This window comes from Winkia sp. C0117E2, from assembly GCF_056590455.1.
In genome coordinates this window covers 56,424-112,826 of sequence record NZ_JBWPWD010000003.1, presented here as the reverse complement: position 1 = coordinate 112,826, position 56,403 = coordinate 56,424, and the positions used below count along the sequence as shown (strand labels likewise).

At 58.6% G+C, this 56,403-nt stretch carries 57 protein-coding genes, 2 pseudogenes and 1 riboswitch (2 of these 60 running past the window's edge); of the genes and pseudogenes, 36 read left to right on the top strand and 23 right to left on the bottom strand.

Translation table 11 applies throughout. The features are described 5' to 3' along the window. From AC1EKG_RS05035 to AC1EKG_RS05015, 5 genes are all read right to left on the bottom strand, one after another. Positions 1-985, bottom strand: partial view of a trypsin-like serine peptidase gene (locus tag AC1EKG_RS05035; protein ID WP_004806716.1) — the 5' portion only. 56 nt of this gene lie to the left of the window's left edge; only the first 985 of its 1,041 coding nucleotides appear in the window; the start codon lies at positions 983-985; its stop codon lies off the left edge, out of view. Between the two features lie 118 nt (positions 986-1,103). After that, a complete protein-coding gene (locus AC1EKG_RS05030; protein ID WP_004806718.1) occupies positions 1,104-2,042 on the bottom strand; it encodes a cation diffusion facilitator family transporter in 939 nt (312 codons plus the stop codon). Positions 2,043-2,058: 16 nt separating this feature from the next. Then, positions 2,059-2,424 carry an ArsR/SmtB family transcription factor gene (locus tag AC1EKG_RS05025; protein WP_481067759.1) on the bottom strand — a complete coding sequence of 122 codons (366 nt, stop codon included), beginning with the start codon at positions 2,422-2,424 and terminating at the stop codon, positions 2,059-2,061. Positions 2,425-2,673: 249 nt separating this feature from the next. Beyond that, entirely contained in the window at positions 2,674-3,360 is a 687-nt protein-coding gene (locus AC1EKG_RS05020) for a DUF981 family protein (protein ID WP_239659972.1), read from the bottom strand. Between the two features lie 8 nt (positions 3,361-3,368). After that, a complete protein-coding gene (locus AC1EKG_RS05015; protein ID WP_481067758.1) occupies positions 3,369-3,620 on the bottom strand; it encodes a hypothetical protein in 252 nt (83 codons plus the stop codon). Between the two features lie 147 nt (positions 3,621-3,767). Here AC1EKG_RS05015 and AC1EKG_RS05010 point away from each other — a divergent pair, with 147 nt between their 5' ends. The 5 genes from AC1EKG_RS05010 (at position 3,768) to AC1EKG_RS04990 (ending at position 10,499) form a co-directional block, all read left to right on the top strand. Beyond that, positions 3,768-4,697, top strand: a complete 930-nt coding sequence (locus AC1EKG_RS05010; protein WP_004806724.1) for an aldo/keto reductase — start codon at positions 3,768-3,770, stop codon at positions 4,695-4,697. A 362-nt stretch (positions 4,698-5,059) separates the two neighbouring features. After that, a complete protein-coding gene (gene nrdD, locus AC1EKG_RS05005) occupies positions 5,060-7,222 on the top strand; it encodes an anaerobic ribonucleoside-triphosphate reductase (protein ID WP_004806725.1) in 2,163 nt (720 codons plus the stop codon). Beyond that, positions 7,219-7,860, top strand: coding sequence for an anaerobic ribonucleoside-triphosphate reductase activating protein (nrdG, locus tag AC1EKG_RS05000; protein ID WP_004806726.1), 642 nt, complete (start codon positions 7,219-7,221; stop codon positions 7,858-7,860). Before nrdD ends, nrdG begins: the two co-directional genes overlap by 4 nt. A 284-nt stretch (positions 7,861-8,144) precedes the next feature. Next, a complete protein-coding gene (locus tag AC1EKG_RS04995; protein WP_004806728.1) occupies positions 8,145-8,924 on the top strand; it encodes a CAMP factor family pore-forming toxin in 780 nt (259 codons plus the stop codon). Positions 8,925-9,722: 798 nt separating this feature from the next. Then, positions 9,723-10,499 (top strand): CAMP factor family pore-forming toxin, encoded by a 777-nt coding sequence (locus tag AC1EKG_RS04990; RefSeq protein ID WP_040315231.1) that lies wholly within the window; start codon positions 9,723-9,725, stop codon positions 10,497-10,499. Positions 10,500-10,668: 169 nt separating this feature from the next. On the opposite strand, the gene AC1EKG_RS04985 is transcribed toward AC1EKG_RS04990, so the two are convergent. The 3 genes from AC1EKG_RS04985 to AC1EKG_RS04975 all read right to left on the bottom strand — a co-directional run bounded on the left by AC1EKG_RS04985 (position 10,669) and on the right by AC1EKG_RS04975 (position 13,017). Further along, positions 10,669-11,457 carry a CPBP family intramembrane glutamic endopeptidase gene (locus tag AC1EKG_RS04985; protein WP_285470726.1) on the bottom strand — a complete coding sequence of 263 codons (789 nt, stop codon included), beginning with the start codon at positions 11,455-11,457 and terminating at the stop codon, positions 10,669-10,671. A 434-nt stretch (positions 11,458-11,891) separates the two neighbouring features. Beyond that, positions 11,892-12,476 (bottom strand): hypothetical protein, encoded by a 585-nt coding sequence (locus AC1EKG_RS04980; RefSeq protein ID WP_004806734.1) that lies wholly within the window; start codon positions 12,474-12,476, stop codon positions 11,892-11,894. After that, positions 12,454-13,017: a hypothetical protein gene (locus AC1EKG_RS04975; protein ID WP_004806737.1), complete on the bottom strand. Its 564-nt coding sequence runs from the start codon at positions 13,015-13,017 to the stop codon at positions 12,454-12,456. Before AC1EKG_RS04975 ends, AC1EKG_RS04980 begins: the two co-directional genes overlap by 23 nt. A gap of 815 nt (positions 13,018-13,832) precedes the next feature. Between AC1EKG_RS04975 and AC1EKG_RS04970 the strand changes: the two genes are divergently transcribed. From AC1EKG_RS04970 to AC1EKG_RS04950, 5 genes are read left to right on the top strand one after another with little or no spacing between them, the layout of a single operon-like run. Then, complete coding sequence (locus AC1EKG_RS04970) at positions 13,833-15,341, top strand: ABC transporter substrate-binding protein (protein WP_004806739.1); 1,509 nt, start codon at positions 13,833-13,835, stop codon at positions 15,339-15,341. Then, entirely contained in the window at positions 15,342-16,307 is a 966-nt protein-coding gene (locus AC1EKG_RS04965; protein ID WP_004806741.1) for an ABC transporter permease, read from the top strand. Next, complete coding sequence (locus AC1EKG_RS04960; RefSeq protein ID WP_004806743.1) at positions 16,304-17,107, top strand: ABC transporter permease; 804 nt, start codon at positions 16,304-16,306, stop codon at positions 17,105-17,107. The genes AC1EKG_RS04965 and AC1EKG_RS04960 overlap by 4 nt, the downstream gene beginning before the upstream one ends. Then, on the top strand, positions 17,107-17,922 hold the full coding sequence (locus AC1EKG_RS04955; RefSeq protein ID WP_004806744.1) for an ABC transporter ATP-binding protein: 816 nt from the start codon (positions 17,107-17,109) through the stop codon (positions 17,920-17,922). Before AC1EKG_RS04960 ends, AC1EKG_RS04955 begins: the two co-directional genes overlap by 1 nt. Beyond that, positions 17,919-18,683, top strand: a complete 765-nt coding sequence (locus tag AC1EKG_RS04950) for an ABC transporter ATP-binding protein (RefSeq protein WP_004806747.1) — start codon at positions 17,919-17,921, stop codon at positions 18,681-18,683. The genes AC1EKG_RS04955 and AC1EKG_RS04950 overlap by 4 nt, the downstream gene beginning before the upstream one ends. Before the next feature lie 83 nt (positions 18,684-18,766). On the opposite strand, the gene pabB is transcribed toward AC1EKG_RS04950, so the two are convergent. Then, positions 18,767-20,599: an aminodeoxychorismate synthase component I gene (gene pabB / locus AC1EKG_RS04945; protein ID WP_004806749.1), complete on the bottom strand. Its 1,833-nt coding sequence runs from the start codon at positions 20,597-20,599 to the stop codon at positions 18,767-18,769. 69 nt (positions 20,600-20,668) lie between these two features. Here pabB and AC1EKG_RS04940 point away from each other — a divergent pair, with 69 nt between their 5' ends. Continuing rightward, complete coding sequence (locus AC1EKG_RS04940; RefSeq protein WP_004806750.1) at positions 20,669-21,403, top strand: aminotransferase class IV; 735 nt, start codon at positions 20,669-20,671, stop codon at positions 21,401-21,403. Between the two features lie 55 nt (positions 21,404-21,458). On the opposite strand, the gene AC1EKG_RS04935 is transcribed toward AC1EKG_RS04940, so the two are convergent. The 4 genes from AC1EKG_RS04935 to AC1EKG_RS04920 all read right to left on the bottom strand — a co-directional run bounded on the left by AC1EKG_RS04935 (position 21,459) and on the right by AC1EKG_RS04920 (position 25,493). Further along, the gene (locus AC1EKG_RS04935; protein ID WP_004806752.1) at positions 21,459-21,659 is read right to left on the bottom strand and encodes a hypothetical protein; all 201 of its coding nucleotides are present in this window, start codon (positions 21,657-21,659) and stop codon (positions 21,459-21,461) included. Between the two features lie 83 nt (positions 21,660-21,742). Beyond that, on the bottom strand, positions 21,743-22,729 hold the full coding sequence (locus AC1EKG_RS04930) for an ABC transporter ATP-binding protein (protein WP_278613887.1): 987 nt from the start codon (positions 22,727-22,729) through the stop codon (positions 21,743-21,745). Between the two features lie 6 nt (positions 22,730-22,735). Continuing rightward, entirely contained in the window at positions 22,736-24,388 is a 1,653-nt protein-coding gene (locus tag AC1EKG_RS04925; protein ID WP_278613888.1) for an ABC transporter permease, read from the bottom strand. Positions 24,389-24,413: 25 nt separating this feature from the next. Further along, positions 24,414-25,493 carry a thiamine ABC transporter substrate-binding protein gene (locus AC1EKG_RS04920; RefSeq protein ID WP_481067757.1) on the bottom strand — a complete coding sequence of 360 codons (1,080 nt, stop codon included), beginning with the start codon at positions 25,491-25,493 and terminating at the stop codon, positions 24,414-24,416. A 28-nt stretch (positions 25,494-25,521) separates the two neighbouring features. Beyond that, positions 25,522-25,623: riboswitch (TPP riboswitch) on the bottom strand. Positions 25,624-25,749: 126 nt separating this feature from the next. On the opposite strand from AC1EKG_RS04920, the gene AC1EKG_RS04915 reads away from it, so the two are divergent. After that, complete coding sequence (locus tag AC1EKG_RS04915; RefSeq protein ID WP_278614579.1) at positions 25,750-26,352, top strand: LytR C-terminal domain-containing protein; 603 nt, start codon at positions 25,750-25,752, stop codon at positions 26,350-26,352. Between the two features lie 197 nt (positions 26,353-26,549). On the opposite strand, the gene AC1EKG_RS04910 is transcribed toward AC1EKG_RS04915, so the two are convergent. Continuing rightward, positions 26,550-28,007: a uracil-xanthine permease family protein gene (locus AC1EKG_RS04910; protein ID WP_481067756.1), complete on the bottom strand. Its 1,458-nt coding sequence runs from the start codon at positions 28,005-28,007 to the stop codon at positions 26,550-26,552. 181 nt (positions 28,008-28,188) lie between these two features. Here AC1EKG_RS04910 and AC1EKG_RS04905 point away from each other — a divergent pair, with 181 nt between their 5' ends. The 3 genes from AC1EKG_RS04905 (at position 28,189) to AC1EKG_RS04895 (ending at position 30,002) form a co-directional block, all read left to right on the top strand. Next, positions 28,189-29,061 (top strand): Sir2 family NAD-dependent protein deacetylase, encoded by an 873-nt coding sequence (locus AC1EKG_RS04905; RefSeq protein WP_278614577.1) that lies wholly within the window; start codon positions 28,189-28,191, stop codon positions 29,059-29,061. A gap of 225 nt (positions 29,062-29,286) precedes the next feature. Next, positions 29,287-29,772: a DUF2975 domain-containing protein gene (locus AC1EKG_RS04900; RefSeq protein WP_278614576.1), complete on the top strand. Its 486-nt coding sequence runs from the start codon at positions 29,287-29,289 to the stop codon at positions 29,770-29,772. 2 nt (positions 29,773-29,774) lie between these two features. Continuing rightward, complete coding sequence (locus AC1EKG_RS04895) at positions 29,775-30,002, top strand: helix-turn-helix domain-containing protein (protein WP_278614575.1); 228 nt, start codon at positions 29,775-29,777, stop codon at positions 30,000-30,002. 77 nt (positions 30,003-30,079) lie between these two features. On the opposite strand, the gene gluQRS is transcribed toward AC1EKG_RS04895, so the two are convergent. Next, on the bottom strand, positions 30,080-31,012 hold the full coding sequence (gene gluQRS, locus AC1EKG_RS04890; protein ID WP_278614574.1) for a tRNA glutamyl-Q(34) synthetase GluQRS: 933 nt from the start codon (positions 31,010-31,012) through the stop codon (positions 30,080-30,082). Between the two features lie 311 nt (positions 31,013-31,323). On the opposite strand from gluQRS, the gene AC1EKG_RS04885 reads away from it, so the two are divergent. The 5 genes from AC1EKG_RS04885 (at position 31,324) to AC1EKG_RS04865 (ending at position 35,924) form a co-directional block, all read left to right on the top strand. Next, positions 31,324-33,864, top strand: a complete 2,541-nt coding sequence (locus AC1EKG_RS04885) for a DMSO/selenate family reductase complex A subunit (RefSeq protein WP_278614573.1) — start codon at positions 31,324-31,326, stop codon at positions 33,862-33,864. 70 nt (positions 33,865-33,934) lie between these two features. After that, positions 33,935-34,318, top strand: a complete 384-nt coding sequence (locus AC1EKG_RS04880) for a twin-arginine translocase TatA/TatE family subunit (protein ID WP_278614572.1) — start codon at positions 33,935-33,937, stop codon at positions 34,316-34,318. Further along, the gene (gene tatA / locus AC1EKG_RS04875) at positions 34,318-34,755 is read left to right on the top strand and encodes a twin-arginine translocase TatA/TatE family subunit (protein WP_004806774.1); all 438 of its coding nucleotides are present in this window, start codon (positions 34,318-34,320) and stop codon (positions 34,753-34,755) included. Before AC1EKG_RS04880 ends, tatA begins: the two co-directional genes overlap by 1 nt. A 33-nt stretch (positions 34,756-34,788) precedes the next feature. Continuing rightward, positions 34,789-35,592 (top strand): twin-arginine translocase subunit TatC, encoded by an 804-nt coding sequence (tatC, locus tag AC1EKG_RS04870; RefSeq protein WP_004806776.1) that lies wholly within the window; start codon positions 34,789-34,791, stop codon positions 35,590-35,592. A 74-nt stretch (positions 35,593-35,666) separates the two neighbouring features. Next, positions 35,667-35,924 carry a DUF6457 domain-containing protein gene (locus AC1EKG_RS04865; protein ID WP_004806778.1) on the top strand — a complete coding sequence of 86 codons (258 nt, stop codon included), beginning with the start codon at positions 35,667-35,669 and terminating at the stop codon, positions 35,922-35,924. Between the two features lie 353 nt (positions 35,925-36,277). Here AC1EKG_RS04865 and AC1EKG_RS04860 read toward each other — a convergent pair whose 3' ends face one another. Continuing rightward, positions 36,278-36,955: a TetR/AcrR family transcriptional regulator gene (locus AC1EKG_RS04860; protein WP_278614571.1), complete on the bottom strand. Its 678-nt coding sequence runs from the start codon at positions 36,953-36,955 to the stop codon at positions 36,278-36,280. Between the two features lie 246 nt (positions 36,956-37,201). On the opposite strand from AC1EKG_RS04860, the gene AC1EKG_RS04855 reads away from it, so the two are divergent. The 7 genes from AC1EKG_RS04855 to AC1EKG_RS04825 all read left to right on the top strand — a co-directional run bounded on the left by AC1EKG_RS04855 (position 37,202) and on the right by AC1EKG_RS04825 (position 46,212). Then, positions 37,202-39,652 (top strand): DMSO/selenate family reductase complex A subunit, encoded by a 2,451-nt coding sequence (locus AC1EKG_RS04855; RefSeq protein ID WP_239181493.1) that lies wholly within the window; start codon positions 37,202-37,204, stop codon positions 39,650-39,652. A gap of 213 nt (positions 39,653-39,865) precedes the next feature. Then, entirely contained in the window at positions 39,866-40,831 is a 966-nt protein-coding gene (gene uriH / locus AC1EKG_RS04850) for a uridine-preferring nucleoside hydrolase UriH (protein WP_004806786.1), read from the top strand. Between the two features lie 35 nt (positions 40,832-40,866). Next, the gene (gene uriT, locus AC1EKG_RS04845; protein WP_004806788.1) at positions 40,867-42,258 is read left to right on the top strand and encodes a uridine transporter UriT; all 1,392 of its coding nucleotides are present in this window, start codon (positions 40,867-40,869) and stop codon (positions 42,256-42,258) included. After that, positions 42,255-43,235, top strand: coding sequence for a LacI family DNA-binding transcriptional regulator (locus AC1EKG_RS04840; RefSeq protein ID WP_004806791.1), 981 nt, complete (start codon positions 42,255-42,257; stop codon positions 43,233-43,235). Before uriT ends, AC1EKG_RS04840 begins: the two co-directional genes overlap by 4 nt. A gap of 9 nt (positions 43,236-43,244) precedes the next feature. Then, positions 43,245-44,198, top strand: coding sequence for a ribokinase (locus AC1EKG_RS04835; RefSeq protein ID WP_004806793.1), 954 nt, complete (start codon positions 43,245-43,247; stop codon positions 44,196-44,198). 183 nt (positions 44,199-44,381) lie between these two features. Then, positions 44,382-45,068 carry a DMSO/selenate family reductase complex B subunit gene (locus AC1EKG_RS04830; protein ID WP_004806794.1) on the top strand — a complete coding sequence of 229 codons (687 nt, stop codon included), beginning with the start codon at positions 44,382-44,384 and terminating at the stop codon, positions 45,066-45,068. 25 nt (positions 45,069-45,093) lie between these two features. Further along, positions 45,094-46,212, top strand: coding sequence for a dimethyl sulfoxide reductase anchor subunit family protein (locus AC1EKG_RS04825; protein ID WP_004806796.1), 1,119 nt, complete (start codon positions 45,094-45,096; stop codon positions 46,210-46,212). Between the two features lie 309 nt (positions 46,213-46,521). Here AC1EKG_RS04825 and AC1EKG_RS04820 read toward each other — a convergent pair whose 3' ends face one another. Next, on the bottom strand, positions 46,522-46,737 hold the full coding sequence (locus AC1EKG_RS04820) for a hypothetical protein (protein WP_040315120.1): 216 nt from the start codon (positions 46,735-46,737) through the stop codon (positions 46,522-46,524). A 77-nt stretch (positions 46,738-46,814) separates the two neighbouring features. On the opposite strand from AC1EKG_RS04820, the gene AC1EKG_RS04815 reads away from it, so the two are divergent. The 6 genes from AC1EKG_RS04815 (at position 46,815) to AC1EKG_RS04790 (ending at position 50,560) form a co-directional block, all read left to right on the top strand. After that, positions 46,815-47,084: a hypothetical protein gene (locus AC1EKG_RS04815; protein ID WP_004806799.1), complete on the top strand. Its 270-nt coding sequence runs from the start codon at positions 46,815-46,817 to the stop codon at positions 47,082-47,084. 288 nt (positions 47,085-47,372) lie between these two features. Then, the gene (locus AC1EKG_RS04810; protein WP_481067755.1) at positions 47,373-47,609 is read left to right on the top strand and encodes a hypothetical protein; all 237 of its coding nucleotides are present in this window, start codon (positions 47,373-47,375) and stop codon (positions 47,607-47,609) included. Between the two features lie 32 nt (positions 47,610-47,641). Then, positions 47,642-48,103 (top strand): hypothetical protein, encoded by a 462-nt coding sequence (locus AC1EKG_RS04805; RefSeq protein ID WP_040315122.1) that lies wholly within the window; start codon positions 47,642-47,644, stop codon positions 48,101-48,103. A 211-nt stretch (positions 48,104-48,314) separates the two neighbouring features. Beyond that, on the top strand, positions 48,315-49,049 hold the full coding sequence (locus AC1EKG_RS04800; RefSeq protein ID WP_004806806.1) for a TorD/DmsD family molecular chaperone: 735 nt from the start codon (positions 48,315-48,317) through the stop codon (positions 49,047-49,049). Then, complete coding sequence (locus AC1EKG_RS04795) at positions 49,049-49,711, top strand: molecular chaperone TorD family protein (RefSeq protein WP_004806807.1); 663 nt, start codon at positions 49,049-49,051, stop codon at positions 49,709-49,711. Before AC1EKG_RS04800 ends, AC1EKG_RS04795 begins: the two co-directional genes overlap by 1 nt. Beyond that, positions 49,712-50,560 carry a hypothetical protein gene (locus AC1EKG_RS04790; RefSeq protein ID WP_004806809.1) on the top strand — a complete coding sequence of 283 codons (849 nt, stop codon included), beginning with the start codon at positions 49,712-49,714 and terminating at the stop codon, positions 50,558-50,560. 23 nt (positions 50,561-50,583) lie between these two features. Here the strand turns inward: AC1EKG_RS04790 and AC1EKG_RS04785 are convergent. Both AC1EKG_RS04785 and narY read right to left on the bottom strand, forming a co-directional pair. Further along, a pseudogene (locus AC1EKG_RS04785) lies at positions 50,584-51,215 on the bottom strand (respiratory nitrate reductase subunit gamma). Then, positions 51,187-51,582, bottom strand: a pseudogene (gene narY, locus AC1EKG_RS04780) (nitrate reductase subunit beta); the annotation flags it as partial. The pseudogenes narY and AC1EKG_RS04785, both read right to left, overlap by 29 nt. A gap of 149 nt (positions 51,583-51,731) precedes the next feature. Here narY and AC1EKG_RS04775 point away from each other — a divergent pair. Then, complete coding sequence (locus tag AC1EKG_RS04775; RefSeq protein WP_004806812.1) at positions 51,732-51,986, top strand: molybdopterin-binding domain-containing protein; 255 nt, start codon at positions 51,732-51,734, stop codon at positions 51,984-51,986. A 58-nt stretch (positions 51,987-52,044) separates the two neighbouring features. Here AC1EKG_RS04775 and AC1EKG_RS04770 read toward each other — a convergent pair whose 3' ends face one another. The 4 genes from AC1EKG_RS04770 to AC1EKG_RS04755 form a co-directional block, all read right to left on the bottom strand. Further along, entirely contained in the window at positions 52,045-53,139 is a 1,095-nt protein-coding gene (locus AC1EKG_RS04770; RefSeq protein ID WP_004806815.1) for an ABC transporter substrate-binding protein, read from the bottom strand. A 4-nt stretch (positions 53,140-53,143) separates the two neighbouring features. Continuing rightward, positions 53,144-53,935, bottom strand: coding sequence for an ABC transporter ATP-binding protein (locus AC1EKG_RS04765; protein WP_048706623.1), 792 nt, complete (start codon positions 53,933-53,935; stop codon positions 53,144-53,146). Further along, complete coding sequence (locus AC1EKG_RS04760; protein ID WP_004806820.1) at positions 53,932-54,945, bottom strand: FecCD family ABC transporter permease; 1,014 nt, start codon at positions 54,943-54,945, stop codon at positions 53,932-53,934. The genes AC1EKG_RS04765 and AC1EKG_RS04760 overlap by 4 nt, the downstream gene beginning before the upstream one ends. Before the next feature lie 122 nt (positions 54,946-55,067). Beyond that, entirely contained in the window at positions 55,068-55,223 is a 156-nt protein-coding gene (locus AC1EKG_RS04755) for a hypothetical protein (RefSeq protein ID WP_155855898.1), read from the bottom strand. 75 nt (positions 55,224-55,298) lie between these two features. Here AC1EKG_RS04755 and AC1EKG_RS04750 point away from each other — a divergent pair, with 75 nt between their 5' ends. After that, complete coding sequence (locus AC1EKG_RS04750) at positions 55,299-55,673, top strand: TOBE domain-containing protein (protein WP_004806822.1); 375 nt, start codon at positions 55,299-55,301, stop codon at positions 55,671-55,673. A 35-nt stretch (positions 55,674-55,708) separates the two neighbouring features. Further along, on the top strand, positions 55,709-56,403 hold the 5' portion of the coding sequence (gene modA, locus AC1EKG_RS04745; RefSeq protein WP_004806824.1) for a molybdate ABC transporter substrate-binding protein. Its footprint extends 127 nt past the window's final position; 695 of the gene's 822 nt are visible here — the first part of the coding sequence; it begins with the start codon at positions 55,709-55,711; its stop codon lies off the right edge, out of view.

Below are 56,403 nucleotides of genomic sequence, written 5' to 3'. Positions count from 1 at the left end.
AGTAGGGCGAGCCCATGAAGGAATCGTCCTGCGGACCAAAGGAGGACAGTCCGCGAACATAGCCCACCTCGGCCGCCTTGCTGTAGTGAGCAAGCCACGGCCCACCGGAGGCGCCGACGCCAAACTTCGAACCGGCAATGGTACTAAAACGCCGCTCCCCCCAGTCGTAGCTCTTGCCGTCGCCCTCGAAGAAAGACACCTGTTCGCCCTCCTTAATGTCGCTGGGATAGCCCACCATCAGCGCGTGGAAGTTCAGCGGACCCCCTGCAATAAGGCCGTGCCCACCTACTTCGTCAACTACCTTTTTGCCCTTCGAATTCGGCGCGGTTTCTACCATAGCCACATCGCCTACTACCCCATCCACACTAAAGTTGTACTTTGTCCACTCGGGGGTGGTGCGCATCTTCTTGGCAGCGAACTTGCCGTGCGGGGCCTGCCCATCCTTGTATCCAGGCACGAACACCCAGTTCTTCACCCACTTCTTCGACCGAGCCGAGATCACGCAGTGCCCTGCGGTCAGCACCACGGTCTTCTTTGGGGTATTCACGGCAGCGGCCGAGCAGCGCGAATCGTGGTCGAGCGCCGGATCCCGGTAGAACACTTTGCCATTTACGGCTCCCACCGCCGTCACCTTCGTGTCATCACTCTTGGAATACGCCGCCTTGCCGAGGGGAGCTTTCGGCTGAGTGAGCACCGTTTCCTGCTCCGTATAGTCTGCGGGCATCTTCGCTGTTGGCGCGGCGCTACGGGTGCGGATTCGCGTCCGGAAGGGTGTCGAGGGCGACTCTGGCGGCTGCGCGGCACGCATCCGCTGTGGCGTCCAATATTCAACCGTGAGCTCCGGATCGGCCTGCTCGGGAGAAGTAATAGTGCCATCCGCGCCGCCGACGGGTAGCTCATCTGCTCCTGCTGCCGGGACCATAACAACTGTAGCGATCATTGCGAGCGCTGCTACTGCGCCCAGCGAAGACTTCCTTGCCGACATCGCGACCCTTTCCATTGGGAGAACATTTACCAGAGTATAAGGTGCGCGAGCGTATGCACAGGGGTTAGGCGCGTGAGAGTAGGTACATTAGTCCAGGCCGGCGCCCTAATACGGCCAGCTAGTTGGCATGCATGGCGGCTTCGTGGTGCTCGTGCCCAGGTTCTTCGAGCTGGAAGGTGCAGTGATCAATCCCCCACTGATGTTGGGCCGTATGGGTCAGCTCGTCCAAGATGCGCGGCCCGGATCCATCAACCCACGCCTGCTCGCTGACGCGCACGTGCGCACTCAACACCGGCACGCCTGAGGTCAGCGCCCACACGTGCAGCGAGTGGATTGCGTCTACGCCCTTGGCGGCAGCTAGCGAGGCGCGGATTTCCTTGACATTCATACCTTCCGGCACGCCTTGCATGATGATGTTTACCGCCTTTTTCAGCAGGACGAAGGTGCGCGGCAAGATGATCAAGCCCACGGCGGCCGCAGCGATGGCGTCGATCCGGTTCCACCCGAAGGCAACGTTCAGCACCCCCGAGAGGATGATACCGGCGGCGCCGATGCCATCACTCATGACTTCGAGGAAGGCGGCTTTCACGTTCAAAGATTCTTTTTGCCCGCCGGCCAGCAGGAAGAGCGACACGGCCGAACCGATAACGCCAACTACCGCAAAGCCGATCACGCCCACGCCGTGCACCTGCGGCGGGTTAATCCAGCGATCTACCGCCTCGTAGGCAATGAAGACACCCACCCCTAGCAATAAGAAGCAATTGATGAGGACGGCAATAATCTCCGCCCTCATCCACCCGTAGGTGCGCCTGGGGGAAGCCTTGCGGGTTGCCAGCCAGGCAGCTATCAGGGCGATCAGAATGCCCGAAGAATCGACGGTCATGTGCATCGCTTCGGCGACTAGGGCCAGGGAGTTTGCCCACCAGGCGCCGATCAGTTCAGCGAGGATGATTAGTAGGTAAATAAAGAAGACAATTAGTAGGCGGCCCCGGTGGGCGCCGGTGGCGGTTTGCTCGCCGACCCCGTGATCGTGGCTGTGGCTATGGCTGTGGCCCATTACAATTCCTAGTTCTTTAATTCGTTTCGTGACGCACGTGATCGAGCGTGAGCTGCAAGGATGCTTTCACGTGGGTGTCAATAATGCGGTAGTAGGCCATGCGGCCCTCGCGACGGACGGCAACTACGTGGTGCGCACGAAGTAGCCGGAGTGCGTGCGAGGTGGCCGATTCGTTCATCTGGGCTAACTGTGCCAAGTCCCCTACGCACATTTCGTCGACCTCTAGGAGTACCAGCAGCAGCCGCAACCAGGCCGGATCGCCAAACAGTCGCATAATCTGCGCAATCTGCTGTATTTCATCTTCGGCGGGCAGGGTGGCCCGCAGTAATTCAAAACGCGGCTTGTCTGCGTCACATTCGGCTTGCGCATTACTCGATGCCACCACAAGCACCCCTTTTAGTTTCACACCTGAACAACTGTTCAGACATTAAGATAACTGACTTGGGGGCGGCGCGCAAGACGCTAGCGCACCCACACTCGATCGCATGCATATCTTGCCTTCCCCTCGCCCCTACCAAAAAGAAGTCTTGCCGCTAGCGGGCGCACTGATCGCCGCGGTGGCGGAGTGCCCCGATCGCTAGCGTCAAGACTGTTGTGGCAAACGCTTAACTCAAGCAAGCAGCTGCGCGGTTTAGGCCGGCGGAAAGAAGCCCACGTGCGAATAGAACACGGTAAACGATAGGAACACCCACGTGACACCGCAACCCCATGTCAGCAGGGTGGCGATGCGGCCGACCCACTTATTTTCGGGGGCGAAGGGGGCAAGCATCGCCGCAATCCCACTGAAACCGTACAGGCACATAACCATAAGTGGCTCCCAAATTTGCCCCGCCATCAAGCGGGCGATGGGTTCAATGTCTGGCGGCCGCCACATGCCGAAGTGCATTCCTGCGATGGCGAACATGACTAAGCCGACACCTCCAACCGCGGCCACGTAAAGGATTGGGCGCAGCGTGCCGACTAGATCGAGCGGCCGCTCCTTGCGGTCAGCGGCCTTTTGCGCGGCAATAATTGCTAGCCCGGCAATAAAGGTGAGCAGTCCGTATAGCGCTGCAGGCTCGCCGAAGGTGACGTTGTCAACGGTGCAGCAAAATGCGCCGTCGACCTCTTTTAGCGGCCACATCAGCGTCATGTACATGCCGGTCACGCCCAGATATGCGCCGAGGGCGACGAAGGCCCACCCCCAGCCTGTCAGGGTGCGTGCCTTTCCTGGCACCGCTGCCTGCGCGCGGGCTGCGGTGCGGGCGAACACGACTGCCAGAATCATGATGGTGCCGGCTACCAGCGCCATTGTCGTATTGAAAGTAACCCCCTGCATTATCATGACTACCTCCTTTCTGCCAGGACGGCCTGGCGGATACTAAGGAGGGCCACACTAGCCCCGAAGGTGATGCACCAGCAGAGGGCGCCAATGTCCCTGCCAGTTTCACTGGATGCAGTTACCCAAAAGATGATTCCAACTAACACTCCAATCACAATCACGGGCCAGAGTATTTTCACGATCAGGCTTGCCCAACGCCGCGCGGCTTCGTCGTCGACCTCGGCGTGCAACCCGGTAAAGCTATCTAAGTTGTCCATACCTGTTACCTTAGTCCTATAAAACCGCTTTGACCAGAGCATTATGAGAATCTTCTAATTAAATATCTAATTTCTGCCACTGGCGATACCGCCTCTCATCCGCTAATTGACGGTGCACCAGGTCACCTTATTTCCTAGACTTTTTGTATGAACATTGGAAAATCTGACTTGGAAGTTTCTGGAATTGCGCTGGGCGCAAACCCCTTCGGGTGGACCGCTGACGAAGCTACTACCTACAAAATTTTGGACGCCTTCGCCGATGCGGGCGGCAACATGATCGACACCGCTGACGTGTATTCGGCGTGGGCGCCAGGCAACCAGGGCGGAGAATCTGAATCCGCCATGAAGCGTTGGCTCTCTGCCAATCGGGAGAAAGTGCTGGTTGCCACCAAGGTCGGCCAGAAGCCGGACAGGAAGGGGTTGGCTCCCGAAAATATCCGTAAGGCGGCGCAGGAGTCAGCCGAGCGCATGGGGGTCGAACAGATCGACTTGTATTACGCACACGAGGACGATCCCGAGGTGCCGATGGACGAGTTCGCCCACGCTTTTTCGGAGTTGGCCGAGGAGGGCCTGATCCGCGAGATCGGGATATCGAACTTTGAGCCGACTCGCTTTACCGAGTGGATGCAGATCGCGAAGAAGAACGGATTCCGCGCTCCGGTGGCGATGCAGCCGCATTACAACCTGGTCACGCGCGCCGATTTCGAGGACGAGCGCGCCCCGATAGCCCGGGAATACAACTTGGCGGTGTTCCCCTACTTCTCGCTCGCTTCCGGCTTCTTGACTGGCAAGTACAAGCGGGATGAACCTGTGCGCGGGGACCGCAAGGACATGGTTGCGCCCTACCTGAACGACCAGGCTTTCGACACGGTTGACCAACTGAAGGCCATTGCCGACAAGCGGTCAGTCACTCCGGGTGCGGTGGCGCTAGCGTGGCTGCACGCTCAGGACACGGTGGCGGCCCCGCTCGCTTCAGCCCGCAACACCGAGCAGCTGGAGCAGATTATGGTTGGCGCTACCTTGCAGCTCGACCCGGACGAGGTCGAAGCACTAACTAAGGTGTCCCAGGGACTATAACCGTCCCTTTTGCCACATCTACCGCCCTCGGCGCGAGTCTGCCACCGCCCCGAGGGCGGTACTTTTTAAACCGATTTGCACGGTCGATGGTAAGTCGCCCTCGCATGCAAGAATTCACATTTCTGACATCTCCGCAGCACATGGCCAATGGTGACGCACTCCACATTCTTGAATGATTTTCATTTTTCCGCAGCGCCGCGCGAAAGAGTCCCTGAAGGAAAAATATGGCAACTTTTCCATGTGGGCGTGTAAGTCAAAAAGCTAATCACATTGATGTAACCTACCTATGTGCCAACCACTAGATATGGGGTCTAGGGCGTCTGGCTAACACAAGATATTGCTTCTACCTGGGGGGTTACGAAATGGTTACCGCGGCTGCTAACACGAAGGAAACGACACTGGTCGAAAAACGTGATGGCCGAACGGTAACTTTCGACGCCAGCAAGATTTACCGGGCTGTCTACCTAGCCATGAACGATCAAGGGATTGATGATCCAGCATTCGTTTCCGACACCACAGAGGACGCGATCGCTTCCCTGCCGGACGGCACATTAGACATCCCCACCATTCAACGTGCGGTCGAGGATGCGCTCATGTCCTCCAGGTACCCACAGGTTGCGCGCGCCTACATCGAGTACCGCCACGACCGCGACAAGGCACGCGAAACCGCGATGGACGTTTCCGCCTCCTTAGATAAGCTGATGCGTCGCGACAAGACCGTGGTAAACGAGAACGCGAACAAGGATTCGACCGTTTTCAACACCCAGCGCGATCTGACCGCCGGTTCGGTGGCGCGCGCCTACGCCCTCAAAAATTTACTGCCCCCCGCAGTGGCGAACGCGCACATTAAAGGCGAGATCCACTTCCATGACCTGGATTACAACCCGTTCCAACCAATGACTAACTGCTGCCTGATCGACATCAAGGGCATGTTGGCCGAGGGCTTCCAGATTGGCAACGCGCGGGTAGAATCTCCCCGTTCCATCAATACGGCTACGGCGCAGATTGCGCAGATTATCGCGAATGTGGCGTCCTCACAGTACGGTGGCTGCTCGGTGGATCGCGCCGACGAAGTCTTGGCGCCGTACGCACAGATCAACTACGAAAAGCACGTACGGGATGCGGAGCAGTGGGTTGCCCCCGAAAAGCAGCACGACTACGCCATGGCGAAGACCCGCAAGGACATTTACGACGCGATGCAGTCTTTGGAATACGAGATCAATACGCTGTATTCCTCGAATGGGCAGACTCCGTTTGTCACTTTAGGCTTCGGCCTGGGAACCTCCGAGTTTGAGCGCGAGATCCAGAAGGCCATTTTGCAGGTACGGATAAAGGGGATCGGAAAGGATCATTACACTGCAATTTTCCCGAAGCTGGTGTTTGGGCTGCGCCGCGGCGTCAATTTGGATCCATCTGACCCGAATTATGACATCAAGCAGTTGGCACTTGAATGCTCCACTAAGCGCATGTACCCAGATGTCTTGTCCTACGACAAGCTGACGGAAATAGAGGGCGACTACAAGGCACCCATGGGTTGCCGTTCATTCTTGCCGAAGTGGGTGGATCCAGAAACCGGCGAGGCAGTTAATGCAGGCCGTAACAATCTTGGCGTGGTCACTTTGAACGTGCCGCGCATTGCGATGGAGGCGCACGGAGATCAGGATCGTTTCTGGCAGTTGTTCGATGAGCGCATGCAGGTAGTTAAGGAAGCCCTTGTCTTTCGCGCGAAACGGTGCGAGGACGCTACCCCGGACAACGCCCCGATCCTGTACAAGCATGGTGCCTTTGGGATTCGTGCGGGCGAGGGCGAGCAATCCGTTACGCAGTTCTTCCACAACCAGCGTTCTACGCTATCTATTGGTTACATTGGCCTGTATGAGACGGCTACTTGCTTCTACGGCCCGAATTGGGAATCTAACCCGCAGGCGAAGGATTTCACCCTGAGAGTAGTGCGCAAGCTGTCTGCTTACGCCGATCAGTGGAAGCGCGAATACCCGTACTGGTTTAGCGTCTATTCCACTCCCTCGGAATCGTTGACGGATCGTTTTTGCAGATTGGACCGGCAAAAGTTTGGCTCAGTGCCGGATATTACGCAGAAGGACTACTACACGAATTCCTTCCATTATGACGTGCGCAAGAAGATCACGCCCTTCGAGAAGATCGATTTCGAGTCCCCATATGAACCGTACACAAAGGGCGGTTTCATCCACTACTGCGAGTACCCAAAGCTGACCCACAATGCGAAGGCCCTGGAGGCCGTATGGGATTACGCCTATGACAAGGTGGCGTACCTGGGCACTAACACGCCGATCGATAAGTGCTTTGTGTGCGGCTTTGAGGGCGAGTTCCTGCCTACCGAGGAGGGTTTCAAATGCCCTGACTGCGGCAACGCTGACCCGAATTCGTGCGACGTAGTCAAACGAACCTGCGGCTATCTTGGAAACCCGCAGAAGCGGCCCATGGTGCATGGACGCCACACTGAGATCGCTTCGCGAGTAAAACACATGGATGGACCCACCCGATGACCGTCCCTCCGTCTACCCCGTCGGTCCGCGAGCAAGTCGATTATGCTCGCGGCCACGGGGTACGCCAACCGAAAATTGGCCAGTGGGACGGCCGGTTACTTTCGCGCAACTACGTTGCCGACTACAAGCCATTCAACTTTGTTGACGGCGAAGGCGTGCGCTGTTCCCTCTATATGTCTGGGTGTCCCTTCAAGTGCCCGGGCTGCTACAACAAGGCGGCGCAATCCTTCCAGTATGGCAGCCCTTACGATGACCGGTTAGAAGAACGGATTTTTGCCGATCTGGCCAAACCTTACGTGGCTGGACTGTCACTACTGGGCGGGGAACCTTTTTTGGCAACCCCCGTCCTACTTCCGTTACTACAGCAGCTGCGCACCAAGTTCGGCGACACCAAAACAGTATGGGCTTGGTCTGGATACACCTGGGAGCAGTTGCGGATGGAGAATAAGGACAAGCGGGAGCTGCTTGCTATGTGTGATGTGTTGGTTGATGGGCCATTCATTCAGGCGGAATTTGATCCGAACTTGCCTTTCCGTGGATCAGCAAACCAACGGATAATTGACGTCTCTGCGTCCGAAATAGCTGGTAGGGCTACTATCTGGCAGAGTAAAGCCACAGCTCGCAGTATTGTTGATTAACATCACATAAATTAATATGAATTAATCTTTTAACCCGACTAATAGCTCACGCAGCCGCCTCTCACGCACTATTCAGCGACTTTGGGAAAAATTTAAGATTGGAAGGTTTTCATACGCGCACCCCCTTTAATATTAGAAATTTTCATCTTCTTGAACGTGTGGTGTCGCTGATAAATACCTGTTTAGAATGGTCGCGTACCGATCACCTCCACCTGGTAGGTTTTCGGTAGTTTTCCAGTGGTGCGCATGGCGTGCCTTCGTAACCGACTCAGAAAGTTCGACCGATGAAATCTCGAGTTCTCGTAGTACCCGCCCTCGCAGCAGCCCTACTTACCCCCGTTCTGCCCGCAGTTGCCTCCGCTGAAGCTGCTCCCGCACCGGCCGCTGTTGCCTCCGCTCCCGCAAAGACTAAGACCGAAGCTAAGAAGATGCTGACCAACGTCAACGGCCGCATCGACACCCTGAAGAAGCAGGAAGCCGTCCTGCCCACCGGTGATTACAAGGCCCAGGTAAAGGACCTTCTGAAGACCGCCTTCGACCTGAAGGACACCCTGATTGCCATCGCTAAGGGCGACATCAGCGCGTTCGACATGCAGACCATCGAGGCCCGCTACCAGCTGACCCTGACTATTGCGGACACGATCAAGACTGCTACCACCAAGCTGACCAACAAGGTGCAGGCCACCCACATTGAGCTCGGACTGGCCACCACCAAGGCTGTCCTGAAGTTGATCAACCTGACCAACTCCTCCGCCGATCTTGAAGCCGCTCAGAAGGAACTGAAGGGCGTGCTCGCCAAGGTTTCCCAGTACCCCGACCTGACTGCCAAGGACACCGCCACCATCTACGTGAAGGCGAAGCTTGACAAGGTCATCTGGAACACCCGTTTCGACCGCGACAAGCACATCCTGGGCAAGAAGTCCTTCGAGACCTACAACACCTTGAACTCCAACATCACCAAGGCTGTTGGCGTTTGGTTCAACGCTCACGCCACCGTTGCTGACGTTGACAAGGCTATTGCCGATCTGCAGGCTGCTTACAAGACCGCCGAGGCCGGCAAGTAAACCTGCACTAATTTAGCTAAGGCTTTCAGGCTTTAGAAACTCTGGGAAAGGTGGGACCCTTCGGGGTTCCACCTTTCCCACATTTAACAGGCAAATCAGGCAGCGGACTTGCCAGCGATTCAGTACGTGCCAGCTGGCAAGATTGGCGCAAATGGGAAGGCTGGTGAGCTTCGCCCTCGATGTGGGATCGGCGTGCGCGGGCCTTGGCATTATTTCCCGCCCCTTAGTGTTTTCCGCGAAACATGGTGTAGATCGCCAAGGTTCGACGAAACGCCGAGGTTCACGAAAGCACTGAGGGACTACAGTCCCCTGGCCGAAACGCCCAGGACATGCACCATTCACTCTCCAATTGTCACGAATTGGCGAATAGGTATTCCTTGCGGGCAAATATAATCAGAACCCGCCATTATATGGCTCCGTTTTCCGGCAGCCGAGCTACACTATTGCACCCCCATAAGGCCAGTAATGCCACTATTTGGAAGCGCCAACTCTGGTACGCTCCACCCCTAACTAGGATCGCATCATTTGACCCTAGGTGGAGTTTATGCTGATCAGCACGCACCAATTTTCTTCACATTCATCTCTTCAGGGAATTTTAACAATATTTTATGTTGCAAAAGTTTCGTGCATTACCTCGATCTAAGAATTAGAACTATCCAGGCTTTTGGCGGCAGAGTACTGGTAGTAGATGCGCGTCCAGCCTGGCCGCGTACCGTTCACCACCACCCGGTAGGTTTTCGGATGTTATCCAATGGTGCGCACACCGTGCCTCGTACCTCTACTCAGAAAGTCCGATCAATGAAAACTCGATTTCTTGTAGTTCCAGCCCTCGCAGCAGCCCTGCTGACCCCAGCTATGCCCGCGGTTGCTACCGCTGGAGTTGCTCCCGCACCGGCCGCAGTCGTCGCTGCTGCCCCGGCTAAGGCGCAAGCCCAGCAGATGCTGTCCGAGGTAAATGACCGCATTAACACCATGCAGAAGCGGCAGGCTGTTCTTCCCACCGGCGATTACAAGCCTCAAATCAGGGACCTGCTAACGACCGCGTTCGACCTGCGCGACACTCTGACCGCCATCATCACGGGCGACGTTTCTAAGTTCGACATGAACACTATCGGCGCTCGCCTCGAACTGACTCTAACTATCGCCGACACCATTGAGACTGCCACCACTAAACTGACCACCAAGGTTAAGCCGACCCACGTTGAGCTAGGTTTGGCCACCACTAAGGCTGTTCTAAAGCTGATCAACCTAACCAATTCCACTTCGGCCTTGCAGGCTGCTTCCCAGGAGTTGAAGGATGTTCTAGCCAGGGTTTCACAGTACCCCGACCTGTCCCCTTCGGACACCGCCACCATCTACGTGAAGGCGAAGCTTGACAAGGTCATCTGGAACACGCGCTTCGCTCGTGACAGGAATATCTTGGGCAAGAAGTCCTTCCGCACCTACCATACTTTGAACCGCAATATCACCAAGGCTGTTGGCGTCTGGTTTAATGCTCGCGCCACCGTTGCTGACGTTGACAAGGCTATTGCTGATCTGCAGGCGGCTTACAGGGTTGCCGAGGCCGGCAGGTAATCTACTTCTTAGGCATTAGTTTCTAAGGTCGAAAAGAGGGGGGACCCATCTGGGTTCCACCTCTTTTTTCTGTTCTAGCGCTGCTTTTCCGCCTGGGTAGGAACCTGAGGGCTGCCTTTCCACCTGGGTGGACACCGGCATAGGCGCGCTGCGCCCCACAGGTCCGGTCTTAGTGTTGCCGTGTAAAGGCACCCTTGTTAGGTTTTATTGCGAGGCCTACTACAAACCAGGCGATGCCCATGAAGATCCACGTTCTCGTGTTTGGGGCGCTGGCCGCAAAGAGGCTGACCAGGAAGTTGCCTAAGTAAAATCCGCCGTGCAGACCGATGGCGGGCCACAGGTTAGCCGTTTTGAGTCGCACCGCTCCGGCGGCGAAGCCGAACCCTAAGGGCATGGTTAGGTAGGCTAGCTGTTCGCCAACTTCTGCCCCACCGCCCTGGAAAACTAGGTGTAGGCCGGCAAATGTGGCGGTGACAATGAACAGCCCTAGGCAGGGACGGAATCGAAAAAAGTGCAGCAACCAGCCCCGGAAAACCAGTTCTTCGGGGATGGCATGCGCGAAGAACCCGCTGCTCAGCGCCGCCACCGCCCCTAGACACGCGGGCAGGTGCGCGGGGGCGCGATACCCGCCTAATCCGCCGGTAAACAACTGGGCAACTAGCGCGATTAGGGCCGCCAGTACAAGCATTGCCGTAAACCAGACGACACCTTTTGCGGTTGGTCTCAGCCTCAGCACGTCCAGGGTGGTTTTGTCCCAATAGTGCACTAACAGGGCGAGGGCGAGGGCAACCAGTACCACTATGAGGGCATGTACCCCCACAGCGGTCATTACTTGCCCGTATGGGCCCATCTGGGTGGTGCCGGAAAAGCGGGAGCGCAGTTCGGGGATCGCACCTACGATTGCCACCGGACCAACCATCGCTACTAGGAGGACGCTGACCGCTACGGTGGTTCGCAATGCAGCTTGTAGAACAAATATACAAGCAGATTTTTGGCGGATACAAGTGTTCTTCGGTAGGGCGATCGGGATAGGGGTGGGGGCGGCGCTGTTCTCCATATTTCTACTCAATCAGGTGGGAGGCGCTATTTATATAGGGAATGCCCCTGATTTCCCACTAGGGGATCCCTTGCCCGGTGAGCTGATCCCAGCTACAGGCGGCGTAGCCACCCCAGCTATACACCGCGCGAGCGCGCTTTTGCGTGTCAGCAAATGTTCGATATCCCAGTTCTGCGCCAAGACTGGACTCTAGTTTATTAGAACTTTTAATATAAAAGCAGTTTCTTGCGTAACCGCCTCAGCTGTATTAGTTGGCTTTTACCGCATAGTTTTGCCAGTTTCTTTTGATTTTGGCAAGCGCACAACCCCATGTTGTTCCGCTCGCGTTTCGGTTTCTATTCCGCGCTGCGGGACAGATTATCTGTACTAATCGAATCCGTAAGAACTAAAGTGAACGAATTCCTTGGAAAGCCGCCCTTGCCCTGTGCAGTTTCACCAAAAATCTTCTCGCTCAGATCAAAGTCGGCCGCAACAAAAGTTCTAGCCGGCTGCGATTCTTTACCATACTTAGGAACATTACCCCAATCCGGGTGGTACTCAGGGGTATCCCAGGTGTACCCGTACAGTTCGCTAGCTGACCCGGAAGGACGAACCCGAATAATGTCAGCCATACCCATCAACTCGCGAGCCTCACGGGTCTTGTTCGGGTGGTGGTAGACCTTCAGATTATTCTGTTCCCGCACGTCGGCATTTGCACCAATATTGGACTTCAGCACGATCGGTTCGGCGCCAGTACGCGGCGTAGTAGTAATAATCTGGTTCGCATCCAAGCCCTTAGCAGGAACCAATTGGCGCAGCTTCAGCCCAGAAAGCGAACGAACGACCGTACCCTCGCCGTGGTAGTCAACGCCACGGGTGGACAGTGCCAGCCCGCGCAACCAAACCCCATAATCGTCCTCAGGAGGTAAACCCGGTTTCAAAATCGGAACGGACCAACCAATGATCCCCTTGCAGAATCTTATCCTCCAGGAAATCCCCAAAATCGACAATATTCGACTTGAAGTCGCCGGTCTCGCCCTCGATACTCACAGAAGCGCGCCCCTGGATTGCTAGCTTCGCGCCAGACTTGCCCTCACGCAAATCCCGCAACTGGGCAGCAGTTACGTCCGGCTTAACCTTCACGGGAATAATCGCAGTGTAGGTTTGCCCGCTCTTTGCAACCGAGCCATCACCGAGCACGTTGCCGCTCTCGGGAATAGCGCCAATAGCCTCGGCTAGCTTAGGCATCTCAGCATCGAAATCCCCAGCCCATTCGTTGTAGTTGAAGTAGATGTCGAACAGCTTATTGCCGTCCTTATCCGTACCCGCATCCACAACCTTGGTCTTTACCGGGCCTGGGACCTTCACGTCGTCAATATTTACGTCGAAGATCTTCGGCACAGCTACTCGCACATACGGGCTGAAAACCTCCGGATGCTTGCCCTGGTGAACGTCAAAACGTATGTCAGCCTTAACATACATTTTCTGCCCCGGCTGAACAGCGCCTCCGTCATACTTGAGCGTGGTGGTAACCTGCGGCTTCTGGCCGTCCGGGGTGCCCCAACGCTGGGTCGGGGCCGGAATCAGGTCCCCTACCTTGTCGCCTTAAGGTGCTGCCAGCGCTGACAGCGAAGACGGTACCGTAAGCGCAAGCAAGGCCACAAAGCCCATTCCTCGCGCAAATTGTCTTGATAGTGCCAAAACAATCGCCACTTTCCTTCATTTAATATTCATGGCGCATTTTTAACACGGTGTCAGAAAATACCCTTCATTTAAATACTATTAAGTATATTTAATCAATCTTTAAGAAATAGGATTAAATAAACAGTTACTAGCTCTCATCCCTGCACTAAAATGCCACCCCAGGCGGGCAGTCGCCGGCGAATCCGCACAAAACGCCCTTACATGCGCCTTCGAGGCCAACTTTTTTGCGTTCGAACGCCACAATCGCCTCGGCCACACACCCCGAAACTAGCTCACACAAATTTGGCAACGGTTTCCATCGGTCCCACAATTTCACACTTTCTGCACTCGCTTAAATTGACGTTAATCTTATTTTTAAAGCCGAAACTATCCGTGGATCTAAAACACGGCCTACCGCCCAAAATGCCCACACACGAGTGGCAGGGGCCAAAAATCCCCAAACTACAAGTTTGGCGCCCTCGGCGGCACAAGTGGAATACGTTTCAACACTCGAAAGCCACCAGCACATGACTAGGTCGAAGGTCTAGCGTTTTCCCCAACGAACAAAGCGTTCGTACTACTAAAACTGCGAACACAAAGAAAAGGAGTTCCGCATGAAGCGATCACGTCTCATCCCCACAGCCGCAACACTAGCTATGGCCATGATGTGCATGTGCGCTTGCGCGGGACCCAACGCGGCAGAAGGAGCCAAAGGCAAAGACTCCAAGGCGGCCACCATCAACGTAGGCTCCCTATACGAGCCCACCAACCTGTCTAACACGGGCGGTGGCGGCCAAGGCGTAACCGAGGCCCTAACCGGAAACGTGTACGAAACCCTCTTCCGCCTAGAAGACAACGGCAAAGTAAAACCCTGGTTGGCCACAAAAGACGAGGCCTCCCCAGACGGTTTAACCCACACCCTGTCCCTGCGCAAAGGCGTCACCTTCTCCTCCGGCAAAGCCCTCTCCGCGAAAGACGTGGCAGCCTCCATCAAAACTGTTCTGTCAGAACAGTCCCAAGCTGCCAGCAAAAAAGAGCTCTCCGTAATCAAAGACGTCACCGCCCAGGGCGAGGATGCGGTAAAACTCACCCTGTCCGAACCGTCCGTATCTTTGCAATACAACCTGTCCGGGCTGTGGATCGTTCCCGAAGGGCTAGACACAAAGAAAAAGACCGAAGGAACCGGCCCCTACACGCTGGACAAATGGACCAAAGGCTCCACCCTGTCACTAAAAGCCCGCAAAGACTACTGGGGCGAAAAACCCGCCAACTCGGCGGCCGTATTCCACTACTACACTGACGCCACCGCCCTCACCAATGCGCTGAAAGCTGGAGACGTCGACGTGGTAACCAACGTACAATCGCCAGACGCACTACCGGAACTAGAAAAGGACGCCAAGTACAAGGTCGCCTCTGGTAACTCCACCACCAAGGAACTGCTGGCCTTCAACGACCGTGTGGCCCCCTTCGACGATGCCCGCGTGCGCCAGGCAATCTACTCGGCAATAGACCGCAAAAAACTGTTGCACTCCATTTGGAACGACAAGGGCCAAGTAATCGGATCCATGGTTCCACCCTCGGACCCGTGGTACGAAGATCTGAACTCGCTAAACCCCTACGACCCAGCCAGGTCGCAGAAACTACTGAAGGAAGCTGGTAAGGAAGGACTGTCCTTCACCCTGGACGCTCCCACCTACGACCCGCACCCGCTAGTAGCCGAATTCGTAAAATCCGAGCTGGCAAAGATAGGCGTAGAAGTAAAGATCAATTCGATAAGCGCCGACGAGTGGTACTCCAAGGTGTTCAAAGACCACAACTTCACCGCCACCTTGCAAGAGCACGTCAACACCCGCGACGTAGTCTGGTACGGCAACCCCGACTTCTACTGGGGCTACAACAACCCCCATGTCACTGACCTAGTAGCCAAGTCACAAAAGGCCGCGAACGTTAAGGAACAAACCGAACTGCTGCGCAAGGCAAACCGGATCATAGCCACCGACGCTGCTAGCGCCTGGCTGTACCTGTACCCGCAAGTAGTGGTATCGAAGGCAGGCGTTTCCGGCTACGGTGTGAACGGGCTGAACTCGCAGTTCTTCCTGGCGCCAATTTCTAAGAAAGCCTAAATGCTTTCCTACCTAATTCGCCGCAGCGCATTGCTAGTTGGCACAGGCGCAGCAGGACTAATCCTAATATTTGTTCTGCTGCGCCTACTGCCCGGCGATCCGGCCAACGCACTCCTGTCAGCTACCGCCACCCCCGCCCAAATCGCGGCAGCGAGGGCACAAGTCGGCTCCGATCAGCCCGTACTAACCCAATTCACCAACTGGGTAGGCGGGCTAGCCCACGGGGATCTAGGCACCTCGTTCACCTCGGGGAGGGACGTGGCCTCCGAAATTTCCTCCCGGCTCACCGTCACCCTGCCGCTCACCCTCATTGCCTTCACCTTCGCCCTGGCGGCCGCCATCCCCCTAGGCTACGCAGCCGCCCGGTGGCGGAAAGGCACAATCGGCGCAGCCATTTCAGCCTTCCTGCAAATCGGGATCGCAATCCCCGTGTTCTGGATCGCAATGATGGGCGCCCTAGTCTTCGGCGTACACCTCAAATGGGTCCCCGCCTCCGGCTTCCCACCCGAAGGATGGAACAGTCCCCTCCTCGCCTGGACCGCACTCATCCTCCCAGCAGCCACCATCGCGTTCGTTTCCTGCGCCTCCCTAACCCGCTACACCCGAGCGGCAACCCTAGACGTACTGCAGGCCGACTACCTGGCCCAGGCGCGCGCCCTCGGACAGAGCAAAACCCAGGCAATGCTCACCCACGGGATCAGAAACGCCTGCGTACCCGTAATATCCGTAGCCAGCATAGAACTGGCCACCACGTTCATAGGCGCCGTAGTAGTAGAACAAGTCTTCGCCCTTCCCGGGCTCGGCTCGATGCTCACGCTCGCCATCACCCAGCACGACTTCCCCTCAATCCAGGGAGTTCTAGTGGTATCTACCGCATTAGTACTGCTGATAGGCTTCGCAGCCGACGTGCTACAGCGACTCATAGACCCACGCCTGCGCAACTCCCTGAGCGGAGGATACCAATGAAGCGAACCAACCTGTGGGTAGGAATCACCCTACTGTCATTGATAGCGCTGGCCGCCGCCGTCTCGTTTTTCTGGCTGCCCTACCCCGTTTCCGATACCTCCGGAGGGCGCCTCGAAGGGCCCGGTACCCAGCACCTGCTAGGTACCGACCGGCTCGGGCACGACCTACTCACCCGCATGCTACTAGGAGCGCGTATAGCCCTGGGAGTGGGACTTGGCGCCTCAATAATAGCCGCCGCCATCGGGGTAAGCTTCGGCCTAGCCGCAGCCCTAGCCCACGGCTACCTAGACGACATCGCCTCAGTCACACTCGACGTTCTAATTGCCTTCCCCACCCTACTGCTAGCAATGCTCATGGTGGCCGTAGGCGGGGCCTCACTAGTGACCGTAACCTGCGCAATTGGTATTTCGGCCTCGGCAGTAATCGCAAGGCTAACCCGCATACTGGCCTCCCGCGTGCTGCGCGAACAATACGTCACCGCAGCCCGCACCGCCGGAGTGGGCACCCTCGGCATCATCGCCCGGCATGTGCTCCCCAACATCTGGCAATTCCTGGTAGTAAACGTGGCCCTACTATTCGGCTCCGCAGTACTTGCAGAGGCCGGCCTCTCATACCTCGGGCTCGGCACACCCCCACCAAACGCCTCCTGGGGGCGCCTCCTGCTAGATGCCCAAGCCACCTTCACCGTGCAACCGCTCGGCGCAATAATCCCGGGGGTGGCGATTCTCGCCCTCGTGATAGGCGCCAACCTACTATCTGACGGGCTCCGCGCCATAGACCCCACCTTAGAGGAGGCATAATGGCCCCCACCCTAAGCGCACAAAACCTTTCGGTCCGCATAGGAAAGAAAACCCTTTTGGACTCGCTCACGTTTACCGTTCAGGCAGGCGAACACCTAGGGCTAATCGGCCCCTCCGGATCCGGAAAATCTATGTTCGCCCGCACTGCCATGGGCCTGCTGCCCGCCCGCGCCAACGTGAGCGGCTCCCTCCAAGTAGCCGGCAAGCAAATAGTAGGCGCCACCGAAAAAGAAATGGGCGAGGTGCGCGGCGCCCTAGCCGCCATGATCTTCCAAGACCCACTCACCGCCCTCGACCCCCTTCAACGCATCGGCCGCCAACTATCCTGGCCAATCCGCCACCACCAAGGCGTAGAAAAAGGTAAAAAGCTGCGTGAAGCCGTCCGTGCCGCCCTCACCGAAGTACACCTGGCAGACGCAGATCGCATAGCCCACGCCTACCCGCACGAGCTCTCTGGAGGCCAACGCCAACGCGTCGCCATCGCCCTCGCCCTCGCGTGCCAACCCCAAATCCTGCTGGCGGACGAACCCACCACCGCCCTAGACGTAACAGTGCAACAGCAAATCCTCCAACTGCTAAAAGAAATTACCGCCGCCCGAAAAACCACCCTCATTTTCATATCGCACGACCTGCCCGTGGTCACCCAACTCGTGGGGCGCACGCTGGTGCTCAACCAAGGCCGGGTAACCGACGACGTACCCGTACCAGCACTGCTCGCCGGGGCCGGAGTAAGCCCGCGCGCCCGCGCAATCGTGCAGGCCGCAAGGAACCTGGAAGACGCCCTTGCCGCCGCACAGCAAGGAGACCGCCCATGAGCGAGACCATACTCCAATTCGACAGCGTCACCTACACCTACCCCAAATCAGAGCGCGGTATCGCAGGCTTTAACCTCTCCCTTGCCGAGGGCGAACGCATAGCACTAGTGGGCGAATCTGGCTCCGGCAAATCCACCGTCGCCCGTCTGGGGCTGGGCTTGTTGCGCCCAAAAGCCGGCCGCGTCAGCTTCGCAGGCACGAAAATACCCGGCCGCGGGCGCCGCGGACGCCGGAAGTTCCGCGGACAAGTTTCCGCAGTCTTCCAAGACCCGTATTCTTCCCTAGATCCGCGCATGCGCGTAGGCGAAACAGTAGCCGAGCCACTACGCGCACTACATCTGGCCAGCGGCCAGGCAGCCCGCGAGCGCGTTCGGGAGGCTTTGGCACTCGTGGACGTTGATCCGGACCGGGCCGACGAATATCCGCGCACCTTCTCGGGCGGCCAACGCCAGCGCATCGCCATTGCCCGCGCCCTGGTGAGCCAACCAAAAGTGCTGGTAGCGGACGAGCCGGTGAGCGCCCTCGACATGGCCACACGTGCCTCCGTAATGGAAATGGTCGAACAGATTACGCGCAGCCGCGGCACCGCCCTGCTGCTGGTGTCACACGACCTGGCTACCGTTGCCTCAACATGTGAACGCATTCTGGTGCTACAGGGCGGAAGACTTGTCGAGACCGGCACCACCCAACAGGTGCTAGGTGCGCCCAGCCAGGACTACACCCGCCAGCTGTTAGCTTCAATCCCCCGCCTGCCGGCCTAGGGGTGTAAGTGTACTGGCTGGCGCAAAGCTCAGGCCCCAAAAGCACACGCGCGACCTGATGCAGCGCAGGCGCGTCCCATCAGCTATATTTCACTCAGAATGGGCCGGGCCTTGGTTAGAATTTCTTCCCATTCTTCTTGCGGATCCGACAGCCGCGTGATGGCACCCCCGCAACCGTAGCTGGCCTTTCCGCCCTCGATGAGGGCCGTGCGGATCGTGATGGACAGGTCCATTGCCCCGCTGAGCGAAATGTAGCCAATTGCCCCCGAATAAATCCCGCGAAGGTGGCCTTCTTCTAGCCGCTCCAGGATCCGCATAGAACGCTCCTTGGGCGCCCCGGTCATGGAACCTCCCGGGAAAGCCGCCCGAATACAATCCAGGGCAGACACGTCGCCTCTCTTGCGGGCCCTAATTGTCGACACCATCTGGTGCACGTAGCTGAAACTCTCAATGCCGCAGACCACCGGCACTTCGACACTGCCCGGCACCGCCACCCGGCCCAGGTCGTTTCGCAGCAGGTCGCAGATCATCAGGTTCTCGGCCCTATCTTTGACGGAAGTGGCCAAGTCATCGCGCAGGGCTTCGTCCTCGGCCGGGGTGTGCCCGCGCGGGCGCGTCCCTTTGATAGGTTTTGCTTCCAGAACGCCACTCGAGCTAAGGGAGAGGAAGCGTTCCGGCGAGGTCGAAAGCACCGCGCGCCCGCCGAAGCGCAAGAAGCTGGCAAAAGGCGCTGGATACTTTGAACGCAAATGCAAGTAGTAACGGTACGGGTCACCGAGGGCGGGGAAACTAATTGAGTTGGTAAGGCACAGCTCGTATGCATTCCCTTTGGCAATTTCCTCTTGCGCCTGGGCGATCTTGGCCAGGTACTGTTCGCGACTAAAACGGAACGTGCGCGGCGTATCCGGCAGGGCCAACGCGCTGACCGGGCTGGCGGCAGTATTCACTTGCCACGGCTCATACCCCAGCGCCCACACCTCACCATTCGGGCTGATCGCAAGGCATTTGTCTACGCTTATGAAGTGGGCTTTCCCCTCGTAGGTTAGGTAGCCCACCATTCCGAGGGCGAAAGCGCACGGCACACCGGTCGTATCCGCCTCGGGCAGAGGCGCCCGTTCTAGGGAAGGCACGGGCGTACCCGAGCACAAATAGTGCCAGCCGGAACCGTCAGAAGAATCGAGCCAGGCCGCGTGGCTTTGACCAAGGAAGTTGGCGGCAAACAATGCTTCGGGCAGCAAATCGGTGTCAATCTTTTCGTACCACACCTTCACCGGCGCCGACGAGGGCGGGCCAGGTGTAGCGGGCGGGTGCGGCGAGTCCGACGTGGCGGGCGATCCGGGGTAAGAGGCAGGCCCGGCTGGCGCATGGCCGGTTTGCGCTTCGCCCTGTAGGCCGGCCCCAACTTGTTGCGCAGACGCGCTAAGGAAGTTTCGCATGAGCTCTACCCCACCGGTAGAACCTACCGATTCGGGGTGATATTGCACGCCCCACAGTGGCAAAGACTTGTGTGCCACGCCCAGCAACGTACCGTCCTCGTCCCATTCCGTGGCGGTCAGGCAAGCCGGCAGGTCCGTTATTTCCAAAGAGTGATAGCGCATCCGCCCACCGGTTACCTCGCCGTGGCGCGGGTAGCGGGCGGTGCCCAGTTTCGCTCCGTAGGCCTCACACAGGCCCTGAAAGCCCAAACAAATTCCCAATGTGGGGGCGGGAGGATCCAAGAAAATGCCCGGAAACCAAGGGTATTCTGCAGGTCGCCCCGGCCCCGCGGAAACAATAATGCGGTCGGCGGCCGCCAGGTGGGTATCGGTTACGTCCTCGGCAATAACCACCTGCGGCATCTGCCCGCAGGCAGCAAAAACAAGGTGTGCCAGGTTGTACGTAAAAGAATCATGATTATCAATCAACAAGACGCCCACGGGCAAAGATTATAAAATCAGTCTGCTCAAGTAAGTAACCAGGATTCTTCCGGGAAAGGGTGCAGCCCAATGGAAGCTGACGTCGCCATTACCCAGGCGCTCAAGGGAGACGGGCACTTCACCACGATGCTCATCGAGGGCGGCAAAGTGCGCGGGCCCCAGCTGCACGCTAAGAGGTTGCAGCGCGACCACCGCACTCTCTTTGGCACCGACCTGGATTTGGCGTCCGTCGCAGCCGAACTGGAAAAACTAGCCGCGCAGACCGGTAGCTTCGTTGCCCGCGTGAGCATGTTCGAAACCGAGCACCTGATCACCACCCGCAGTGCGCCCTCGACTGGGCCGATCAGCTGCGAGCTGTTTCCGCTGCAGCGCAACCTGTCCCACGTGAAACACTTCGGGTTGGCCCCGCAGTGGCATGCCCGTCGTGCAGTCGCAGCCGACGATGCCATCTGTTGCACGGGGCTCGATAAAGACGACCTGGTATTGGAAGGCACCATGTTCAACGTCGGCTTCATTCGGGCCGACGGGCGTTTGGTGTGGCCGGAAGGGCCCGTGCTGGCAGGCACAACCTGGAAACAGCTCGAGGGCGTGTGGGCCTGCGAGAGCCGGCCTGTACGCGTGGGCGAGATCGGCAATTTTGTGGGGGCGATTGCCACTAACGCAACTAGCGGGGTTCGCCCCATCACCACAATTGGTCCGCGCCTACGCTGCAGTCTGGAAGGCTTGGCTTGGGCTAATAAGATTGCGAAAGCCTATCAAGCAATTCCCACCGAGGACGTAACCCAACTAAGTCAGGCCGTTTAGCCAATCCGGGGCGCTCCCGGCAAGGGCGCACGGCACGTTTCGGCGGTACTGAAACTTATTGCCGCCCTTGGGATTTCTTCGAAGCTTGCCTAGCCACAAAGGGGATCCCTACGAGGCAGATGATCCATGCGACGACGATGCCAGCGCGCAGCCCAGTTTCAGTAGGAAAAAGATAGGACACTATATAAAACACCCCGACCGTAGAAATTAGCGCAAACAATCCGTAGCCGAGTGTTTTTGCCGCTTTCACTTGCATGCAACACTCCCTGTAATCGTTCCAACCCAAAGGGTCGGCTTCGCAGTATGTCTTGGACCTGGCCTGAACCAGCTTGGCAGATACTACTCTATGGCCGCTAGGCGGGTCTGGTCGACCCGGATGCCAACTTGTTCGCCCTCGCTAATAGCCTCCGCCTCGTGAGTCAAAGGCGCGCTCGCCCCGGCCAACTGGCCATCCGGGAGGATCACCTGCACGTTCACGCTGCCGCGGCGCACGTGTACAGAATCGACGGGCAGGTGCACGCCCTCGCCCTCAAAGCACACCCTTAGCGCCCCCGGAGCCAACCCGATGAGTGCCGCCCCCCGCGGCACCCGGGCTCCCAACTTGGCCGCCAACTCGGGGCTGACAAACGGCCCGTAGCCCAAAAATTCTGCGACCGATCGCGTTCCCGGCTGCGTCCACACCTGTGCCGGCGTACCAAACGCCGCCAGCCTGCCCGTAATCAGCACCCCGATCTTGTCGGCAACTGTAAACGCCTCATCCTGGTCGTGGGTGACATAGATGCCCGCCGTGCCCTCCGCGGTCAAAATCTGCCGCAGCTGCACCGCCAAGCCTTCGCGCAATTTGCGATCGAGGGCCGACAGCGGCTCGTCCAGACCCAGCAGCTTAGGGCGGGGGGCAAGAGAACGGGCAAGCGCCACCCGCTGGGCTTCCCCACCCGAGAGCTCACTGACCTGACGCGAAGCGTAGTCTTTCAGGCCAACCAGGTCCAACAATTCGCGTACCCGCTCCTGTTTTTGCGCCCCAGAGCCCTTCAAACCGTAAGCAATATTGCCGGCCACGTCCCTATGCGCAAACAGCTGCCCATCTTGGAACATCAGCCCAAAACCGCGCTGATAGGTGGGCACCCCGGACAGATCGCGCCCATTCCAGAGCACCTGCCCCCCGGCCACCGGCTCCAACCCCAGCACTGCGCGCAGCAGCGAGGATTTGCCCGAACCGGACGGTCCCAGCAGAGCCACAATTTCGCCCTCGGCAACGTCCATGGACACCGAATCTACGGCCACGGTGCTCCCGTACTTTACGGTCAGATCTTTTACTTCCAGCATCTTTCCTCACATCATCGGAGTCGCATCGTTCGGGCGGAGCCGCTCAACAACAACCATCAGGGTAGCCGTGACCACCGCTAACAGCACCGAGGCGGCCATGGCCATGCCCTGCTCGGTGGCTCCCGGCCGGGACGCCAACGAGTAGATGGTTACGGGCAGCGTTGCCGTCTGCGGGCGAGCCAGGAACGAGGTCGCCCCAAATTCGCCCATAGAAATGGCCAGCGCAAACCCAGCTGCAACCACTCCCGTACGCCACAGGTAAGGGCCGTCGATGGTGGCCAACACGCGTTCTGGGGAAGCCCCCAAGGAAGCGGCGGCCTCACGCTGGCGGGGGTCAATCGCCCTCATTGTGGGCAGGACCGTGCGCGCCACCATGGGGATTGCCACGATCGACTGAGCGATAGGCACCAGCCACCACGACGTAGCCATATCCAGAGGCGGGCCGGACATGGTCACAAGGAAGCCGAAACCAACAGTCACCGCGGACACCCCAAGCGGCAACATGAACAGAATGTCCAACGCCTTCAGTGCACCCTTCGCCACCTTCTTTCGCGGCCTGCGCGACAAGATTACCGACAGGGACACTCCCACCGCGAGCGCGAGCAGCGCCGCCACCACCGCCGTGGCGAAAGAGGTGCCCAGTGACGAGAGCACGGAAGTTTGGATGGCGGCAGAAGCATCCGCATCGGCAAGGTCGGCATAGTTTTGCAGGGTCCATGTTCCCCCGCGTCGCAGCGACCTAGCCACCAACCCCACCATGGGTGCGGCCAGCAGAAACACGACGGTCAAAGCAGTTACTACCAGTGCGGGGATGTCCCCGGTCCGAGGGCGACGTGCCGCCGTGCGGGTTATCTTTTGGTTGCGCTCTACTCGCCCTCGCAAGATTTCAGAAACGGCAAGTGCGGCAACCACGATCACCAGTTGCAAGATCGACAGGATGGCCGCCGCCTGATAGTCCATGTAAGCCACTGTTTCGTTGTAGATTTCGGCTTCCAGAGTGGTTGCTCCCGGCCCACCCAGCACTTGCACTAGGGCGTAGGCGGAGGCGCAGAACAGGAACACCATCGAGGCGGCTGACGCGATTGCGGGAACTAGCCGTGGCAACACCACGGTGAAAAATACGCGCGCTGGCGAAGCTCCCAAAGAGGCGGCAGCTTCTTCCGCGCGCGGATCCAGTCCCGCCCACATTGGCCCCACTATGCGCACAACCAGCGAGTAGTTGAAAAACACCATTGCGGCCACCACCAGGGTTTTTGTGCCCATTAGGTGCCAGGATTCAAGCGGTCCCCCCGGCCCGAACAGGGCGCCAAACCCCACGGCCACTGCCATCACGGGCAGCACGAACGGGATAGACACGAAGGCCCGCAAACCCATCCGCCCCGGAATCTTCAACTTGTACAGCACGTACGCGCCCGGCAAGCCAAGCAGCACCGAGCCCACGGTTCCGCCCGCAGCCATGCCCACGGTCATAGCCACCACGTCCCACACGCGCCGGCGCCCAAGCGCCTCGGTGAAACCTGAGCCGCCGCCCTCGCCAAAAAGCCCCATCGAGACCATGGTCAGCACGGGCCACAGGAAAAACACCGCCATAAAAGCGAGCGGGGCGGCCACGCCCAAGGCCAGAGCCAAGTAGCGTGCCGCCCACCGCAATTTCGTCAAGGGAAAACCCTTCGTCTAATCCTGTTTACATTCCCATTGCGTCGGCCCAAGTCTTCAGCCACGCAGTACGATTGTCCGCCACCTTCTTCGGGTCAATGCTGAGCGCGTCCTTCACTTCGGCGCCGTGCTTAGCCAAGTCCTCGGGCAGCTGCGCCTGCGAGTTCACCGGGTACATGTAGTTGACCTTCGAAACCAATTCCTGCGCATCCTTCGACAGCAGGTAGTCCATCAGTACCTTCGCACCCTGGGAGTTCCTTGCCCCCTTCAGAGCTGACATGTACTCGACGGCCGCGTAGCAGGTCGAATCCAGATTCTTCATGTTGAAGACATCCTTGCCGGCCTCGTCTTTACCAGTCGGGTACGCGGGGGAAGAAGCATAACCGGCCATCACCGGCTTGGTGCCGCCGTCAGAGGTAGAGAACTTGGCGAATGCGTCAGTCCAGCCGCCGGTTACTTCCACGCCGTTGTCCTTCAGTTTCTTCCAGTAGTCGGCAAAAGCGTTTTCGCCCTGGTCAGCAATGGTAGCCGTCAGCAGCCCCATGCCCGGAGTGGACTTGCGCGGATCCTCGACCACCACCAGGTTCTTGTATTCCGGCTTAGTCAGGTCTTCAAACGAGGTCGGTGCCTGCTTGCCCTTGTCCTTAAACCACTTTTCGTCATAGTTCAGGCAGTACTGCGACCGATCGAAGGGCACCAACGCCTCCTGGCCCTTCACCTGGTACTTGTCTGCGCCCTCGGGCAGCTTCACATCCGCCTTTTCGAACACGTCCTTAGCCGCTGCCGTAAGTGCCACGTTGTTATCCATGCCGAGGGCGACATCCGCCACCGGGGCGCCCTTGGACATGACCAGTTTGTTGGTGAGCTCGGCACCATCGCCGCCGTCAACTACCTTCAACTTGTAGCCAGTCTTCTTTTCGAATGCCGGCTGAATGTCCTTAGTGGGGAAAGAATCGTATGCAATCAGAGTGACCGTCTTGTCAGCCTTCTGGTCTGCGGCCGACTTGTCAGAAGAGGCCTTGTCGGTGCCGCCATTGCCAGCGCCACAGCCGGAAATCACGATCGTTGACAGCGCCAGCACTGCCACCGCAGAAAACTTTTTACTCATAAAATCCTCCGTTCGGAGGGGACCACATACGTGGCAGAGCTCGACCACCTACGCCAGCATTACCCGGATCAGGTTCGAGGGTCTGCGGACCATCCGCACTCTCAGCCAAACAGCTCCCCTGTCGGGGACAATCATAGCCCACCTAGAGGGCACCTTGCCCAGGCGAGGCCCCCGCCCTCTACCGCCCCGCCGCCGGAAACGGACTAGTGCACACCGGGAATGCCTAAATGGGCGATCATCAACTAAACTCGGGAAGGTGAGCACTTCCGAAGGACTAACCGGGCGCCAACTGTACAGGCGCAAACGGCAACAACGCGAAACCGTCGTCTTCACCATTAGCGCTGCCCTAATGGTTATAGCGCTATTAGTGGGCATGCTGATGGCGTTAGGCATCATTCCCCTGCCCTTCGGTAACACGTTCTCGGAAAAGAAACCCGTAGCCCGCATCAGCCAGGTGCCCTGCGTGCCCGAAGGGTCTAAGCCGACCAATCCGAAGGACTCCACGGTGGTCGTACTAAATGGTACGGATAAGGCCGGTCTAGCAACCGAGGTGGCCGGCAATTTGAAGGGACGCGGCTACAAGATTGGTGAAACCGGCAACGCCCCCACCGGCGAGTTCACCGGCGCTGCCCGTATTCGCACGGGCACCAGCGGTGTCGCGGCGGCATACACGTTGGCCGTGGCCGTACCCGGCTCCTCGGTAGTGTTGGACGGGACGGCCTCCTCCGGCCTAGAGCTGACGCTAGGCAACGAATTTGCCAAGCTCGAGGACGCAAAGCACGTTGAGCAGATCCTGAAAAAGGAAGGCCTCAAGTCGCCGCGCACCTGCCTACCTATTGGCCAAAAATCAGTCGAGTAGCGGCACATTTGCTCCGGCGCCCCGCGCAAGCTCTGGAACTAACTTCTGCGGGCTTGCCTACCAACCTGGCGCGGCTATAGGCCATGCCGGTGCTGCTTAAACTTTTGCCGCCAGCATCCGCCTTCCCAGAGGCTGCCGGATGCTGGCGGCACTTTATTTTGGTGTTAGGCCCCGCCCTCTGCTGGCAGGGCCGCCACCTACTTCACTACAGGAGGCTCGACGCCACGGTCGGCTTCGATTTCCTCGGCCTCATGCTCTAGCTTTTCGGCCTCGGCGTGAAGCTGTGCCGCTCGGTACCGCTTAGCGTAAGAGGGCGAATCCAGTTCCACGCCTGCGGGTGCGGAGGCGGGCGAAGCCTGCTCCAGGTTGGTCCCGCGCACCTTCGAGATCCACCGCATGATGTGGTAGATCAGGATCGCGGCGGCAGAACCGAGCGCGATGCCTTCGAACACCATGTCGCCCCAATGCCAGGTGTAGTTGGCGATGGCCACAACCATGGACACGGCTGCGGTGTTCAGGTTGACGGGATCGGCAAAATCAACCTTGTTCTGTACCCAAATGCGCACGCCCAGCATGCCGATCATGCCGTATAGGACGGTAGAGGCGCCCCCCAGCACTCCCGGCGGGATGGTCGCAATGATTTCGCCGAACTTAGGCAGCAAGGACAGGGCGAGGGCGACGATGGCGGCAATAATGTAGGCTGCGGTCGAGTAGACGCGGGTGGCAGCCATAACGCCAATGTTCTCCGCGTAAGTGGTGGTACCGGAGCCGCCGCCAGAGCCGGCAAGCATGGTCGAGAACCCGTCGGCCATTAGCGCCCGCCCGGTCACATCGTCGAGCTGCTGGCCGGTCATTGCGGACACGGACTTGACGTGGCCGACGTTCTCGGCGATCAGCACTAGTACTACGGGCACGAACAGGCCCAGCAGGGACGGGTCGAAAGCCGGCGCGTGGAAGGTAGGCAGGCCGATCCAGGCTGCCGAATCGATCGCTTCGAAGTTCACTTCGTGGCGGATCACCGCGCACGCGTAGCCGATCAGCACACCGAACAGGATGGACAGGCGGCCAATGATGCCTTTGAACAGGACGGTGATCGCCAGGATGGAGACGATGGTGACCAGCGCGGTCACGGGCGCCTGTTTGACGTTGTTCCAGGCGGCAGGGGCCAGGTTGAAGCCGATCAAGGCCACAATCGCGCCGGTGACGATCGGGGGCATCACACGGTCAACCCAGTGTGCCCCAGCAAAGTGCACGATCACACCCACCACGAACAGGGCCAGACCCGCACTAATTACGCCCCCTTGAGCCAGGGCCATCTTGGAGGCGTCGATGGGGGCGCCGCCGCCAGAAACGTATCCGGTCACTGCCCCAATGGGGGCAATCAGCGCAAATGAAGAACCCAGGTAGGACGGGAGCCGCCCAGAAGTAATAAGGATGAACAAGATTGTGCCCATGCCCGTAAAGAACAGGGTTGTCGAGGGCGGGAATCCGGTCAGTAGCGGAACCAGGAAAGTAGCGCCGAACATTGCCACCACGTGCTGGGCGCCGATGCCAGCAGTGCGGGGCCAGGAGAGGCGCTCCTGCGGCATAACCACTTCGCCGGGAGCAATAGATTTACCGTCGCCGTGAAGGCGCCAGTGACCAAGAATAGGCATTTGGGGATCTCCGATCAATAAGGTGCCAGTTGATGCACCGACCGGGATACCAGCCTAACTGTTTTCCCTGCCCAGATGGAAGCCATTTTGCCCTCACGTGCGCCGTCTAACATCCCTGCATCAGCGCCTATGCGCGCGGGTTTTCGCCCTCGAATTGGTGCGGTGGCGATATGGTGAAGGCATGGCGCAAAGGGATTTTGAAGCACAGTTGGACGAACTCGCATCGCTCATGAAGGGCAAGAAAACGGTGGTGATCGCGGGAGCCGGCCTGTCTACGGATGCGGGCATTCCGGACTATCGGGGCACCGGCTCGGGGGATCGCCCGTCAGTAGAATTCGACGATTTCGTTGCCGATCCGGTGTGGCAGCGCTGGGTGTGGATGCGCAACCAGCAGACATGGCGCACTATGGAAACCCTCTCTCCCACCCCCGGCCATCAGGCGTTGGCGCAACTAGAAAAGGCGGGCCTGGTGAGCGCAGTCGCCACCCAGAACGTCGACGGGTTAGACGCGCGGGCCGGGATCCAAAACCTTTATGAGCTGCACGGCTCCTTCAATCGCGTCCGCTGTCTGAAGTGCGGTCAATACTTTTCCCGCGATGTAGTGGACAAGGAATTGCGCCGCCTAAACCCGGATCTGAAACCGGATTTGGACCCGAAGCACGTGGCCATTCTTGCCGAAGCCGACCGCGCCGCCGCCGAGGCCGACGCCAAAGATTTCGTGCTGGCCCCCTGCACCATTTGCGGTGGGCTGCTAAAGCCGGACGTCATTTTCTTCGGCGAACAGTTGCCCATGGATGCCATGGAAAATTCTTTCGCCGCAGCGGCCGCAGCGGACGTGGTGCTGACGGTGGGCTCGTCGCTAATGGTGATGACCGGCATGATGGTGCTGCGCGAGGGCGCCATGCGCGGAGCAAAAGTAGCGATCATCAACCGGGGCCGCTGCCAGGGCGATCCCTTCGCGGATGTGCGAATCGAGGGCGGCGCTTCCGAGGCGCTCACCGGCCTAGCTGAACGGCTGGTCGGCCAGCACGAAAAACCGGCTGCAGCCCGGTAGCTGCTGACGTGTCTCCGGGCGCCGGGTCCTGCCGCGGTTCCACCCTTTCGCCCCCGCAGGCCCGGCCCTGCCGAGCTGTCCTCGTATCCGGACAAGCCCGCCCTAGCTAACTGCCCTTTCTGGCCCTGACCCCTTGCATAGGCTTATCGCTATTCGATATATTATTATCGATAAACGATAACTACTAGCGGTGGCTGCTGCACGCAACCGCCAGGGAGGTAAACCATGAGTTCACGCATCAGACCACACACGCTCCTAGCTCGCATCCTCTTGGCAGTGCTTGCAGGCGCCATAGTCCTATCCTGGCCGGCTTTGTGGTTAGAGAGTATGGCCAGCGCGCAATCCTGGCCCGAAATGGCTCACCTGCAATACCCGGTGCTCGTGGGGGCAATTATCGCCACCCTGCCAGGCTTAGCCATCCTGGGACTCGCCTACAAGATGCTACTGCTGGTGGAACAAAAGAAAGTATTTTCGCCGCGCGCCCTGCAGCTGATCAGTTACGCCCGCCACATTTGCCTGGCCGCCACCGTTTACTACCTTGCTGCCTCCATACTGTTCAACGCGATCAGCCCCCTGAACCACATCTCGCTGCTGGCTTTAGAAATTCTTGCCCTCGCGCTAGCAGCGGCCGGGTGGGTGTTTTTCCTAGTTACGGGCACAATTTTCCAGGCCGCCACCGAGGCCTGGGTCGAAAACGAATTGACGGTGTAGCCATGGCCATCAAAATAACTTTGGATCAGATTCTGCTCGAACGGCACATGTCCCTAACGGAGCTGTCCAAAAAGGTTGGCCTCACTATGGCCAACCTGTCCAACCTGAAAACCGGGAAGGCGCGAGCCATCCGCTTCACCACCCTCAATTCCCTGTGTGAAGCACTAAACTGCCAGGTCGCGGACATTCTTGCCTACACTGACGTCGAGTCCGACACGGCCGCAAAATAGCTAAGCAAACACCGGGCGGCTGCCAACGCCGGCTAGGTAGCTATTTAGCACCCCGGTTGCCGCTGCGGTTTCGCACCCTATTGCCGAGGGCGGAAAGTCCATTCGCGCTCGCTAATACCAGCTAGCGGATGCTTGCCCGGGCGGGCTGCCATTTCTTCCAGCAGTCCGAAGGCTGAATCCACACCTTCGAACCCCAAGGAAGCTGCGATCATAGAGATAACATCCCCAACTGACATGCCCCCTTCGCGCAGCTGCCGCAAGGTGACTGCCCCGTCCCGTTTGGCCAGCCGCACCCCGGACGGGCCCAGCACCAGGGGCACGTGTACATATTCGACCACCTTCGGCAAACCGAGCAGGTGCGCCAGGTAGGCCTGAGCGGGCGCGGCCCCAAGTAGGTCGGCCCCGCGCACTACCTGATCTACGCCCTCATCGCCGTCGTCTACTACGCACACCAGGTTATAAGCCAACTGCCCATCGCCGCGTCGCAACACCAGGTGGTCGACTCGCCCCGTCACGTCTCCGGCGTACAGGTCGTGCACCCGCCAAATTTGCCCCCCGCGCAGTCGCAGCGCAGGGGCGCGCCCCGCCGCAGCCAAACGCTTCCGCGCGGCCTGCCGTTCGTCCTCGGCAAGGCGCAAACAGGTGCCCGGGTAGAACCCTGGCGGCACGTGGGGAGCTGAGGCTGCCTCCCGAATTTCGCGGCGCGAACAGTAGCACTCGAACACGTGCCCACCTGCAAGCAACTGTTCTAACGCCCGCTGGTGGCGGGGGGCCGCCTCACTTTGCCAGTACAGCTCGTCCCAATCCAGGCCCAGGGCGGCCAAATCTTGGAGCTGGCGTTCTCCGGCGGCGCGCGAAGAACGTTCCGCGTCAATATCCTCCACCCGCATCACAAAGCGCCGTCCGCTGCCGCGAGCGCCCACCCACGCCAGCAGTGCCGTGCGCAAGTTGCCCACATGTAGATCCCCCGAGGGCGAGGGCGCGTACCTGCCTGCAGATTTTTTCTTCACGCCTCGACTATAGAGCCCCACCCTGGTGCTTGCTTGCCACATTGGTGCCTGCGAGTTTGGCCGGCTTGCCCGACGCACGGCGCGCGTATGCCGCTTTCCCCAGGTCAAACGGCGCAGACGGCGGCGATTGGGAAGGCTCCTGTTACCTAATTCTGGTATTTTCGACGGGCCCAGCGAGCAACACGCCTCTCTTTAAACCTACTGCGAGCTGGACTTTTAGCGCAGCTTCCCAAACGTCCCAGACGTATACGTCACCTGTCACTTAGTCTCGTATTTCACCAGGTGGCCAGCCCATGTAGAAAGGAGCAGTCATGGCTAATCCCTCCAGGAGGCAGTTTCTGAAGTGGTCCGCACTAGCTGGGAGCACGGGGGCGCTCGTGGCTTGCTCGTCCAAGCCGGGGCCCGTCCCAAAGAAGCTAGTTGCCAACGGCACGGGGGCCACTAACGCCGACAAGACTGTCTGGAGCGCCTGCACCGTCAACTGCGGGTCCCGCTGCCCACTGCGCCTGCAGGTCAAAGACGGGCGAGTAATCCGCGTGCTGCCGGACAACACCGGAAACGACACGCTCGGTTCACAGCAGGTGCGTGCCTGCCCTCGTGGGCGTTCGATACGCCAACGCATCTACAACCCGCAACGGCTAAAGCGCCCTATGAAACGCAAACCCGGCACGAAGCGCGGCGACGGGAAGTGGGTGCCAATCAGCTGGGAGCAGGCCCTCACCGAAATCGCAGACAAGATGAAACAGCTGAAGGCCGACTGGGGCAACGAATGCTTCTACATCCAATACGGCACCGGAGTCTTGGGCTCCACGATGGCTTGCTCGTGGCCGCCAGAGCAGACGCCCATGGCTCGCCTACTCAGCACTTTCGGCGGATACTTGGACCACTACTCTGATTATTCGACCACGAACATCACCCAGGCCTACCCGTACTTTTACGGCGAATGGCAGGCTGCCAACAGCTTTGACGACGCCGCGAACGCAAGACTGCAGGTGATGTTCGGCAACAACCCGCTCGAGACCCGCATGTCCGGGGGCGGGCAGACCTTCGTAACGCAAGCCACCAAGCGCAAGAGTGGGGTCAAAACCATTGTGATTGACCCGCGCTATTCAGAAACGTCGGTCGCGCTTGGCGACGAGTGGGTGCCCCTGCGCCCGGGCACGGACGCCGCTTTGGTGGCGGGAATGATTTACGTAATGCTGCAAGAAAACCTGCACGACCAGGCCTTTTTGGACAGGTATTGCGTTGGCTTCGACGAAGCTCACATGCCCGCTGGCGCCCCCAAGAACGCCTCCTACCGCTCCTACCTGGAAGGGAAGGGCAAAGACGGGATCGAGAAAACTCCGCAGTGGGCTGCGAAGATTACGGGGGTGCCCGCCGGGCGGATTCGCCAGCTGGCACGCGAGGTTGCGGGGGCCAAACCGTGCGCTATCACCCAGGGGTGGGGCCCGCAGCGGCACGCCAACGGTGAAAATGTTGCCCGAGCTATCTTCCTGTTGGCTTGCGTAACCGGGAACGCGGGCATTGCCGGGGGCGGTCCGGGCGCGCGCGAGGGCGGGGTGTCCCTGCCCGTGACAAAGACTTTTTACGAGGATGTCAAGAACCCGTCCATGAAGATCATTTCGGTCTTCAGCTGGTTAGACGCCATTGAACACGGGCCACAAATGGACACCTTCAATTCCGGAGTTGGGCTAAAACCGGAGCTTGGGGTGCGCTCCCTGAAAGTACCGGTTGACGAGGGCGGCAACCCCACCAACACCCGCCTTGCCACGCCCATCAAAGCGGTGTTCAACTACGGGTCGAACTCGCTGGTAAATCAGACCGGCGACAACAACCACTCGGTAGAAATCCTGCGCGACGAATCCAAGTGCGAACTGATCGTAACGTGCGACATTATGCAAACAGTTACAGCACGCTATTCGGACTACCTGCTGCCGGGCACGTCCACCGCCGAAGAATCCGACTACCACCCCGGCGAAAACGCCACCCCCATGGCCTACGGCATCGTCTCCGAACAGGCCATCGAGCCGCTGTACGAATGCAAATCCATCTTCGACATTTGCACTGCCCTAGCCGAAAAACTCGGCATCAAAGACCAGTTCACCGGCGGGAAGACCCGCGAACAGTGGCTGAAGGAAACCGTCGACACCGGCCATGCCGAAGACCCAGATTTACCCACCTACGAAGAGTGGAAAAAGATGGGCATCTTCCGCAAAAATATGGGCGCCACCATATCGATGGAAGACTTCCGCAAAGATCCGGACGCAAACCCGCTGTCTACGCCCTCGGGAAAAATAGAGATCTATTCTGAGCGCCTTCAAAAGATGGCCCAAAAGTGGACATTCGGCAAATTCCGTCCCAAGCTGGCCGGCGACGTTATTACGCCTCTCCCCGAACACGTCAACACCTGGGAAGGGGCCGAGGACGCCGCCACCAACAAGAAGTATCCGCTGCAGGTTATCGGCCACCACTTTAAGGCACGCACGCACTCTTCGTACGGCAACGTGGCATGGCTAAAAGAAGCGCACATCCAAACCGTGTGGATGAACCCGGCAGACGCCAAGGAACGCGGGATAGAAAACGGGGATCTGGTGTTCGTCTACAACGACCGCGGTACCATCCGCCTGCCCGCCAAGGTGACCACCCGCATCGCCCCGGGAACCATGTCTGTGCCGCAAGGAGCCTGGTACGATCCCCGTCCCGCCTCCGAAGTTGCCCCTCCCGAGGGCGCCAACCCGGACAAGCCTGTAGACGTGGCCGGATCAGTCAACACCCTGTCCTCACTGCATCCCACTCCCATAGCCAAAGGGATGGGCGTACACACGATCTTGGCGCAGGCCGTCAAGGCGTAAGATCGCAGCCGGTAATCCGGCAGCTGGCAGGATTCAAGATGCAGGTAGACTATTTCGGGAAGGAGGCGCCATGTTTGGGATAGACGGAGCAGAATTTCTGATCATCCTTGTCTTGGCGGCTCTACTGTTAGGCCCTAAATCTGTGGCGCAAGCGCTACACGGGCTGCGTACACTGCTGGCAGCTTTCCGCAACTGGTCGGCGCGGCTGCGAGCCGAAACGCTATCCAATTCTGCCGGCCTTACCGAACAAGACATAAAAAACCTGCAAATGCTACGAGACTTCGACCTTTCGAAGTACAGTCCGAAGCAAATGGTGCGCGAGGCCGTCCAGGAGGAACTGAACGAATGGATGAAGCAGGCGCGCAGTTCAAGCCCCGCCAGCGATGCTGGCACCGCCGCTGGCAGCAATCCCCCAGTTTCTGGGGAACAGTCAGCCCCCGATGGAGGTAAATAGTGAGACCCAGCCACATAATTGTCATCGTAGTTATTCTGCTAGTGCTGTTCGGCGCCTCGAAGCTGCCGGATATTGCCCGGTCGTTAGGCCAGTCCGCCAAGGTCCTGAAGAAGGAAATGCGCGAACTTTCCGAGGACGACGCGGCACCCTCCCAGCAGGCGCAGGTACAGGCGCAGCCGAGTCAGCAAAGCCAGCCGGTGCAGCAGTACCAGCAGCCAGCGACGCAGCCTGGCCAGCCGGCAACGCAAGTGCCCCCGGTACAACCGACTCAGCCGATGCAGGCAACCCCGCCGGTGCAGCAGTACCAGCAGCCCGCACAGCCGCAGCAATACCAGCCGCAGCAGAACCCGCAGATTCCGCTCCAGCAGCAGCCGGTTCCGCCGCAGCAGTTTCAGGAAGGGCAAGGCCCGGCCCAGCCTCAGAACCCAGCTAACTAGTAGGTCATGAAGCGAAACAACCCGCAGGGACGCATGCCCATTGCGGCCCACCTAGCCGAACTGCGCAGGCGCCTTATCTTCGCCCTCGGGGGGATTCTACTCGGCGCAGTAGCAGGCTGGTTCCTTTACGACCCGGTCATGGCATTTATGACGGATCCGCTGAGGGAGCTGCGCACGACGGGCACACAGATCAACTTTCAGACCATCGGAGCAGCTTTCGACCTGAAATTGCAAGTATCCATTTGGCTAGGCGCACTGCTTTCTTGCCCGTGGTGGATATTTCAGATCGGCGCGTTCATCGCCCCCGGCCTACGCCGAAAAGAAAAACTGTATGTCGCCATCTTCGGACTGGTAGGCGTCGCCCTCTTCGTAGCAGGAGCAATCACCGGCGTTTGGGTAGCCCCGAAGGCCGTGCGCATCTTACAGTCATTTGTACCGGTAGGAGGCGTCTCCCTACTACAGGCCTCTAGCTACATCAGCTTCTACATGCGCCTAGTAATCCTATTTGGGCTGTCCTACCTGCTGCCCGAGGTCCTGGTACTAGCTAACTTCATGGGTGTACTATCCGCGCGCACCATGCTGAGGGCATGGCGGTGGGTGGTGCTCGTCTGTTTCGTGTTTGCGGCGATCGCGAACCCGCTGCCGAGCCCGTGGCCCATGACCGTACAGGCGCTCGTGCTGGTGGCACTATACCTGTTTGCGATACTGATCTCGTGGATACGCGAACGCTACCTTGCCTACGGGTGGCGGCTCCGCCCAAAGGCGGGGGCCAAGGCAGCCGAGGGCGAGCCGGTGCAAAACTCACGGCGGCAAATCCCCCGCAAACGCGTCGACTAGTTTGCCCTTCCCCGGTAGAAAGCCGCTGCGGATTAGTGTGTGCATAATGGTATGGACTTATCGAAGGAGACATCATGGCAGACCCAGCAAAGAGCCCCCAGATGGCCGAATGGCTACAAGACGTCGCAAAACACTTGCAGTTGCAGGACAATCCCCTACCGGAGGCTCAGGAAGAACTACTGAACATGGTGGGCAAGGTTGCCCACGGCCCATCCCGTCCTGGCGGACCGCTGACCGCCTTCCTAATCGGATACGCAGCAGGCAAAGCCGACATCGATCCGGCAAAGGCTGCCCGCGAAATTGGCGAATTAGCCCAAAACTGGCCGGCTTAACTGCTGGCAGGTGCGCAGCCGGTAGGTGTTAGTAGGCAAGCTGGCCGAAGCGACTGTGCTTTCGGCCCACTTTTGCTGCCTACTTGAAGCGCACGCCCTCGGCGAAAGCACACGCCCTCGGCGAAAGCACACGTCCTCGTCGAAAGCACACCAAGCAGTGCAAATTTCGATGAGCCCTCGACCATCCGATGTGTTTTGGAGGGCTCAATGCGCTTCGGACCATTCAATGCGCTTTGCAGCGAAGGCTAGAGTCGACCATTTTGCCGGCCACCACGGCCACCACCTCAGTGGCCACCGCGCCAAGTCTTGCCAAGCCCCCGCGTTTCCAGCAAATCCTTAACTTACCGCCCGCGTTATTTATCGCCCTCGATGAAGCCACGTCGTGGCATCGAGGCCTTGCCAGATTCATTTAGGTGCACCAGCTGCCATGGCGGGGCAAGCGTCAGGTAGGTAGCAACAACCTCGCGGGCGCTCGCACTCATTCCGGTACGCAGCCACGCAGTAATGATGGCGATCATGTTGTGTAGCTGTTGCGACACAGCCATTTCCACCCACAAGTCAGTAGCCTGCCATTCCAGGCGCGCAGCGAAATCGGCAACGTAGGTGCGGAACACTTCCTCTAGTCGGGTGGCAAATAGGGCCCGCACTGACGAGGACGTATTCTTCACAAACACTTGACTGTAAATTTCCGGATCACGAGCGATCACTTCCATGATAGCCACATATATGCTGGTCAGGCGCTCGCGGGTATCTACTGCGCCCTCGCCCAGCAGTTTGGCCAGGGCAGAAAAGTGCGGTTCCAGTTGGCCCGTCAGATAGTCCGCCAGAAGATGAGCGGGACTGGGGGCATGCTTATAGAACGTTTGTCTTGCAACCCCGGCTCGCCCCGTCAGTTCAGAAACAGAAATGTCGTCTACGTTGCGTTCCTTAGCTAGCTCAACCAGGGCACTAACGAGGGCGGCCCGCACCCTCTTATACCGCGGATCGTCTTGGGGGCTGCGACGCACGCCGACACTCTGGGGAGCGCTCACGCGACCTCCTTCACCGATCCGCAAATTTTGCCAACACAAAGCACCCGTCAGTTTATACCAACTATTGGCGCCCCTCCTGGGCCCGGGCGCACCGTGCAGGTAGCCGACCGCCCTCGCCCATTAAGGAAAGGTGAGCGCTGCGAAAGTCGCCGTCTCTTTACAGCCTAAAACCCACGTTCGTGGGAGGCTCTGCAACAATGAAGCCAAGCACTAATAGACACTTGTCGTTAAAGCAAAGAGGTAGCGGTGAAAGATTTGAAATCGGCTTCAGGCCCAACTCGTCGTTCCTTCCTAAAATGGTCGGCCGTCGCGGGAGCAAGCGCCGGACTGGTGGCATGCGCCAAAGAAGACGTGAAGTACTCCCACCCTGGCAAGGGCAACCTGGTAGCCAACGGCACCGGGCGCACCGACGTTGACCGCACAGTTTCGTCCGCATGCGTGGTCAACTGTGGCTCCCGCTGCCCGCTACGCTTACAGGTCAAAGACGGCACGGTCGTGCGCGTCCTGCCGGACAACACCGGGGACAACACCATCAAGAACCGCAACATTCTTGCCTGCGTTCGAGGGCGAAACATGCGCGAGCGCATCTACAACCCCGACCGCATCAAGACCCCGCTAAAGCGTGTCGGAAAGAAACGCTCGGATGGCAAATTCAAGGCAATCAGCTGGGATGAAGCCTTCGACATTATTACCAAACAGCTGCGCTACACCTACGACAAGTACGGCCCTGAATCGGTATACAAAAACTATGGGTCGGGCGTATGGAACGCGCACGTGGCCTACTCGGGCGGCTGGCACCGCCTCTTCAACCTGCTCGGCGGGCACCTGGGCTACTACGGCAACTACTCCTACCTGCAGATTTCCCAGTGCACCAAGTACGTCTACGGGGCGGCGGACGAACAGATCTCGAACTCGTTGGAAGATTCCATCGACAATTCCAAGCTGATCGTGTTCTGGGGCAACAACCCCCTGGAGACTCGCATGTCCGGTGGCGGCATCGCCTTCACCGCCACGCAGGCACACAAGGCGGGCGTGAAGATCATCGTGGTGGACCCGCGGTATTCGGATACGGCCTCGACCATCGCCGACCAGTGGATCCCCATCCGTCCCGGCACCGACGCAGCGCTAGTGGCCGCCATGGTCCACGTAATGCTGAAAGAAAACCTGCACGACCAGGCCTTCCTTGACAAGTACTGCATCGGCTTCGACGAGGCACACATGCCAAAGGGTGCCCCCAAGAACGCCTCCTACCGTTCCTACGTGGAAGGAAAAGGCAAGGACGGGGTGGAGAAGACCCCCGAATGGGCAGCCCCGATTACCGGTATCCCTGCAGACACCATCCGCAAGTTTGCGCGCGAGGTCGCCACTTCCGGCCCCGTAAATATCAACCAGGGGTGGGGCCCGCAGCGGCACGCGAACGGCGAAAACCAGGCCAACTCGATCTACTTGCTGGCATGCGTTACCGGCAACGTGGGTATTCCCGGCGGCGGCACCGGCGGACGCGACGGCTACTACTGGCCCAAGTCCGTGTGGATGGACGACGGGGAAAACCCGGTTGAAACCACCATTAGCTGCTACAAGTGGACCGACGCCATCGACCATGGGCCGGAAATGACCGCCCTGAAGGATGGGGTGCGCGGCAAGGACAAGCTGGACGTGGGCATCAAGTTCATGGTGATTTACGGTTCCAACATGCTGTCTTCGCAGCACGGCGATATAAACCGCACCCGCGAGATTCTGGATGACGATTCTAAGTGCGAATTCATCCTGGGCATGGACAACCAGATGACCGCCTCCATGAAGCTGTGCGACCTGGTTCTGCCCGACACTACGACCTCGGAAAGATGGGACTTGATCCCCAGCGAATACACGGGCGAACTGGCCTACGAAATCATGGCAGAAAAAGCCATCGAACCGCTATACGAATGCCGCTCCTCTATTGACGTGACTGCCGAAATCGCCCGCCGCATGGGCATCGGCGACAAATTCTCGCAGGGCAAGAAGACCACCGAAGATTGGGCACGCGAAATTCAGGATGTCACCCGCAAGGACAACCCGGAATTCCCCACCTTCGACGAGCTGCGCAAGATGCGTGTCTACCGCTACCCCTCCAAGGAGCACGTGGTGCCGCTGAAGGAATTCCGCGAAGATCCCAAGGCGAACCCGCTGGATACGCCCTCGGGAAAGATTGAGCTATATTCCTCCCAGCTGGCAGAACTGGCAAAGACCTGGCAGTTCCCGAACCCGCTGCCAGGGGACGAGATCACGCCCATTCCCGCATACGTTCCAACGCGCGAGGGCGTCGAAGAGGCACGCACCAACAAGAAGTACCCGCTGCAGGTCATTGGGCATCACTACAAGTCCAGGACTCACTCCACCTACGGAAACCTGTCCAAGAACCGCGAGGCACACCCGCAAAAGGCGTGGATCAACACCGCCGACGCGAAGGAACGAGGCATCCAAAATGGCGACCAGGTGCTCATTTTCAACGACCGCGGCAAGATCCAGACGCAAGCCTTCGTATCTCCGCGTATCGCCCCCGGCGTCGTGTCAGTACCGCAGGGCGCTTGGGTCGAGTGGGATAAGGACGGCGTTGACCACGGCGGCGCGATGAACGTGCTCACCTCACTGCACACCACTCCTCTGTCGAAGGGCAACGGGCAACACACAAACCTGGCTCAGGTGAAGAAGGCGTAATAACACATCCCGCTACTGCGTCCGGCTCGCTTCCGGCCGGGCGCAGGCGGGGCCATATTTTTTAACATCAGCGCAGGATTTCGGCACTACCGCAGGCTTTATGGGACTGCTATACTCGGCTGTGCAAACGTTTGCATACGCATCTACGCAGGCAAGCAAAACTAACAACTACATAAACGCTAAAGACTCAGACTGTTCCATATGGAGGCAACGATGCCACGGAAGATAATCCTGGACTGCGACCCAGGACATGACGATGCGGTAGCCATGATGTTGGCGTGGGGCAACCCGGAAATAGAACTCGCGGCGGTAACTACCGTGGGCGGCAACCAGACACTGCAGAAAGTAACGCGCAATGCGCTCAGCGTCGCCACCGTGATCGGAATGCACGACGTGCCCATCGCGGCCGGTTGCAAGAACCCGCTGGTGCGTCCTGTAGAAATTGCCGAGGACGTACACGGAGACACCGGCTTAGATGGGGTAGACCTTCCCGAACCGGCAATGCAACTCGATCCGCGCCACGGCGTGGACCTGATCATTGACACCATCATGCAGGCAGAACCGGGCGAAATTACCCTGGTTCCCACCGGTCCTCTAACCAACATCGCAATGGCCGTTCGCAAGGAACCGCGCATCGTGGAACGCGTGCGCGAGGTCGTCCTCATGGGCGGCGGCTACCACACCGGCAACTGGTCGCCAGTTGCCGAATTCAATATCAAGGTTGACCCCGAGGCCGCCCACGTCGTATTCAACGAAAACTGGCCGGTGGTAATGGTGGGCCTGGATCTGACTCACCAGGCGCTGGCAACCGACGACGTGGCCAAGCAGATCGCCGCACATCCTGGCCCGGTATCGGACTTCACCCTGGGGCTGTTTGCCTTCTTCCGCAAGGCCTACAAAGATGCCCAGGGCTTCGACTTCCCGCCGGTGCACGATCCGTGTACCGTCGCCTATCTGATCGACCCGGCAATCGTAAAGACCGTGAAGGTTCCAATCGACATCGAATTGACTGGCACTCTTACCCTGGGAATGACGGTAGCCGATTTCCGCGCTCCAGCTCCAGGGGACTGCCACACTTGGGCAGCAACCGAGTTGGACTTCCACAAGTTCTGGGACGTAGTCACCGATGCCATCGATCGCATTCAGAAACAGTTGCCCGCCCACCAATCTGCAAACTAACCCGGCAAACAACCCATCGATAGCAAGGCGAATAAATGAATTCGACTAAGACCCGTTCCGTAGCCGCAGTGATGACTGCGCTGCTCATTGCCTGTTTTGCGTTCCAGCTGAACGCCTCCATGCTCTCGCCGGCACTGGTGACCATGGAGAAGGAACTGCACACCGACGCCAACACCATTGGACTAACCCAAACGGTGTTCTTCACCGGCGCTGCCCTCTTCTCACTATTCCTCCCTCGCCTCGGCGACATCATTGGCAGGCGCAAGCTGCTGGTAGCAATGATGACGCTGACCGGCATCGGCTGCGTGCTTTCTGCCCTGGCAGGCACTTTTGAATCCGTGGCGTTGCTGATGATCGGCCGCCTAATTCAAGGCGTCGCCGGCCCCACAGTGCCGGTGTGCCTGATCATCTTGCGCCAGGCAGTTACTGACAACAAGCTCTACGGCACCCTAATGGGGGTTATCACCGCTGTAAACGGTGGCATCGCCGGCGTAGACGCCCTGGCTGGCGGTTACCTGGCTGGCCACTTCGGCTTCTCCTCGGTCTTCTGGGTAATGGCCCTTATCGCCCTCATAGCGGCGGGATGCGTCCTGGTCATGACTGACGAAACTAGCATCGACACGCCTGTTCCCATGGACTGGCTCGGCACGCTACTGCTGGTCATAGCCGTAGGTACGGCTCTTGTAGCCATCAACGAGGCGGCCAAACTCGCCGCTGCCAAGTGGGTGCTAGTCGTGATATTGGCGGTCGTTTGCGTACTCAGCGCACTCACCTTCTGGCGGCGCGAGGGCGCCACGGCTCACCCGCTCGTCACCACCACTTACCTGAAGGCCCGCTCCACCTGGGCATTGTTGACCACCACCCTACTGACCATGACCGGCGTCTTCGCCATCATGAACGGCATCATCCCCGCCCTCGCACAGGACGGCGAGGTAGGAGCGGGCATGGCCGCAGAGGTCGTCTCGTTGTACACCTTGACGCCCTACGCGATCGCCGGGCTAGCCATGGGCCCAGTCGCTGGCACGCTGGCAGGCCGCATCGGCTACCACAAAGTGCTGCGCATCGGGCTAGCTGGCACCATCATCGGACTGATACTGACCATCTTCAGTGTTTACCACCCCACCCCCGCATTCTTGCTGATCATTTCCATTTTCGTGGGTATCACCTACGCGGGCATTGGAAACATCATGCTAAACGGGCTGGGCATTGAGCTCTCGCCCGCTGACAACCCCGGATACCTGCCGGGCCTGAACGCGGGCGCCTTCAACCTAGGCGCAGGCATGTCATTCGCGGTACTGTACGCGATCAATACAGCTGCCGGCATGGGCCAGCACGGCTACGTCGTTACCACCGTCGCCGGCGCCATCCTGCTGTGCGCAGCCTTCGCGTTCTCTCTATTGATTCCGAAGCACGCACCCCAGCAATGATCACCCAAAAGGAACTGGCTCAAAGGCTCGGGCTTTCCGTATCCACGGTGTCCCGAGCCTTAGCCGGCTCCACCAAACTTCCTCCCGAAACCGTAGAGCGCGTGCAGGGACTAGCCGCACAAGTCGGCTACCGCCGCTACCGTCCCGCCTCCGCACTGCGCACGCGCCGCACCGGAGTAATCGGCCTGGCAGTGGGCGACATAGACAACCCCTATTTCGCTTCCTTGGCCCATCACATTGAACGAGAAGTAGACAAAGTCGGCCTCTCACTCCTAATCGCAAACAGCCAGGAAGACCCCACGGCGCAAGAAAAAGTCATCGGTTCCATGCTTGCGCAGGGCGTAGACGGTCTCCTGCTGGTGCCCACCGGAGAGGCGAGCCCCCTTACTATCCGCCTCATCAACCAGGTACCCACTGTGGCCGTAGACCGCGTCCTGGATGGGACCGAGTTGGACTGCGCCCTCGTCGATAGCGCCCTGGCGGTGGTCCAGTTGGCCGCGCACCTGGCCCAAAATGGCTACTTCCGTCCCGCCATCTTGTGCGGTCCCACCGACACGTCTACCGGGATCTCGCGCGCCGAGGCCGTAGCCGCGGCTTTGCGCCGACACTTTCCGGATGCCCCTATCCCCACCGGGCACGTGCCGCACAACCCGAATCTTGCCAGGGCGGCCTGCGCCAAGTTACTTTCTAGCAACGACGTTGACGCACTAGTAGTGGGCGGGAACATGATTGCCCTCGGCGCATTGCAATGTTTACAGGAGACGAGAGCACAGATCGGCCTCGCCACGTTTGATGACCTGCCCTGGTTTAGCTATTTGCGCCCGTCTTTGACCGCGATTGCGGCTGACCCTGCGGCACTTGCCCGAGCCGCTACCACACTGCTGCGCCGGCGCATCAATTCGCCCTCTGCCAGTCCAAAGACCATCTTTCAGCCCGCAACGCTGCGGCTGCGAAACTCAACAACCCGCCTCTCTTAGGAGTAAAACATGCAGCTCAATTCCCTTTTAGAAACTCTTACCGCCACGCCCGGCAAGGTCGCGGTTGTGGGCTCCCTGAATGCTGACCTAACCGTACGCACCGCTGATTTTCCGCGCCCCGGACAAACAGTTACCGGCCAGGACCTGGTGATCCTGCCCGGCGGAAAGAGTGCCAACCAGGCAGTGCAGGCGGGCCTGTTGGGCGCGCATGTGAGCATGGTCGGTGCCGTGGGCCGCGACGCCAACGGGCAGCTGCTGCTGGATTCACTCGATCAGGCCGGGGTGGACACAGCCGCCATCGAGCGCATCGATACTCCTACTGGCACCGCCATCATCACAGTGAACGATCAGGGCGAAAATACGATCGTGGTATCGCCGGGAGCCAACGGCAGCGTGGATGCTGCCACCGTTTCGAAGCACGCCCACCTGATTGAAGAGGCCGACGCCTTGGGGATTTGCCTGGAGGTCAGCTTGGAAGCGGCTTGCGCTGCCGCCGCAATTGCTCGCGCGGCTGGCACGGTCGTGTTTTTCAATAACTCTCCGTTCCGCCCCGACCTTCCCACGGAACTGATGCAGAACGTCGATGTTCTGATCGTCAACGAACATGAGCTTCGGGACATGCTTGCCCACCAGGATTTAGAGTTCTCAGACTGGGAGCAGGCTGGCCGAGCTCTGTCCACTTTGGGCGTGGCCAGAGCCGTGATCACTTTGGGGGCCGAGGGGTCGCTAGTGCTCGCCGGCGAGCAGATAACTAAGGTGGCTCCCTATCCCGTGAATGCGGTGGATACTACGGGCGCGGGCGACTCCTTCTTTGCGACCTTGTTGGCAGCCACTGCTGCCGGCTTAGATCTTGCCGAGGGCGCCCACGTCGCCTCCGCAGTTTCCGCTTTTTCAACCCAGAAACTGGGGGCGCAAGCTTCCTACGCCGAGGCGGGCACAGTTTCGGCGGCGTTCTGCCGCTAGCCAGGCACGTTCTACCCGGATAAGTAGTGCCTTCGCCCTCGCCCAATAAAGAAACACCTGGGTGCCCTTAAAGTAGCCGGACTTGGCCCATTTTCTGCGGCAAAATCCCTGCTTACTATAGTTGCCCATATACGTAAGCGACACCTGTCGCCGAAACTTCGGATAGAACATGAGGAGGAAGCGATGGCGCAGAACGTGATCCCCCAACCGGGCAGACACGACACGGCAGACGAACCATTCACGCAGAAAGACGCCGGGTACGGATTTGTTTTCGACCAGACTCTGTGCAACGGATGCAAGGCCTGCCAAATCGCTTGCAAGGACAAGCACGACCTACCCGTGGGCATGAACTGGCGCCGCGTGATCGAATACACAGGTGGATCTTGGCATACCAACAAACAAGAAGGTACCTTCACCCCATCGGTATTCAGCTACTACACCTCCATCTCATGCAACCACTGCGAAAACCCCATCTGCATGCGAGTTTGTCCGACCACCGCGATGAGCCGCCGCGAGGATGGCACGGTCTACGTCGACCAAAGCAAATGCGTTGGTTGCCGCTACTGCCAGTGGGCGTGCCCTTACGGAGCGCCACAGCTTGACTCACGTACCGGACACATGTCAAAGTGCGATTTGTGCTACGACTACCGAGAGCAGGGGCAAAACCCAGCTTGTGTCGACGCCTGTCCCACTCGCGCTCTCGGCTGGGGGCCCATTGACGCGCTTCGCAAGGAATTCGGGTCGGAGGCAGGTATTGCCCCGCTCCCTGACCCGTCCATTACCAAGCCACACCTGGTAGTGAAACCGCACCGTGATGCTCAGAAGTGGGACGAAGGCACGGGCACTATTCAGAACCCTAAAGAACTCTAGTTAGGGACTTCGAAAAAGGAGCATCATGCACATCGGCGAACTGCCAATGATCATCTTCACCACCGTGGCACAAATGTCAGTGGGGGCGTTTTGGATCCTTGGCATAATCCAGTTCATTGGCCGCTGGACCGGGATGCGGCACGTAACCATCGATCGCATCACTAACGCTGGCATGTACGCGGCCGGCCCACTACTAGTCCTGGGCTTTTTTGCCGCGTTCTTCCACCTGAACGATCCGATGCACTCGCCATACACCCTGTTCAATATGGGTTCCTCGTGGCTGTCTCGCGAACTCATATCCGGAGTGCTGTACGCAGCCCTAGGCGCATTGTTCGCAATCACCCAGTGGTTCGACCTCTTTTCTCGCAAGGTACGTGACGTGCTGGCCATCCTGACGGCACTAGCAGGGCTAGCCCTACTGGTATCCATGTGCGGGGTTTACTACTTCACCGAAACCGTGCCCGCCTGGCACTCTTGGTTCACCTGGGTATCTTTCTTCTGCTCCGCGTTCTTTACTGGGGCGCTGGCAGTGGCCGTTGCTCTGTTTGCTGCTTGGAGCGTACAGAATAAGCGTGATGGCAACCCCACTCCCCTGGTCTCCGGTTCTCAGATCCAGGAAGAGGACGTAGCGAAGGGCAAGATCACTAAGGAACAGTGGCGCGAATATAAGGCCACTGGCACTACCGACGGCAAGGGCGATTCCGTTTCGACCTTCCGCAAGGCAACCGGCCTTATTTCCCGAGGGCTATTCCCTGAGGGGCGTATGACCATCGAGATGGTGTCTTTGACCCAGCGGTCCTTGCGCATGGCTGCTTCCATTGCCGCTGTTGCTGGCGCTATTTTATTAGTCGCCTACCCGTTCCACATGACTGGGCTAGGGCTTGGCTCCGAGGTGGAACGCCAAGTAGCGCACGCGATGATGGACCACGGGTACCTAGCAATTCGCCTGATTACGTTAGCGCTCGCCGTACTGTTGATCGCGCTGGTTCTGCGCAAGCAACTAGAAAAGGCCACTAGCCCTTCTACCCTGCTAGTCGTCCTGCTGGCAGTCGCTTTCATTCTGGCTATTGCCACCGAGCTTTTGGGTCGCGGCCTGCACTACGAAGGCCTAATCCGTGCTGGCATCAACACCACGATGGGCTAGCGAGCAAACGACAGCTCCTACCCGGGTCGGTTGCAGTCGCATCTGGCCCGGGTTTTTACATGTACAAGCAGAGGCCGGCAAGGCCTACGGCTCCGGCGCAATAGCAAATGGCAAGAAGTTTTAAATTTAATTTTCCTAGTCATTTTATTGGCCAATATTAAAAATATGAATATTTACCTGAGTCAGAGCGATCTTGTGTGTTAATCTATTTTTCACATTCCTTAATGGCACCTTAATCTAGCTACTCAAAAATATCTTTTTCTTGCGCAGCTACTCTATGATGCGTATTGTGTGCGGCGAAGCGCACTTTCACACCTCGAAGGAGAGGAATATGAGACCATCGATCCGCTTAGGCATCGGAACTTTACTCGCAATAACGGTGCCCTTCTCTATCGCCGCACCTTCTAACGCAACTTCGGCAGAGCCTAGTCCGGCCAGGACCACTACCGTCACAACCACTTCACAGGTAGCCGACCAGATTTTAAATAGGATTATCAGCGTACTAGATTCGCTACCTGAAGACATAAAGAACGGGAACCCATCTAATCCTAAGGTAGCGGCAGCTGTGAGAAATGCGCTTAAAGGAGTGAACACTTAAAGGAGTGAACACTGTTGGCATCTCCCGAGCCGTTACGGCGACTAACTGGGCCCTTTGCGCATCGCAGGTAGCTGCTACCGTACTCCAATATGGCATTCCAATCGCGAAAGTAATTTCTTGGTTGAAGAAAGCGAGAGCACTCTGGGGCGGCTTGCGCGGAATCTATTATGCGATAGCTAGCGGTAGCGCTGCAGCCGAGATAGGTGAGGATGCGGTAAGTATTATTGAGGGCATCTTAGGATTAGATGCGGTAAAGAAAGCTTGTTTTTCTTAAAACGAGGCAGCAATGTTTAAGAACCAGAATCCTGACCAAATTGAGTTCCAGCACGTCCTTGCCGGACATCTATTTATAGGCGCAATAAAGACAATTACAGCGTTGGCAGTTTTCGCTCTAATAAATCTGATTTTAGGTACGCATAAGATTACCGCAGAGAACTTTGTACCTGGGTACATAATAATTGCCATCGCGACCGAAAGCTTTGCCTCAATTTTGCTCTATACGTTGCAGCAGCGATACCACAGTACCCAACCTGGAACAAAGTGGAATTATTTCGCAACAGTCTTGTTTTCCCTGGCCATTAGCCTCATAATCGCGTGGTTCGCCAGTAAGGACATCAACGCAACAGCCGTAATGGCGATCATTTATCCGGTTCTTTCTCTAGTTGAGATCCTTACCATGAAGCCGTGGGATACGGACCTATCCCGCACTGAGGTACACCAAAAGTGGGAAGAAACTAAAGTAATGACCCGCGAGCACTTCCAGTCAGACTCCGATACCTACTCCGATGAGCGGTACTAAGAAAACCGCTTCGCCCTCGAAAGAAACGTATTTTGAGAAAACCTAACCGAAAATTCTCTGACTACGTGATAACCCATGTGGTATTCGGCTTGTTCGCCATGCTTCCTATGGGCTTCATCATCACTGCTATAAATCTGACTTTTGGCGCACACAAGATAAGCTTCGCGACACTGTGGGCAACCTACATAGCGATCATGGCCGCCACAGAATCCGTCGAAGCCACACTAATTTATATGGCGCACCGCCGCAAACTAGGTACAAAATGGTGCTTTCTAGCGGGAATTGGGATTGCTTGCTTTGGAGGCTTCGCCCTCGCCAACACGTTTATAGCACCCCTGTCCCCAGCGCTGCTCGTCGCCTCGGCGTATCCACTGACACTTACGCTAGAGGCAATCTTCATCCGACCCTGGCGGGAGCTGCCCACAGGCCAACCCCACTCGGAATCGATGCGTGTCTTCGCAAGTGACATGTTCAAAGAGGCTCAAGATAGGTAGCCTACTAGGCGTCTTAAATGCCTACCCTTCCTAGCTGCACCTTCGAAACTACCCCAAAGATAACCAAATCTGTCAGCCGCAGACGAAAGCACCTACTGCTAACAGACTGGTCGGGCATAACCCCTTATCATGGTACCTATGCAGCTTCCCAGGAGCAGCGGCACCCCGCCAGTTACCTGGGTCGACCGCTATATACCAACGATAGGATCCTATGCTCGACGTCAATAAGCTTGATGCTTTCAGCGCGGCTTTTGCCGTGCTTGCCTCTTTGCACCTGCAACCCGCCAAGGACGACACGGCCTCCTCTATGCGGAACATGATCGGTCAGTGGCCTCTGCCCCTAGAAGGAGACACCAAAGACGGAGCCCGCGAAATCTCCCATAGCACGGACGAGGACGAAGACGCTAGATGGGCGGATCAAAATGAGGTTTACGGTATAGCTGCCGGCGCCAAGGTTGCACCCTACGAATCCGTTCACCGCGGTACTGACGGCCTAGTCTTCGACGAACAGACATTGCAGGTGAGGAAGTTTTATGCGGCGCTCGGCTACGAGGCTCCCCGCATGGGCCACGACCCGGATGACCACATTGGCCTAGAACTAGATTTCCTCTCCAAGGCCACCCTGGCCGTCCTCGACGAACTGGATGCGAACCAGCCCGAACGCGCACAGGCCGCCCTCGACTTGGCAGCTGCCTTTACTTTCGAGCACGTAGCTGCCTGGGCCCCACAGATGCTTGCCAGCGCAGCCGAGGCCGCCACTACCCACTGGCTTACCGGCGTCCAGAAACTTACCTGCGGCACCCTGGCACAGTGGCAAAATGCCCTCCAACAGGATGGGTATTCACCAGCCTGCGGTTGCGGTGAAAACTGCGGATGTGCTTCTACTCCCGCACCCGAACCGGTGAAGATCGAGGACAACCCGATTTCGTGGAAGGACCAGCTGTAATGGCTTTCGACCCATTCACTACCCCAGCCGCGGAAGATATCACCAGCCGCGGAGTGCGCGTCGGCACCGCAGCTTCTGTACTGCACAAGATTTTCGCAGCCATGCCTGACCGCGGCCTGTTGGAAAACCTTTCCAATCCCGCGCTTCTGCGCATGTGGCCGCTGCGGGACGAACAGTCAGTCCAGGCGGCAGCCATCTTAGAGAACGAGCACGAGCACGGACGCGACCTTTCAAACGAGTACGCCCGCCTGTTCGGGCCTTTGGGCCGCGTATCCTTGTTGGGCCAGGACCCGGATGCGGCCTTGCCCGCCCTGTACAGCAAGTTCGGCTTTGCCGCGCCAACGCCCTCGCTACCCCCAGCGCATTTTGCCACGCAGCTGGCGTTCATCGGTCACCTTGCGACTTTCCTTGCGGGGCTTTGGCGCGAGGGCGAAGCCCCGGACGCCCACCAAACTGGGGGCACATTGCAAACCTTCGTAGACCGCTACACTGGCCCGCTGGCTGTAGACGTGGTGGGCGGAGTGCGCACGCAGTCCGCCTCCCCAACGTATAAGGCCGCTGTAGAACTGGCCGCAGCTTTGGTGAAGGAAGCCGCCAGCCTAGCTGAGGCAGCCACTACCTTAGATCCGGCCACTGCTGGGCCCTCTGAAACCGAGCTATAAATGGATCTACGCCCGGCGTTGCAGTGGTTGGCCGCAGCTGACCCGGTGGAAAACCTAGTGCTGTTTTGCAAGGATGCTGCCGTACCCGCCCTTGGCAAGAAGGATGCTGGCCTTATTCTTCCCGGACATGCCCAGGACCTGACTGCGCCCCAAGCCGCGCAACTTCTGGTACAGGGAGCCTCCTACCTGCAACTTTACCCCTGCTCGACCTGTGCTCCGCTGCCGGGCTTGCAGGCTGTCCTGGGCGAATTGGTGCTCCCTTTCGCCCCACCCGAGCGAGCCAGCCGCCGCCCACAGATAATGGATGTGGCCACCGGGCTGGTTCCGCGCCGCACTCTGCTGCCGACCCGCTCCGATTCGGCGCTCACCATTTCGGCCAGTAATTCTTGGCGCAGCTTTGAAGCCTTTCACGACCTGGCCACAGCGCACGCCATCTTCCGGCCCACCGATTTTTCCGAGGCCGACGCCCTGCACTGCCTACGCTGTTCCACCTGTGCCACACTGATTGAGAAGTGCCCGGCAAATGCCGACCGCAACTTTACGGCCCGGGCCGCCGCCACCAACTTTCGCGCCCTCTGCCCGGCCTGCCAGGTGGCCGCACACTACTGTCCGAATCGTTCCGTAGCGGACGAGCAGGGGGCTACTGCCTTGACCTCTTTCACGGCCACCCAGCAGGACGGCGAGCAGCTCCAGCCCTGCGAGAAATGCAAGAACCCGCACCCGGCTGCCGAGGGCGAGCTGTGCCGCATGTGTGCCTACCGGGAGCAACACCCATTCACCGCCGCGATGCCCACCGAAGCGTTAGCTGCCCTTCCCGAGGACGTGCGCCGCCAGCTGCGCGGCATCTAGTAGCGGACATCGCGGTCGGTCGATCATTCCTCGAAGCGCTGGGCGGTACGCGGCTTGTCCCAACCGCGCGCGGGTTTGGCGGCCGAAATGTGCGGTTCACGCGACCGGTACACCACGTATGGCCTGGTCGTATACCCCATCGGGGCGCTAAATATGTGCACGAGCCTGGTCAGTGGCAGCAGCGCAAACAATAAGAATCCCGCAACAATGTGCATTTTGAAGCTGACGGGCACGTCTGCCATTAGTGACACCTTGGGGTGGAAGTAAAACAGCGATCGCAGCCACGGCGATATGGTTTCGCGGTAGTCGTAGCCGGCCGCTCCTGCCGGGGACTGGCCGAACACCTGGTTGTACAGTGTCGCCCATGCTCCGAGCAGAATGGGGATGGTGAGGAACACGTACATGATCTTGTCGGCACGCGTCGTTGCCTCGCGCACGCCCCGCACACGGAAGCGGCGGTAGAGCAGAATGAACAAACCGGCTACCGTCATCACAGCGGCGATCCGAGTCGCAGCAGGGTAGATTCGTGCAGCTGGGAGGAGCGTGAAGTCCATCCGAACTGGTCGTGACACCACCGCCACGCCAATCCGCCGATGCACAGGCTCATGCAGATATAGGGGAAGATTCCCCAACAAAAAATCTCTAGTGCGTTCATCGGATAGCCTCCGGGAAGGTTGGGAATGGTAAGTCGTTAACTTCTCGTACTCATAGGTCCACGGCTCGTAGTGATCCTGCAGGCCGGGCATGCGCGGGTTGGCGAAGATGGTCGACAAGAGGTGGGCGCGCCCACCCAGGCTCGGGGTCAATTTGCCGTGTTTGAGCTTCCACCTACCCCGGTACTTTTCCTGGTCTTCCCAGCGCTTCGAGTAGCCGATGCCGGGTTTTGTTTCCACGTTGTTAAACCAGATGTACTCCGTCCCGTCACGGTTGGTCCACGCCTGCTTACAGGTGACAGAACAGGTGTGGCATCCGATGCATTTGTCCAGGTTCATGACCATGGCAATTTGTGCCATGACCTTCATTAGAACTGCACCTCCTGGCTACGGAGGCGAAGTATTGCTACTTCGTCACGCTAGTTTCCGGTTGGGCCAATGTAGTTAAAACCGTAGGTGGTATGCCCGTAGCCACCGATCAGGTGGGCTGGCTTCAGCAGGATCCGGGTTAACGAATTGTGGGTGCCGCCCTTGCCACCCGGCTACTATCCGATGCCGGATACAACTGCGCTGCCCCCGTAGTAGTTGCGGAACGGGCAGCAGATTTTCGGCACGCCCTAGCCGGCCTATCGCGTGGCCTAGTCGGCGTGACCACAATCTGCACAGCAGGAACGGTAATAGCGAATTCGCCCTCTTCGACTGGGGGAATAAAAGACACCCTAGCCGTAATGCTTCAGGTACTGCCCTCGATCTTCAGGCAGTTAGCCGAATAAAACCCCGGACCGCCCCCTGTGCAGGGACGATCCGGGGCAAATAACTTCTTACCGCTATTTACTTGGCGGCACCTTCAGGGGCCTGGCCGTCGATTATGCGCTGAGCATCATCTTTGCTCAGGTCATATCCGTAAAAGTCCTTGTAGAACTTCTGCGTCTCCGCCACCAGATCAACATCTTTGAACTTGTCCGGGTAGAAGGTCTTCGCCGACCACAGGATCTGCAGTGCTTCTTCAGCAGAGTAACGATCCCAGTTGAAGGTGCCGACCGGGTTCTTGATGATCTTGTCGTCAGCTACCGCCTTCACGCCGGCCCATGCCGGGTCAGACTTGATCTGATCCACACCGGCCTGTGCCTTCCCGCCGCCGATGATGATGGCGTCAGGGTTGGAACCAATGATCTGCTCCAGGGTTACTTCCTGCATGTTTTCGACGTTGTCCAGAGAATTCTTCAGACCGGTAGCCTTCATCCATTCGCCGATCAAGGAATCTGAACCGTCAACCTTAGTCAGATCATCCCCACCAACAATGTGCAGCACGGAGGGCTTGTCCGAGTCAGCAACGTCTTTCAGGTGATCCCTAACCAGGTTCAGATTCTTGTTTAGATACTTGTGGAAGGCTGCGGCTCTCTCTTTGGCCTCGGCAGTCCCCAGCACGTCAGCGGTAATGTCGATGACTTTGTTCATGTCCGCAAAGTTTTGGAACTCAACGTGAACTGCGGGGATGCCCTTGGCGCGCACGGCCTCGACCTGCTCCTTATCGGAAGCAAGTACGACCTCGGGCTTTGCCGCTAGCAGTTCTTCCATGTTCAGGTCGGTCTTTGCCGCGGGAGCGGGCAGCTTCGAGATGTTCGGGTACACCTTGGCGAACCAGGGCAGCGCCTGTACCTGTTTGGTGGTTGCTACCAGCTTGTCCGCGCCTCCCAGAAGCAACACCACCTGGTTGTTGGCGTGCCACAGGTCTGCAATGCGTTTCGGCTGGGCGGGAATTTCAACTTTGGTGCCGTCCACATCGGTCACGGTGCGAGTCTTGGACTCGGTCTGTGTTGCTGACGGTGAGGGCTTTTCGCTCGCCTGGTTTGCCCCGCAAGCCGTCAGAGTCAGCGGCATTGCCACCAACGCACCAATTGCCACTACTTTCTTCAGCAGAGACATATTCTTACCTTTCTTCAATTTTCTTGGCCCCTAGGCACACGTGCCTGCGCAGCTGGTCGTCCCAGCGCACCTGGATGGGGGTTCCAAAAAGTTCCGTGAGCGAGTCAGTGGTCAGCACTTCTGCCGCCTCGCCGACTCGCACGGGTTTGCCTTTTTCCATCAGGGCGACTTTGCCTCCCAGTAGGAACGCCTGGTTTGGGTCGTGGGTGGTGGCCACGACCGCGTATCCTTCCGCGGCTAGCTCCCGCATCTTCTTCAAGGTGCGTATTTGGTTTCCCATGTCGAGGGCGGCCGTCGGCTCGTCCATAACCACCAGTGGGGAGCCCTGTACTAGTGCGCGTGCGAAGCCGATGCGCTGCTTTTCGCCTCCGGAAAGTTCGTTGATGGGACGGTCCGCATAACTGTCCAGCCCCATTTCGGCTATCACTTCGCGCACGCGAGCCCGGTCTTTTTTCCTGGGCGAGCTGAAGGCCCCCAGATAGGGGGTTCGCCCCATCAGTAGATAGTCGGTTACCGAGTAGGCAACGGAGACATTTTCTGCTTGCGGCAGGTAGCACGCTAGGCGGGCCCGCTTGGCAGCGCTCAGGTGAGTGGTGGCTGCCCCGTCCAGGCGCGCTTCGCCCTCAGCTGGGGGCAGCAGGCCGAGTGCCACCTGCAAGAGCGTTGATTTACCGGCGCCGTTTCGCCCTAGTATCGATAGGGTTTGCCCGGCTGCAAGGTCTAGGTTTACGTCGCGGAATACCCACTCGTTTTCGCGGTAGTAGAAGCCGGCGTTTTCCAGTTGCAACAGGCTCATCGAATTTTCACCTTGCCCACCGCTAGCAGCAGCAGGAATAGCGGTGCGCCAATCATGCCCGTGACGACCCCAAGGGGCACTTCCATCTGGCTGAGCGAGCGCGCCAGCGTATCCACCACCACCATGAAAGAGGCGCCGAAGGTAACTGCCAGTGGCAACAGCCGCGAATTGTTCGGACCCACAACTAGGCGGCACAGGTGCGGTACTACTAGCCCTACCCACGACACAGTTCCCGCCAAACATACGGCAGCGGCGGTCAGCACGGTGGCGGCCAGAATTGCCACGGCGCGATCCCTGCGCAGATTCACGCCCAACGCCGCCGCCTCCTGGTCACCCAGAGAAATCACGTTGATGCGCCAGCGCATTGCCAGCAGTAGCGCAGCGGCGGGCACGGCGAGCAGCGCGCATTGTGCGAGCGAATCAGTACGCACATCCGAAAGGGAGCCCATCTGCCAGAACACGATCGCGGCAAGCTCCGTTTCCGGATCCGCAACGAACTTCAAGATTCCCACGAGGGCGGATCCGAAGCCGCCGATTATTACGCCCGAGAGCACCAGCATCAGGGTCGAATCGTTGTGCAGCAGGCGCGGAATGGAGGTAGCAAGCAGTACTGCCAAGATGCCACCTATTAGGGCCGCTACGGATACTCCCAGCGTAGTGAGGCCCAGCAGAATTGCTCCTGCGGCCCCCACTGAGGCGCCCTGCGATACGCCCAAGATTCCGGGCGATACCAGTGGATTGCGGAAGATGCCCTGATAGGACACGCCAGCAAGCGCCAGCGCGGCACCCACGAGGGCGGCACCCGCCATGCGGGGAAGGCGCACCTGGTAGAGGACAGTCGCATCTGCGGCAGAAAGGTCGGCGCTGGCAAACGGGTTGACCGCGGTAAAAATAGTGTTAGCGGGCAGCCCATATCTGCCTACAGTTAGACAGATAACCATGATTGCAAGCAACATCACAAGGGAAATAAGCAGAAGGAGGGCTAGCTGCACCCCGGCAGATCTGCGCATCCATCCCCCTCCGCATCTGCTGACATATTTACTATCTACTGTCGCACTTTCGGGCATAAAGCGGATATTTGAGCGCATGTGATTTATTTGGCTAAAAATTTTCCTACCCGCCTCAATGAGCGCTAATCCGCTACATCCTGGGCCTTTGGGTACGCCCTCCCAAAATCCGCCCCGATCGGACGCCCGCGAAAGTTTGTGCTTACCCCATCTTTTCCCCACCAACGCTCCCGCCCGCCCTCGGCTATGGTGGCAACAGAGACTGCATTTACGCAGCTCACCTACCCAACATACGCTTCCGCATTTGCGGCGTAAATGTTTGTCCTAATCCGCAAATACTAGATAAGGTGGTATTGATGAATTACCGTATTTCTGAAGTTTCGCGTCTGCTCGGTGTCTCTGACGACACTGTTCGCCGCTGGCTTGACGACGGCCGAATTCAGGCTGAAAAGGATTCTTCGCCGTTGCAGGTCAAAGGGGAATCTCTGGCCGAATACCTAAAGAATGCGAACACTCACGAACCGAGTCATCACGTATCTAGCCGCAACCTACTGGAAGGCCTAGTCCTAGAAGTAGTCTCGGACAAGGTCATGAGCCAAGTCGTAATGCAGTGCGGCCCCTACCGGGTCGTATCGCTGATCTCTACCGAGGCCGTAAACGACCTGGAGCTAAAGCCAGGCGTCATTGCAAAGGCGCAAATCAAGGCTACGAACGTTTCCATCGTTAAATAAGCACGCGGCTTGGCCGCGACGAAAGGCAGTTACATATGCTCCGCAAGTTTGGTACCGGTCTTGCCCTAGTGGCAGCCGCAGCCATGGCCCTATCTGGCTGTTCTTCTACCGACAACCAGAAGGCCGACGATGCCAAGTCGGAAACCTCCCAGTCTGCCCAGTCCGACCAGGGCAAGAACTACGGGCAGGTCACCATTTTCGCGGCTAAGTCCCTGACCAATGCCTTCACCGAACTAGGTAAGGAATTCGAGAAGCAGAACAAGGGCACCAAGGTGACCTTCAGCTTCGACGGATCCCAGAACCTAGTCGACCAGATCCACCAGGGTTCGCCGGCTGATGCTCTGTTCACCGCTGATCAGAAGAACATGGACAAGGCAGACAAGAACGGTGACGTCGAGGCCAACAAGTCTTACGCGACCAACACTCTGGTCATGGTCGTCCCGAAGGGCAACCCCGCCGGGGTGAAGGAATTCAGCACCAACGCTCTGAAGGATAAGAAGCTGGTAATCTGCGCTGTTGGCGTGCCCTGCGGCAACGCCACTAAGGAAGTTGCCGATATGGCGGGCGTAAAGTTCACGCCGGTTTCCGAAGAACAGAACGTGGGCGACACCCTGGCCAAGGTTGAAACTGGAGAGGCCGACGCCGGCATCGTCTACAGGACGGACGCAATGGCCTCCGACAAGGTCGAGGCCATGGACATGCCTCACGCCGACATGGTCGTCAACGACTA

Excerpts from the sequence above, each read along its gene's own strand:
- AC1EKG_RS04905 (WP_278614577.1), top strand. The coding sequence starts at position 28,189 with ATGGCGCAAAGGGATTTTGAAGCACAGTTGGACGAACTCGCATCGCTC.
- AC1EKG_RS04765 (WP_048706623.1), bottom strand. The coding sequence starts at position 53,935 with ATGAGCCTGTTGCAACTGGAAAACGCCGGCTTCTACTACCGCGAAAAC.
- AC1EKG_RS05010 (WP_004806724.1), top strand. The coding sequence starts at position 3,768 with ATGAACATTGGAAAATCTGACTTGGAAGTTTCTGGAATTGCGCTGGGC.
- AC1EKG_RS04790 (WP_004806809.1), top strand. The coding sequence starts at position 49,712 with ATGGATCTACGCCCGGCGTTGCAGTGGTTGGCCGCAGCTGACCCGGTG.
- AC1EKG_RS04835 (WP_004806793.1), top strand. The coding sequence starts at position 43,245 with ATGCAGCTCAATTCCCTTTTAGAAACTCTTACCGCCACGCCCGGCAAG.
- AC1EKG_RS04910 (WP_481067756.1), bottom strand. The coding sequence starts at position 28,007 with ATGCCTATTCTTGGTCACTGGCGCCTTCACGGCGACGGTAAATCTATT.
- AC1EKG_RS04930 (WP_278613887.1), bottom strand. The coding sequence starts at position 22,729 with ATGCTGGAAGTAAAAGATCTGACCGTAAAGTACGGGAGCACCGTGGCC.
- AC1EKG_RS04840 (WP_004806791.1), top strand. The coding sequence starts at position 42,255 with ATGATCACCCAAAAGGAACTGGCTCAAAGGCTCGGGCTTTCCGTATCC.
- AC1EKG_RS04865 (WP_004806778.1), top strand. The coding sequence starts at position 35,667 with ATGGCAGACCCAGCAAAGAGCCCCCAGATGGCCGAATGGCTACAAGAC.
- AC1EKG_RS04935 (WP_004806752.1), bottom strand. The coding sequence starts at position 21,659 with ATGCAAGTGAAAGCGGCAAAAACACTCGGCTACGGATTGTTTGCGCTA.
- AC1EKG_RS04820 (WP_040315120.1), bottom strand. The coding sequence starts at position 46,737 with ATGTCTTCAGGTAGCGAATCTAGTACGCTGATAATCCTATTTAAAATC.
- AC1EKG_RS04975 (WP_004806737.1), bottom strand. The coding sequence starts at position 13,017 with ATGTATGTTAAGGCTGACATACGTTTTGACGTTCACCAGGGCAAGCAT.
- AC1EKG_RS04990 (WP_040315231.1), top strand. The coding sequence starts at position 9,723 with ATGAAAACTCGATTTCTTGTAGTTCCAGCCCTCGCAGCAGCCCTGCTG.
- AC1EKG_RS04965 (WP_004806741.1), top strand. The coding sequence starts at position 15,342 with ATGCTTTCCTACCTAATTCGCCGCAGCGCATTGCTAGTTGGCACAGGC.
- AC1EKG_RS04960 (WP_004806743.1), top strand. The coding sequence starts at position 16,304 with ATGAAGCGAACCAACCTGTGGGTAGGAATCACCCTACTGTCATTGATA.
- tatC (WP_004806776.1), top strand. The coding sequence starts at position 34,789 with ATGCCCATTGCGGCCCACCTAGCCGAACTGCGCAGGCGCCTTATCTTC.
- AC1EKG_RS04900 (WP_278614576.1), top strand. The coding sequence starts at position 29,287 with ATGAGTTCACGCATCAGACCACACACGCTCCTAGCTCGCATCCTCTTG.
- AC1EKG_RS04750 (WP_004806822.1), top strand. The coding sequence starts at position 55,299 with ATGAATTACCGTATTTCTGAAGTTTCGCGTCTGCTCGGTGTCTCTGAC.
- uriT (WP_004806788.1), top strand. The coding sequence starts at position 40,867 with ATGAATTCGACTAAGACCCGTTCCGTAGCCGCAGTGATGACTGCGCTG.
- AC1EKG_RS05020 (WP_239659972.1), bottom strand. The coding sequence starts at position 3,360 with ATGCAGGGGGTTACTTTCAATACGACAATGGCGCTGGTAGCCGGCACC.
- AC1EKG_RS04920 (WP_481067757.1), bottom strand. The coding sequence starts at position 25,493 with ATGAGTAAAAAGTTTTCTGCGGTGGCAGTGCTGGCGCTGTCAACGATC.
- AC1EKG_RS05015 (WP_481067758.1), bottom strand. The coding sequence starts at position 3,620 with ATGGACAACTTAGATAGCTTTACCGGGTTGCACGCCGAGGTCGACGAC.
- AC1EKG_RS04895 (WP_278614575.1), top strand. The coding sequence starts at position 29,775 with ATGGCCATCAAAATAACTTTGGATCAGATTCTGCTCGAACGGCACATG.
- AC1EKG_RS04885 (WP_278614573.1), top strand. The coding sequence starts at position 31,324 with ATGGCTAATCCCTCCAGGAGGCAGTTTCTGAAGTGGTCCGCACTAGCT.
- AC1EKG_RS05030 (WP_004806718.1), bottom strand. The coding sequence starts at position 2,042 with ATGGGCCACAGCCATAGCCACAGCCACGATCACGGGGTCGGCGAGCAA.
- nrdG (WP_004806726.1), top strand. The coding sequence starts at position 7,219 with ATGACCGTCCCTCCGTCTACCCCGTCGGTCCGCGAGCAAGTCGATTAT.
- uriH (WP_004806786.1), top strand. The coding sequence starts at position 39,866 with ATGCCACGGAAGATAATCCTGGACTGCGACCCAGGACATGACGATGCG.
- AC1EKG_RS04955 (WP_004806744.1), top strand. The coding sequence starts at position 17,107 with ATGGCCCCCACCCTAAGCGCACAAAACCTTTCGGTCCGCATAGGAAAG.
- AC1EKG_RS04940 (WP_004806750.1), top strand. The coding sequence starts at position 20,669 with ATGGAAGCTGACGTCGCCATTACCCAGGCGCTCAAGGGAGACGGGCAC.
- AC1EKG_RS04800 (WP_004806806.1), top strand. The coding sequence starts at position 48,315 with ATGCTCGACGTCAATAAGCTTGATGCTTTCAGCGCGGCTTTTGCCGTG.
- AC1EKG_RS04995 (WP_004806728.1), top strand. The coding sequence starts at position 8,145 with ATGAAATCTCGAGTTCTCGTAGTACCCGCCCTCGCAGCAGCCCTACTT.
- AC1EKG_RS04830 (WP_004806794.1), top strand. The coding sequence starts at position 44,382 with ATGGCGCAGAACGTGATCCCCCAACCGGGCAGACACGACACGGCAGAC.
- nrdD (WP_004806725.1), top strand. The coding sequence starts at position 5,060 with ATGGTTACCGCGGCTGCTAACACGAAGGAAACGACACTGGTCGAAAAA.
- AC1EKG_RS04970 (WP_004806739.1), top strand. The coding sequence starts at position 13,833 with ATGAAGCGATCACGTCTCATCCCCACAGCCGCAACACTAGCTATGGCC.
- AC1EKG_RS04950 (WP_004806747.1), top strand. The coding sequence starts at position 17,919 with ATGAGCGAGACCATACTCCAATTCGACAGCGTCACCTACACCTACCCC.
- AC1EKG_RS04825 (WP_004806796.1), top strand. The coding sequence starts at position 45,094 with ATGCACATCGGCGAACTGCCAATGATCATCTTCACCACCGTGGCACAA.
- AC1EKG_RS04795 (WP_004806807.1), top strand. The coding sequence starts at position 49,049 with ATGGCTTTCGACCCATTCACTACCCCAGCCGCGGAAGATATCACCAGC.
- AC1EKG_RS04880 (WP_278614572.1), top strand. The coding sequence starts at position 33,935 with ATGTTTGGGATAGACGGAGCAGAATTTCTGATCATCCTTGTCTTGGCG.
- AC1EKG_RS04770 (WP_004806815.1), bottom strand. The coding sequence starts at position 53,139 with ATGTCTCTGCTGAAGAAAGTAGTGGCAATTGGTGCGTTGGTGGCAATG.
- AC1EKG_RS04760 (WP_004806820.1), bottom strand. The coding sequence starts at position 54,945 with ATGCGCAGATCTGCCGGGGTGCAGCTAGCCCTCCTTCTGCTTATTTCC.